Source organism: Psychrobacter okhotskensis (genome assembly GCF_013248965.1).
GTDB lineage: Bacteria > Pseudomonadota > Gammaproteobacteria > Pseudomonadales > Moraxellaceae > Psychrobacter > Psychrobacter okhotskensis.
The window spans coordinates 1-57,671 of the sequence record NZ_JABRVQ010000013.1 but is presented as its reverse complement, the minus strand read 5'-3'; the positions used below and the strand labels follow the sequence as shown (position 1 = coordinate 57,671).

At 43.7% G+C, this 57,671-nt stretch carries 51 protein-coding genes; 28 read left to right on the top strand and 23 right to left on the bottom strand.

Going from position 1 to position 57,671, the window contains the following annotated elements; translation table 11 throughout:
• Positions 1-115: 115 nt before the first annotated feature.
• From clpP to rdgB, 4 genes are all read right to left on the bottom strand, one after another.
• Positions 116-745 carry an ATP-dependent Clp endopeptidase proteolytic subunit ClpP gene (clpP, locus tag HQR03_RS08035; protein WP_037025478.1) on the bottom strand — a complete coding sequence of 210 codons (630 nt, stop codon included), beginning with the start codon at positions 743-745 and terminating at the stop codon, positions 116-118.
• A 399-nt stretch (positions 746-1,144) separates the two neighbouring features.
• Positions 1,145-2,488: a trigger factor gene (tig, locus tag HQR03_RS08030; RefSeq protein WP_173239814.1), complete on the bottom strand. Its 1,344-nt coding sequence runs from the start codon at positions 2,486-2,488 to the stop codon at positions 1,145-1,147.
• A gap of 5 nt (positions 2,489-2,493) precedes the next feature.
• Complete coding sequence (locus tag HQR03_RS08025; RefSeq protein WP_025652531.1) at positions 2,494-2,700, bottom strand: hypothetical protein; 207 nt, start codon at positions 2,698-2,700, stop codon at positions 2,494-2,496.
• A gap of 258 nt (positions 2,701-2,958) precedes the next feature.
• Positions 2,959-3,639 carry an RdgB/HAM1 family non-canonical purine NTP pyrophosphatase gene (rdgB, locus tag HQR03_RS08020; protein ID WP_173239813.1) on the bottom strand — a complete coding sequence of 227 codons (681 nt, stop codon included), beginning with the start codon at positions 3,637-3,639 and terminating at the stop codon, positions 2,959-2,961.
• A 513-nt stretch (positions 3,640-4,152) separates the two neighbouring features.
• Between rdgB and HQR03_RS08015 the strand changes: the two genes are divergently transcribed.
• The gene (locus HQR03_RS08015) at positions 4,153-4,782 is read left to right on the top strand and encodes a superoxide dismutase (protein ID WP_025652529.1); all 630 of its coding nucleotides are present in this window, start codon (positions 4,153-4,155) and stop codon (positions 4,780-4,782) included.
• A 105-nt stretch (positions 4,783-4,887) separates the two neighbouring features.
• On the opposite strand, the gene HQR03_RS08010 is transcribed toward HQR03_RS08015, so the two are convergent.
• From HQR03_RS08010 to HQR03_RS08000, 3 genes are all read right to left on the bottom strand, one after another.
• Entirely contained in the window at positions 4,888-6,258 is a 1,371-nt protein-coding gene (locus HQR03_RS08010) for a Fic family protein (RefSeq protein ID WP_173239812.1), read from the bottom strand.
• 317 nt (positions 6,259-6,575) lie between these two features.
• Positions 6,576-7,394, bottom strand: a complete 819-nt coding sequence (locus HQR03_RS08005) for a DUF72 domain-containing protein (RefSeq protein ID WP_173239811.1) — start codon at positions 7,392-7,394, stop codon at positions 6,576-6,578.
• Between the two features lie 72 nt (positions 7,395-7,466).
• Positions 7,467-8,561, bottom strand: a complete 1,095-nt coding sequence (locus tag HQR03_RS08000) for a polyprenyl synthetase family protein (protein WP_173239810.1) — start codon at positions 8,559-8,561, stop codon at positions 7,467-7,469.
• 779 nt (positions 8,562-9,340) lie between these two features.
• Here HQR03_RS08000 and fadB point away from each other — a divergent pair.
• The 3 genes from fadB to HQR03_RS07985 all read left to right on the top strand — a co-directional run bounded on the left by fadB (position 9,341) and on the right by HQR03_RS07985 (position 13,646).
• A complete protein-coding gene (gene fadB, locus HQR03_RS07995; RefSeq protein ID WP_173239809.1) occupies positions 9,341-11,500 on the top strand; it encodes a fatty acid oxidation complex subunit alpha FadB in 2,160 nt (719 codons plus the stop codon).
• Positions 11,501-11,650: 150 nt separating this feature from the next.
• Positions 11,651-12,823 (top strand): acetyl-CoA C-acyltransferase FadA, encoded by a 1,173-nt coding sequence (fadA, locus tag HQR03_RS07990; protein ID WP_101211126.1) that lies wholly within the window; start codon positions 11,651-11,653, stop codon positions 12,821-12,823.
• A gap of 247 nt (positions 12,824-13,070) precedes the next feature.
• A complete protein-coding gene (locus HQR03_RS07985) occupies positions 13,071-13,646 on the top strand; it encodes an isochorismatase family protein (protein ID WP_173239808.1) in 576 nt (191 codons plus the stop codon).
• 134 nt (positions 13,647-13,780) lie between these two features.
• On the opposite strand, the gene HQR03_RS07980 is transcribed toward HQR03_RS07985, so the two are convergent.
• Positions 13,781-14,152, bottom strand: coding sequence for a hypothetical protein (locus HQR03_RS07980; protein WP_173239807.1), 372 nt, complete (start codon positions 14,150-14,152; stop codon positions 13,781-13,783).
• Entirely contained in the window at positions 14,130-15,050 is a 921-nt protein-coding gene (locus HQR03_RS07975) for an MFS transporter (protein WP_173239806.1), read from the bottom strand. The genes HQR03_RS07980 and HQR03_RS07975 overlap by 23 nt, the downstream gene beginning before the upstream one ends.
• Before the next feature lie 238 nt (positions 15,051-15,288).
• Here HQR03_RS07975 and HQR03_RS07970 point away from each other — a divergent pair, with 238 nt between their 5' ends.
• Together HQR03_RS07970 and HQR03_RS07965 are read left to right on the top strand one after the other, a co-directional pair.
• The gene (locus HQR03_RS07970; protein WP_051395104.1) at positions 15,289-15,933 is read left to right on the top strand and encodes an HD domain-containing protein; all 645 of its coding nucleotides are present in this window, start codon (positions 15,289-15,291) and stop codon (positions 15,931-15,933) included.
• A 187-nt stretch (positions 15,934-16,120) separates the two neighbouring features.
• Positions 16,121-16,726 carry a DUF1287 domain-containing protein gene (locus tag HQR03_RS07965; protein ID WP_173239805.1) on the top strand — a complete coding sequence of 202 codons (606 nt, stop codon included), beginning with the start codon at positions 16,121-16,123 and terminating at the stop codon, positions 16,724-16,726.
• A gap of 147 nt (positions 16,727-16,873) precedes the next feature.
• Here the strand turns inward: HQR03_RS07965 and asd are convergent, their stop codons facing one another.
• Positions 16,874-17,716 carry an archaetidylserine decarboxylase gene (asd, locus tag HQR03_RS07960; protein ID WP_173239804.1) on the bottom strand — a complete coding sequence of 281 codons (843 nt, stop codon included), beginning with the start codon at positions 17,714-17,716 and terminating at the stop codon, positions 16,874-16,876.
• A 128-nt stretch (positions 17,717-17,844) separates the two neighbouring features.
• On the opposite strand from asd, the gene dtd reads away from it, so the two are divergent.
• From dtd to phoR, 3 genes are all read left to right on the top strand, one after another.
• Positions 17,845-18,297 (top strand): D-aminoacyl-tRNA deacylase, encoded by a 453-nt coding sequence (gene dtd / locus HQR03_RS07955; protein ID WP_173239803.1) that lies wholly within the window; start codon positions 17,845-17,847, stop codon positions 18,295-18,297.
• A 283-nt stretch (positions 18,298-18,580) separates the two neighbouring features.
• Positions 18,581-19,285, top strand: coding sequence for a phosphate regulon transcriptional regulator PhoB (gene phoB / locus HQR03_RS07950; protein ID WP_173239802.1), 705 nt, complete (start codon positions 18,581-18,583; stop codon positions 19,283-19,285).
• Positions 19,286-19,348: 63 nt separating this feature from the next.
• Positions 19,349-20,458 (top strand): phosphate regulon sensor histidine kinase PhoR, encoded by a 1,110-nt coding sequence (phoR, locus tag HQR03_RS07945; RefSeq protein ID WP_227687606.1) that lies wholly within the window; start codon positions 19,349-19,351, stop codon positions 20,456-20,458.
• Here the strand turns inward: phoR and HQR03_RS07940 are convergent.
• The gene (locus HQR03_RS07940) at positions 20,455-21,045 is read right to left on the bottom strand and encodes a M23 family metallopeptidase (RefSeq protein ID WP_173239801.1); all 591 of its coding nucleotides are present in this window, start codon (positions 21,043-21,045) and stop codon (positions 20,455-20,457) included. The two genes, phoR and HQR03_RS07940, sit on opposite strands and share 4 nt — an antisense overlap.
• Positions 21,046-21,265: 220 nt before the next feature.
• On the opposite strand from HQR03_RS07940, the gene HQR03_RS07935 reads away from it, so the two are divergent.
• Positions 21,266-21,988 carry a putative quorum-sensing-regulated virulence factor gene (locus tag HQR03_RS07935; protein ID WP_173239800.1) on the top strand — a complete coding sequence of 241 codons (723 nt, stop codon included), beginning with the start codon at positions 21,266-21,268 and terminating at the stop codon, positions 21,986-21,988.
• Between the two features lie 70 nt (positions 21,989-22,058).
• Here the strand turns inward: HQR03_RS07935 and HQR03_RS07930 are convergent, their stop codons facing one another.
• Positions 22,059-23,012, bottom strand: a complete 954-nt coding sequence (locus tag HQR03_RS07930; protein WP_244952005.1) for an alpha/beta hydrolase family protein — start codon at positions 23,010-23,012, stop codon at positions 22,059-22,061.
• Positions 23,013-23,513: 501 nt separating this feature from the next.
• Here HQR03_RS07930 and HQR03_RS07925 point away from each other — a divergent pair.
• Complete coding sequence (locus tag HQR03_RS07925; RefSeq protein WP_025652510.1) at positions 23,514-24,191, top strand: LOG family protein; 678 nt, start codon at positions 23,514-23,516, stop codon at positions 24,189-24,191.
• A 231-nt stretch (positions 24,192-24,422) separates the two neighbouring features.
• Here HQR03_RS07925 and HQR03_RS07920 read toward each other — a convergent pair whose 3' ends face one another.
• Positions 24,423-26,063, bottom strand: coding sequence for an FAD-dependent oxidoreductase (locus HQR03_RS07920; RefSeq protein WP_244952004.1), 1,641 nt, complete (start codon positions 26,061-26,063; stop codon positions 24,423-24,425).
• A 709-nt stretch (positions 26,064-26,772) separates the two neighbouring features.
• On the opposite strand from HQR03_RS07920, the gene HQR03_RS07915 reads away from it, so the two are divergent.
• Positions 26,773-27,207: a COG4315 family predicted lipoprotein gene (locus HQR03_RS07915; RefSeq protein ID WP_010200644.1), complete on the top strand. Its 435-nt coding sequence runs from the start codon at positions 26,773-26,775 to the stop codon at positions 27,205-27,207.
• Between the two features lie 172 nt (positions 27,208-27,379).
• Here the strand turns inward: HQR03_RS07915 and HQR03_RS07910 are convergent, their stop codons facing one another.
• Positions 27,380-28,516, bottom strand: coding sequence for a GNAT family N-acetyltransferase (locus HQR03_RS07910; RefSeq protein WP_173239799.1), 1,137 nt, complete (start codon positions 28,514-28,516; stop codon positions 27,380-27,382).
• A gap of 389 nt (positions 28,517-28,905) precedes the next feature.
• Entirely contained in the window at positions 28,906-29,511 is a 606-nt protein-coding gene (locus HQR03_RS07905) for a YceI family protein (protein ID WP_173239798.1), read from the bottom strand.
• Between the two features lie 486 nt (positions 29,512-29,997).
• Between HQR03_RS07905 and HQR03_RS07900 the strand changes: the two genes are divergently transcribed.
• Positions 29,998-30,297 (top strand): type B 50S ribosomal protein L31, encoded by a 300-nt coding sequence (locus HQR03_RS07900; protein ID WP_025652505.1) that lies wholly within the window; start codon positions 29,998-30,000, stop codon positions 30,295-30,297.
• 72 nt (positions 30,298-30,369) lie between these two features.
• On the opposite strand, the gene HQR03_RS07895 is transcribed toward HQR03_RS07900, so the two are convergent.
• From HQR03_RS07895 to HQR03_RS07880, 4 genes are all read right to left on the bottom strand, one after another.
• Complete coding sequence (locus tag HQR03_RS07895; RefSeq protein WP_173239797.1) at positions 30,370-31,311, bottom strand: SGNH/GDSL hydrolase family protein; 942 nt, start codon at positions 31,309-31,311, stop codon at positions 30,370-30,372.
• Positions 31,305-32,702 (bottom strand): nicotinate phosphoribosyltransferase, encoded by a 1,398-nt coding sequence (locus HQR03_RS07890; protein WP_173239796.1) that lies wholly within the window; start codon positions 32,700-32,702, stop codon positions 31,305-31,307. Before HQR03_RS07890 ends, HQR03_RS07895 begins: the two co-directional genes overlap by 7 nt.
• 299 nt (positions 32,703-33,001) lie before the next feature.
• Entirely contained in the window at positions 33,002-34,069 is a 1,068-nt protein-coding gene (locus HQR03_RS07885) for a bifunctional nicotinamide-nucleotide adenylyltransferase/Nudix hydroxylase (protein ID WP_173239795.1), read from the bottom strand.
• A 112-nt stretch (positions 34,070-34,181) separates the two neighbouring features.
• Positions 34,182-35,183 (bottom strand): alpha/beta fold hydrolase, encoded by a 1,002-nt coding sequence (locus HQR03_RS07880; protein ID WP_173239794.1) that lies wholly within the window; start codon positions 35,181-35,183, stop codon positions 34,182-34,184.
• 650 nt (positions 35,184-35,833) lie between these two features.
• Here HQR03_RS07880 and nfuA point away from each other — a divergent pair.
• Both nfuA and HQR03_RS07870 read left to right on the top strand, forming a co-directional pair.
• Complete coding sequence (nfuA, locus tag HQR03_RS07875) at positions 35,834-36,514, top strand: Fe-S biogenesis protein NfuA (RefSeq protein WP_173239793.1); 681 nt, start codon at positions 35,834-35,836, stop codon at positions 36,512-36,514.
• A 235-nt stretch (positions 36,515-36,749) separates the two neighbouring features.
• Positions 36,750-38,072, top strand: a complete 1,323-nt coding sequence (locus HQR03_RS07870) for an O-acetylhomoserine aminocarboxypropyltransferase/cysteine synthase family protein (RefSeq protein WP_173239792.1) — start codon at positions 36,750-36,752, stop codon at positions 38,070-38,072.
• Positions 38,073-38,206: 134 nt separating this feature from the next.
• Here the strand turns inward: HQR03_RS07870 and HQR03_RS07865 are convergent, their stop codons facing one another.
• Positions 38,207-39,226, bottom strand: a complete 1,020-nt coding sequence (locus HQR03_RS07865) for an adenosine kinase (RefSeq protein ID WP_173239791.1) — start codon at positions 39,224-39,226, stop codon at positions 38,207-38,209.
• Between the two features lie 52 nt (positions 39,227-39,278).
• Positions 39,279-40,244 (bottom strand): 16S rRNA (cytidine(1402)-2'-O)-methyltransferase, encoded by a 966-nt coding sequence (rsmI, locus tag HQR03_RS07860; RefSeq protein ID WP_173239790.1) that lies wholly within the window; start codon positions 40,242-40,244, stop codon positions 39,279-39,281.
• A gap of 124 nt (positions 40,245-40,368) precedes the next feature.
• Between rsmI and HQR03_RS07855 the strand changes: the two genes are divergently transcribed.
• The 8 genes from HQR03_RS07855 to hisC all read left to right on the top strand — a co-directional run bounded on the left by HQR03_RS07855 (position 40,369) and on the right by hisC (position 48,683).
• Positions 40,369-40,893 carry a YraN family protein gene (locus HQR03_RS07855; protein ID WP_173239789.1) on the top strand — a complete coding sequence of 175 codons (525 nt, stop codon included), beginning with the start codon at positions 40,369-40,371 and terminating at the stop codon, positions 40,891-40,893.
• Between the two features lie 284 nt (positions 40,894-41,177).
• Complete coding sequence (locus HQR03_RS07850; protein ID WP_173239788.1) at positions 41,178-42,026, top strand: BON domain-containing protein; 849 nt, start codon at positions 41,178-41,180, stop codon at positions 42,024-42,026.
• A gap of 218 nt (positions 42,027-42,244) precedes the next feature.
• Complete coding sequence (locus HQR03_RS07845; RefSeq protein WP_244952003.1) at positions 42,245-43,252, top strand: alpha/beta hydrolase; 1,008 nt, start codon at positions 42,245-42,247, stop codon at positions 43,250-43,252.
• A gap of 192 nt (positions 43,253-43,444) precedes the next feature.
• Positions 43,445-43,690: a BolA family protein gene (locus HQR03_RS07840; RefSeq protein WP_025652491.1), complete on the top strand. Its 246-nt coding sequence runs from the start codon at positions 43,445-43,447 to the stop codon at positions 43,688-43,690.
• A 117-nt stretch (positions 43,691-43,807) separates the two neighbouring features.
• The gene (gene murA, locus HQR03_RS07835; RefSeq protein WP_025652490.1) at positions 43,808-45,076 is read left to right on the top strand and encodes a UDP-N-acetylglucosamine 1-carboxyvinyltransferase; all 1,269 of its coding nucleotides are present in this window, start codon (positions 43,808-43,810) and stop codon (positions 45,074-45,076) included.
• Positions 45,077-45,194: 118 nt separating this feature from the next.
• A complete protein-coding gene (gene hisG, locus HQR03_RS07830; protein ID WP_101211148.1) occupies positions 45,195-45,887 on the top strand; it encodes an ATP phosphoribosyltransferase in 693 nt (230 codons plus the stop codon).
• A 279-nt stretch (positions 45,888-46,166) separates the two neighbouring features.
• A complete protein-coding gene (gene hisD, locus HQR03_RS07825; RefSeq protein WP_173239787.1) occupies positions 46,167-47,462 on the top strand; it encodes a histidinol dehydrogenase in 1,296 nt (431 codons plus the stop codon).
• Positions 47,463-47,549: 87 nt separating this feature from the next.
• Positions 47,550-48,683, top strand: coding sequence for a histidinol-phosphate transaminase (gene hisC, locus HQR03_RS07820; protein WP_173239786.1), 1,134 nt, complete (start codon positions 47,550-47,552; stop codon positions 48,681-48,683).
• 128 nt (positions 48,684-48,811) lie between these two features.
• Here the strand turns inward: hisC and HQR03_RS07815 are convergent, their stop codons facing one another.
• Together HQR03_RS07815 and HQR03_RS07810 are read right to left on the bottom strand one after the other, a co-directional pair.
• Positions 48,812-50,476, bottom strand: a complete 1,665-nt coding sequence (locus HQR03_RS07815) for an anthranilate synthase component I family protein (protein WP_173239785.1) — start codon at positions 50,474-50,476, stop codon at positions 48,812-48,814.
• 3 nt (positions 50,477-50,479) lie between these two features.
• Positions 50,480-51,715: a beta-ketoacyl-ACP synthase II gene (locus HQR03_RS07810; protein ID WP_173239784.1), complete on the bottom strand. Its 1,236-nt coding sequence runs from the start codon at positions 51,713-51,715 to the stop codon at positions 50,480-50,482.
• Positions 51,716-52,298: 583 nt separating this feature from the next.
• Between HQR03_RS07810 and HQR03_RS07805 the strand changes: the two genes are divergently transcribed.
• The 5 genes from HQR03_RS07805 to HQR03_RS07785 form a co-directional block, all read left to right on the top strand.
• Entirely contained in the window at positions 52,299-53,399 is a 1,101-nt protein-coding gene (locus tag HQR03_RS07805; RefSeq protein ID WP_101211153.1) for an EcsC family protein, read from the top strand.
• Between the two features lie 410 nt (positions 53,400-53,809).
• Complete coding sequence (rpsL, locus tag HQR03_RS07800; RefSeq protein ID WP_010200611.1) at positions 53,810-54,184, top strand: 30S ribosomal protein S12; 375 nt, start codon at positions 53,810-53,812, stop codon at positions 54,182-54,184.
• Between the two features lie 210 nt (positions 54,185-54,394).
• Complete coding sequence (gene rpsG, locus HQR03_RS07795) at positions 54,395-54,868, top strand: 30S ribosomal protein S7 (RefSeq protein WP_025652483.1); 474 nt, start codon at positions 54,395-54,397, stop codon at positions 54,866-54,868.
• 363 nt (positions 54,869-55,231) lie between these two features.
• Positions 55,232-57,358 carry an elongation factor G gene (gene fusA / locus HQR03_RS07790; RefSeq protein ID WP_025652482.1) on the top strand — a complete coding sequence of 709 codons (2,127 nt, stop codon included), beginning with the start codon at positions 55,232-55,234 and terminating at the stop codon, positions 57,356-57,358.
• Between the two features lie 223 nt (positions 57,359-57,581).
• A partial coding sequence (locus HQR03_RS07785; RefSeq protein ID WP_173239198.1) for a GTP-binding protein occupies positions 57,582-57,671 on the top strand: 90 nt, incomplete at its 3' end.

Sequence of the window (57,671 nt, the reverse complement as noted above, 5' to 3'; positions counted from 1 at the left end):
TGCCTTGTACTACTTTTAAATTGAATCGACTATATCAGTATTCCGATTGTTTGCATAAATGCCAAAGCACATAGGGCAAAGGCATTTAATGCTTATCAAAGCTGCTATATCATCATTATAATGAGTTAGGGCGACGTTCTAATACTTCGTCGACCAAACCATACTCTTTGGCCTCTTTGGCATCCAACCAATAGTCACGTTCGACATCTTTTTCGATTTTCTCAACTGGTTGACCGGTACGCTCAGCCAAAATCTCATTTAAGCGAGCACGAGTTTTTAGAATTTCACGCGCATTAATTTCGATATCAGTTGCTTGACCTTGCGCGCCGCCTGATGGTTGGTGAATCATCACGCGCGAGTTGGCTAGGGCATAACGTTTGCCTTTTTCGCCTGCTGCCAATAAGAACGAACCCATGCTATAAGCGCCGCCCATACAAATGGTTGATACTTCAGGTTTGATAAAGTTCATGGTATCAAAAATAGCCAAACCAGCGCTCACGGAGCCGCCCGGTGAGTTGATATATAAATGGATGTCTTTATCAGGGTTTTCAGCTTCTAAAAATAGCAGCTGAGCGACGATCAAGTTGGCCATATGGTCTTCAACTTGACCGGTCAAAAAGATAACACGCTCACGTAATAGGCGTGAGAAAATATCAAACGAGCGTTCACCGCGCGCTGACTGCTCAACCACCATAGGAACCAATGCTGCTTGAGTCGTACTTTGTACGTTGTCATGCGCACTCATCAGCATATCAAAATGCGGGTTAGCAGTAATACGATCATAATCTGTCATAAAGATGTCCTGTTTATAAGTACATAAAATAAAGAGAATAAAGAAATAGGGATTAGCAAACAGCCAAGCTTTTATTGATGCTTATCATTGTAAATGTTGTCGTCTTTTAATCATACTAACGGGCTAAAATAATAAGCGCCAGATGTCGCTAAAAATAATTGAACCAATGGTAACTTTTTTATGGGGGCAATAGTAACGTTTTAATGTGACAAACGATAAATGACTCCCTATTAATAAGGCGTCTATAGACATTTATCAAGGGCACGAACCATAAAGCCCCAATAAAAATGCCCTAACAAAGCGTTAGGGCATTTTTAATACAGTCTAAAGCAGTAGCGCTAAGACGCTAGATTACATACCTTGCTGCTGTTGTTGCTGAGCAGCTAGCAAATCTTGGTAGCTCACTTCTTTATCCGTGACTTTACCTTGCTCAATCAGATAATCAACCACTTGGTCTTCTAGAACGACAGATTCAATGTTCGCGCGCTGTTGCTTATCAGTGGTGTAGTACTCGATCACTTCAGCTGGATCTTCATAGTTTTCAGCGGCTTCTTTGATAAAGGTTTCAACGCGTGCTTGATCCACTTCGATACCTTTAGTGTCGATAACGCGGGCAACGATGATGCCAAGACGGGCAGCACGTAGCGCTTGCTCTTCAAATAGCTCATTTGGCAGCATATCTTTATCGAAGCTATCAGCATTAGCACCAAACTGCTGAGAAAAACGTTGCATCATCATGTTGCGCTGACGCTCAATTTCTTGCTCTAGCATGGCGTTTGGTACGTCAAACTCGTTCTTTTCTAGTAGCGCATCAAAAGTCGCTTGCTTGACTTGGCTACGCGCAGCATTTTTGATTTCGCGTTCCATGTTTTTGCGTACGTCTTCTTTTAACTTCTCAACGCCGCCCTCTTTTACGCCGAATAGCTCAAGGAATTCTTCGTTGATTTCAGGTAGTTTAGATTTTTCAACCAATTTTACGTTGATTTTGAACTGTGCTTCTTTACCAGCTAGGTTCTCAGCTTGGTAATCTTCTGGGAAAGTGACGTCAATAACTTTTTCTTCGCCAGCTTTCATGCCTTTGATACCATCTTCAAAGCCTGGAATCATCTGGTTGCTACCGATGACCAGTTTGAAATCTTCAGATGAGCCGCCTTCGAATTTTTCGCCGTCGATTGAGCCTTCAAAGTCAAAGGTTACTTGGTTATCTTTGGCCGCTTTACCTTTTTTCTCAACGAACTCTTCACGTTGTTTTTGTAGGTTTTCGATCATTGTGTCGACGTCTTCTTCGCTAACCTTAGCTGTGTGACGCTCAACTTCGATTTCATCGATACCTTGCACGTCTACTTCTGGGAAGATCTCGACAGTGGCTTGATAAACCAAGAAGTCATCTTCAAGTTTTACGTCGTCGATGTTAGGCATGCCAACCGCGCGGATGTCTTCAGATTTGATCGCTTCAAATACAGTATCACGGATCACATCGTTGATGACTTCTTGTTGAATGCCAGCACCGTACTGAGAACGGATGTGTGACATAGGAACGTTGCCTTTACGGAAACCGTCAATTTTGGCAGTTTTCGCTACTTGGCGAATACGGCCTTCAACTTTGTTTTGAATTTTTTCAACGGGTACTTTAACCGTTAGCTGAGTTTCTTTATTAGATAGCTTGTTGGTTGTGACTTGTAAATCTGTAGCCATGTTAGTTACACCTTTAGGATTAAATAGTAATAGACAACCAAGCTGCAAAATACGCGTGAGCTACTGGTTGCCGTTGGAATAAATAGGGGATATTGATAGCGCGCAGTTTCGCAGCCCATGCCTGTAGCAATCGCTACTGACACAAAAATGTGAAAAGCTTTATTTTGATAAACGCTACCAAATATCAATAATAAGCCGCTAATGTACCGCATAATAACGCTTTTTGCTCAATTATACAGACAAATAACGGCTTTCAATAAAATTTTAAAAGTAGAACAGTATAATCTATCTGCTTATTAAAGTAAAAGTTATCTGTTTATCATCCGTTTACTTTGCGTCCACTATAGTACCAATCGCGCTTAGAGAGTGCTTTGAGCATTTCATTTGACTGCTTGATAGTAACGTTAGCATGACTATCAAATGCAAAATAAGCTATAACCGTCTTTAGCGCTAGCGCTTATCAATGGTGCTTATAAAGGCAGTTGTGCCAATAGTTGCTGAATCGCCTGACCGCGATGGCTAATGCGGTTTTTATCCTCAGCGCTTAGGCTCGCCGCACTGGCTTGCAACTCTGGCAACCAAAATAGTGGATCATAGCCAAAGCCGCCATCGCCATGTGGCGCCGCCAAAATCTCACCGTGCCATAAACCTTGGGCGATAATCGGTAATGGGTCATCAGCATGACGCACCATTGCCAATACACAAACAAACATGCCTTTAATAGAAGCATCTGGCTTCGCTGCGCGAATAGGCTGCAAGTCAGCGATGAGCTTAGCATTATTTTTACTGTCATTGCCGTGCTCGCCCGCATAACGTGCCGAATAGATGCCGGGTGCGTTGCCCAATACTGGCACACAGAGTCCCGAGTCGTCAGCGATAGCAGGTAATCCGCTGGCTCGGCTGGCATGTCGCGCTTTGATAATGGCGTTCTCAACGAAGCTTAAGCCATCCTCAATCGCATCGTCGATATCGAGATGACCTTGCGGGATAATCGTCACATCCAAGTCAGCTTCGGCAAACAGTCTTTTAAACTCCGCCAGTTTGCCCTTATTATTACTGGCAAGTACCCATTGGCTATCTGGCGTTGTTTGTGTTGAATCAATTGAGGCTGTCGGCTGTTGATGAGTGTCTGTGGTGTTGCTATAACTCATGGTATTCGTCCATCATAGGGTTGTTTGTCAAGTAAACTGTTATTTTGACGTTTTATACGCTAGCGATAATAGTAAACAATGCGTGAGCGTTGTTTGTATGGTTTGCACTGGCATATTCTAAGCTAGCACCGGCTAAATTACCAATTAGCATAAGGAATCAATGATACATAACATTTGGTAACTGATATTTGTCATTACTATTGCTATAATACAAAACAAGCTACAGTGAATTATATCTTATAGCTTGTAAACTTAAAGTTAATAATACTATCAAACCCCAATAATGGCTTTTAAGTCAATAACTTGGTGTTTAATGGTGTAATAACGATTAAGTATCACTTGCTTGAGATAGCTTTTAAATTTAGAATTTTTTAGGTTTACCGCAATATGTACAGCATATTGAGTAATAAATCTCACTAACAATAAACTAAGCCAATTTAGTCCAATAATTTATAGCGTTCATTTGAAGCTATACCTAATACTAATGGCTAAACCAGCAAGGATAAAATAACTATGTCAAACATTACTTTACCAGACCTACCATATGCAAAAGATGCTTTAGAGCCGCACATCAGTGCTGAAACTTTAGAGTTCCATCATGATAAGCATCATAATGCATACGTGACTAAGCTTAACGAGTTGCTACCAGGTTCTGGTCTAGAAGACAAAACATTGCCAGAAATCATCGTAGCCACGGCTAAAGATGACAGCAAGCAAGGTATGTTCAACCAAGCAGCCCAAGTATGGAACCACACGTTCTATTGGAATTGCATGACGCCAACCAATGGCGGCGGCGAACCTACTGGCGACTTGAAAGCTAAAATTGAAGAAGATTTCGGTAGCTATGATAAGTTCCGTGAAGAGTTTAAAAACGCTGCACTCACTCAGTTCGGTTCAGGTTGGGCGTGGCTAGTCGCTGATAAAGTCGGTGGCAAACTGTCAATTGCTAAAACAGCAAATGCTGATACACCACTTGCACATGACCAAGTAGCGGTATTGACTTGTGACGTGTGGGAACATGCATACTATATCGATTATCGTAACCGTCGTCCTGATTATGTCGACACGTTCCTAGACAAGCTAGTGAACTGGGACTACGCAAACGCGAAATATAAAGGTCAAGATGCTGGTGTTGAAGAGTAATCTTTAACCACTAAGTAGTTTGATTAATAAAAAAGGACGCTGAGAGGCGTCCTTTTTTTGGTTTGAGTTTTATTTTTTATGTAGATATAGGATTGCTATGCTACTTTATACTAACCCCATTTTACCTAAAACCTCAGTAATAAAGCCTTGTGCTATCTCTGTCGGTGTAACTTCAGAATCCCATTCAGATTCTTGAGTAACAGGGTTATATCGTCTTCTTGAGAAATCACGACCATCTAAAACTAGCTCGCGTAATGTGATTCGATCTTCAGACTCATAGTCGTCCAATTTCTTATTACTTCCTGCTCCATCTTGCATTGAAATCAGAATACATACAGAATTACCAAAATTCTTATAGTCATCAGAAGACTTGAAATGCTTAGCAAACCAAAAAATGAAGCGTTGATCTACCTCTCCATACGCAAATCTTAAGCCAAAAAACCATGCCTGAGATGCCCTTCCCTTATTTTTTAAATCTTGATGTTTTTCAAAATCTATGCTGCCGTAATCTTTGAAACCAATAAACATATCACTTAATTCTTCATTCAATTCGCTGCAAAGATTTGAAAACTCCAGTTTTAGTAAATCAAAAGTTTTCTGAGCAATTAGGAATGAACGGTGGTCAGTTTGTCTTACTTTTTCAGAGGCTGCTTTTGCAATACCTTTGACCCATGAACTACGAGACTTTTCATCTCTTATAATTACTAAATAACGCTGACTCATTCTTAACACATTTTTAGCAATGATTTCTAGGAGTTCTTCACCGTTATTGAGGTCAGCTTGTTCAAGTGCTTCATAGTAGTTTTTTTCACGATCTTCAGGTTGTACTGATGCTGGAACATATCTATCTTTTAACAAAACATAGTCCTGTAGCATTCGAGCAATTCTTCCATTACCATCTATAAAAGGATGAACTCTAGCAATAGCCCAATGCATCCAAGCTGCTTTTTGGATAGTATGTACATTTAGACTAGATTCAACATCTATAATTTTTTCTATAAGCGACTGAACGTCCATGTGTGAAGGAGGACTTATCTTGGCACCAGATATCGCTACATCCTTATTTCTAAAACGGCCAGCATTTTCATCATCAATATTGGTTAACATTTTCTGATGTAGTTCTTTAATCAACTTAACACTCAAAGGTAGTTTATTTTCTAAACAATCTTGTAAATATAAACAAGCATCGGCGAGGTTTATTACTTCCTGCTGATCTTTTCGAGATCCAGCTTCCAAGATACCAGAGCTTAAAACAACGATAGTCTCTCTTCTAGATAGAGAGTTACCTTCAATTACTGCAGAAGCATGAACCCTATCAAATAATATTTCTTCTTGTAGTTTATGAGTTATCTCTGCAGTTAAAGGGCGTTGCTTATCAATTTCACTTACGCTTTCATCAACTTCAGCTAAGTAGTCAATAGTAACTCCTTTAGGCTTGAATAGACTAACATTCGCAATGCTTTCAAAAATATCCATTTATATATGGCTCCAATTATTTATGTTTATATTATCGATAATATAAATTTCGAGCAAACATAATATCTTAAGCTTAGGTGATATAAGATATATGTTAGAAAAATTCAATTGTATCTAAAGTATAAGGATGCTTGCAGACTTTATTTTGCTAATTCTAGTTTATTACTAAAAAACTCAAATTGGATGGTAGAGGGATATGTTCATATACCAGTTTTAAGAAACATTCTGTCACAGAATGGATTCTGGTAGAAATAAAAATAGAATGGCATCTGACGTTATGCTATTTTTTAGATTTGAATAGTTATGGTTTACTAACGTCAATGCACCTCAAACCCAAACTTACCCAACGCCTCACGCAACATCGCAATATTATAATAAGCATGCGCATTGACGGTGTTTTGAAAGAAGATATACAGCGTATCAAAATGCTGACGTTGATTAGCAATCGCTTGCGCCCAGTCCTGCATCTCTGTCTCGCTATAGCGATAATCATGGCGGTCAGCGGCACTCATCGCATCCCACCAGTTTAGATTATTACCATGCATACGCAGATAGCCAGTACGCTGAGTGAATATCAGCCGTGACGGTGGCAGTCCGCTGACTTTGGGATAATCGACACTACACCAAATCAAGCCTTGCTTGATAAAGCTATCGACCACTTGCGGGGTGTGCCAGCCATTATGACGAAACTCAACCGCTAACGGATAGTCTTTAAACCAGCTAACGAGATTGGCGAGATAAAGCCGATGCTCATGGGTACGATCAAAACCATGTGGGAATTGCAGCAGTAATGGCGCGAGAGCGTTGGCTTCGATAAGTGGCGTTAGAGCAGTAATAAATGCTTGGGCGTGATCGCTTGTGCCTTTGCGTGCATGAGTAAAGTCTTGATGCAGCTTGACGGCCAATTTTAATTGGCTATCTGTTTGCACATAGGCTTTATTGACCATACCGGCAAAGGCTTTTTGTCCGATGGGCGCATAGAAGGTGCTATTAATCTCGACCGCGCCGTATTGCTTGGCGTACTCTCGTAAGAAGTCCGTTTTTTTGGTGCCAGTTGGATAAAGCGTACCAAGCAGATCGGTATCGCTATAACCGCCAGTGCCGAGGTAAATACGCTGAGTAGGGGTACTGTCCATGTTGACCACCCTTTGCTATTTTTGCTAATTAAAATGTTTAGCTAGATTTTTACGCACTTATTTGTTTTCTCGTTATTTCTTTCTTGCCCATAACCATTCAATGAGTGCCATCAGCGCATCATTCTCTTCATTACCGTTAAGTTCACGAGAAATGGCTGCGCGTCCATCATCAAATAGCGATTGTGCATAGCTAGTTGCATCATCAACGCCCATCAATTTTACATAAGTAGACTTGTCTAGTTTTTCATCGCTGCCAGCAGGTTTGCCAAGCGTATCGGTGCTGGTGGTCACGTCTAAAATATCGTCCTGAACCTGAAAGGCGAGTCCAATATGCTGTGCACAATCCTGCAAGGCCATACGCTGTGGAGCGGTCGCGCCAGCACAGATACCGCCCATCAGCATAGCCGCTTCTATTAATGCACCTGTTTTATCACGGTGGATGGCTTCTAACTCGCTTTGCGTGATATCAATGCTGGCTTCAGCATTCAGATCGAGCATTTGCCCTGAAACCATGCGTCTGGCACGCGGCGCAAATATCGCGATTAATTGGCTGGCGATAGCGGAGTCAAAGGGTGCAAAAGTGGGCAGCTCTGCGGTCAATACCTCAAAGGCTAGCGTCTGTAGCACGTCACCAGCGAGTAGGGCGGTTGATTCTGCAAAGACAATATGCGCGGTCGGCTGACCACGGCGCAAGTCGTCATCGTCCATACACGGCAAATCATCATGCACCAATGAATAGGTATGCAACAGCTCTACTGCCAACGCTGCACGGCGCGCCATATCATAGTCGGAATCGTTTTCTAGTAGTGATTCTAAATCGCTATTTTGAAGGGCTTTGTTATCAATGCTTTTATCCACACTTTCATCGTCATTACTAACATTATTATTAGCGCTTCCATTAACATTGTCATTATTATTAAAGGCATCATTAGCATTGCTACGATTTATGCTGTCAAAGGCACTGGCAACCAATAATGGGCGTACCAACTTACCTTGACCAGTCATCACGTAGCGGCAGGCATCAAGCAGTGGGCTTGGCAGCTCGGCATAAGCAAACAGCACGTCGATATCTTGTGCGAGTTGCGCGCGCACGGCGCTGTGAAATTGCTCGGTGTCGCTATTAAAGCTAGTAAAAGACATAAAGCTTGGCGTAGAGGAAACAGTCATAACCCAACCATCTATCAGGTGAATAATAAAAACGGTATTAGTGTAGCATGATAGGTAGGATTGCTTATGCGACACATGGTATCAATAGAGGGTTTTTTTGCAATTTAAAGCAGTCGTATGATGGTAAGGTATCCGTGCTTGAGCGCAATATGGCAACAAGGCACCGTTACGTATTGCTGATTTAACTTAGCGGTTGAATATGTTTTGATAAGGGAGCGCGTCGGGCATTTTATGCCGATTATCTACCCTGTTTAGCGTGTTAATAATTCAGTATACAGATACTCACTAAAGCACGTTCGCCGCTAGGTAAAGGGCTAGTATCGACTTAAGAGTGACTTGCGAGTATGGTATTAGCTTGTGACAGTTAGGGGCATAATCCCCTACACTAATTGACGTAAAAATGGTCTGATGACAATGTTGACGATGCTATTGGGCTTTTGAATACGCCATCTGATTGATAAAGCTCAGTATTGGCTCAAATCCCAGTCAGTATCTACACCATGAGTACTTATAGCAATAATATATAAACGAAGCGCCTTATCCACTGGTGCAATAAAGTTAGCACCGATATATAGTAATGAGCGCTGGATAATAAAGATCTCTTCACTGGTTAATCTGTCATGTATTTATGGTTATGATACAGCAGGTTGGTAGTGCTATTACCCGTTTTACTAACAATAACCGGCTATTTTTTATATTCTAAAACATCGCTTTTATGATGTAATTTTTATCACTTAGCTTTTATTACATAGCCTTTATTACATAGCAAGGAGTTCCACATGGTATACCAAGGAAATCGCATCACGGTGACAATGCTAGAGGATGGCATCGCCAACATGCAGTACAACGCCGAAAATGAGAGCGTGAACAAGTTTGATGCTGAGACCAATAAGCAATTTGGTGAAGCGGTTACTGCGTTAGAAAAAGCCGATAACGTTAAAGGTCTTATCGTAACGTCAAGCAAGGGCGTGTTTATCGCTGGTGCTGATATTACAGAATTCGTCGGTTCTTTTAAAAAGCCAGAAAGCGAAATCAAAGACTGGGTCATTAGCATCAATCATGACTTTAACCGTTTTGAAGATTTGCCGTTTCCAAAAGTAGCGGCCATCAATGGCGCAGCGCTTGGCGGTGGTTGTGAGATGACCTTGGTTTGTGAATACCGTGTCATGAGCGACAAAGCTATCATTGGTCTACCAGAAACCCAACTGGGTATCTTCCCAGGTTTTGGTGGTACGGTTCGTAGTACGCGTGTGATTGGTATCGATAATGCGCTTGAATTAATCGCGACTGGTACACCGAAAAAATCACTGGACGCACTAAAACTTGGTCTCGTTGATGCAACCGTTGCTGCAGATGACTTGCAAGATGCTGCGATTGACCTAGTCAAAAAATGTATCTCAGGTGAGCTTGATTGGCAAGCGAAGCGTGAAGAGAAGCTTGCGCCTGTTAAGCTAAATCAGCTTGAGCAAGCGATGGCATTTAACAGTGCTAAAGGTATGATCTTTGCCAAAGCCAATCCTAAGCAGTATCCTGCGCCTGCGCTTGCTATTGAAGCAATCGAAAAGCATGTCGATCTGCCTCGTGATAAAGCAATCGAAGTCGAAGCGACTTACTTTGCAAAAGCGGCGAAAACCCCACAAGCAGAAAGCTTGGTTGGTCTATTTTTAAACGATCAGTTGGTTAAGAAACTTGCTAAGCAGCACAGTAAGCAAGCACATGAAATCAATGAAGCGGCCGTACTTGGCGCGGGTATCATGGGCGGCGGTATCGCTTATCAAGCAGCCAGTAAAGGCTTGCCAATCATCATGAAAGACATCAAGTCTGAGCAATTAGACCTTGGTATGGGCGAAGCCAGCAAGCTACTTGGCAAAATGGTCGAACGTAAGAAAATGACCCCAGCTAAAATGGGTGAAACGTTAAGCCGTATCCGTCCGACTTTGAACTATGGTGACTTTGCTGAAACTGATATCGTTATCGAAGCGGTTGTAGAAAATCCAAATGTGAAGCGTGCGGTACTAAAAGAAGTGGAAGGCTTGGTAAAAGACAACTGTATCCTAGCGTCAAATACGTCGACGATTTCTATTACTTTCTTAGCGGAAGCACTTGAGCGTCCAGAAAACTTCGTCGGTATGCATTTCTTTAACCCGGTAAGCCGTATGCCATTAGTAGAAGTTATCCGTGGTGAAAAGTCCTCTGAAGAAGCCATTTCTACTACGGTCGCCTTGGCTACTAAAATGGGTAAAGTGCCTGTAGTTGTGAACGACTGCCCAGGTTTCTTAGTCAACCGTGTGTTGTTCCCATACTTTGGTGCCTTTGATTTGCTCCTTAAGCAAGGCGCTGATTTTGCTCATGTCGATAAAGTCATGGAAAAATTCGGCTGGCCGATGGGTCCTGCTTACCTAATTGACGTGGTTGGTTTAGATACTGGCGTACACGGTGCAGAAGTGATGGCAGAAGGTTTCCCTGACCGCATGAAGCCTGATTATAAAGGCGCGATTGAGCTTTTATATGAAAACAAACGCTTAGGTCAGAAAAACGGTGTTGGTTTCTATAAGTATGAGATGGACAAACGCGGCAAGCCAAAGAAAGTTGCTGATGAAGCGACTTATGAGCTATTAAAAGCCACGACAGATAGCGACAAGCAGACCTTTGATGATCAAGCGATTATCGACCGCACCATGCTGGCTTTCTGTAATGAGACTGTTCGTTGCCTAGAAGACAATATCGTCAGCACGCCATCTGAAGCCGACATGGCGATGATTATGGGCGTTGGTTTCCCACCATTCCGCGGTGGTCCTTGCCGTTATATCGACCAAATGGGTCTAGATAACTACTTGGCACTGTGTGAAAAATACGCATACCTTGGCAAAGCCTATGAAGCCCCGCAAAAGATTCGCGATATGGCAGCAGCAGGCGAGACCTTTTACGCCACGGCGTAATGGGCAGTCATTACTAGGATAAAGTGCAGTACATCATGCTCGATAAGATTATTGGTAGTTAATTTATTATTAGTAACCTTAACTTTCTAAATTAGATAGGCGAGCATTGCGGTACTGCCACTGACAATAAAAATTGAAAAGGAAAATAGTATGACAACTTTAAGTCCAAAAGACGTGGTCATCGTAGATGGCGTACGCTCAGCAATGGGTAAAACTAAAAACGGCATGTTCCGCCATGTTCGCGCCGATAGCATGTCTGCTGAATTGGTCCGTGCCTTGGTTGAGCGTAACGACTTTGACCCACGTGACGTCGAAGACATCATCTGGGGCTGTGTCAATCAGACGCTAGAGCAAGGTTTGAACATCGGTCGTAACATTGGTCTGCTAGCTGGTATTCCAAAGACTGCTGGTGGTCAAACGGTTAACCGTCTATGTGGTTCATCTATGCAGGCGCTTCACACTGCTGCTGCTCAAATCATGACCAACCAAGGTGACGTTTTCATCATCGGTGGTGTTGAGCATATGGGTCACGTCGGCATGATGCATGGCGTTGATCTCAACCCTGAAGCGTCAAAGCACTATGCAAAAGCTTCAAACATGATGGGCTTGACTGCTGAAATGCTGGGCCGTATGAATAACATCACCCGCGAAGAGCAAGATGCCTTTGGTCTTGAGTCGCATCGCCGTGCATGGGCTGCGACGGTAGAGGGTCGTTTTGACAATGAAATCATCGGTATCGAAGGTCATGATGCCGCAGGTCGCTTGCAACTATGTACCGTTGATGAAGTGATTCGTCCTGATGCAACGATGGAGCAAATGCAAAAGTTACGTCCAGCCTTTGATCCTAAAGGCGGTACGGTCACTGCTGCGACCTCATCTGCATTATCTGACGGTGCGTCAGCAATGTTAGTCATGAGCGCACAAAAAGCCAAAGACTTAGGTCTTAAGCCTCGTGCTCGTATTCGTAGCATGGCTGTTGCTGGTTGTGATGCCGCTATCATGGGTTACGGTCCTGTACCGGCTACCCAAAAAGCACTTAAGCGCGCTGGCATGAGCATCGATGACATGCAAACCATCGAGCTAAACGAAGCGTTTGCCGCGCAAGGCTTGTCAGTCCTAAAAGCCTTGAACTTGACGGACAAGCAAGACATCGTCAATATCAATGGTGGCGCGATTGCACTAGGTCATCCACTAGGCTGTTCAGGTGCTCGTATCACGGTTACCTTGTTAAACGCGATGGAGCAATCAGATACTGAAATCGGTCTAGCAACCATGTGTATCGGTCTTGGTCAAGGTATCGCGACGATTATTGAGCGTGTGTAAGCTTTAAATTTTTTATAGCTGTTAGCTTATTATTTTTCAATGAAACCCTTAGTCATAATGACTAGGGGCTTTTTTATGGAGTCAATAAAGTAGAGAAAGATATCATATTACTCATTAATAAAAATTATCTCCATTGACGCCCTCAGCAAACTATGACTAAATAAGAGCTAGGTTTAATAATAATGATATAGAGGCCAAATATAGCGTCGCCTTTACCTATTAATATCAGTCGTACAAGGAGTGTACTATGTCTACCATGATTACCGATCGTACCTATCGAATCGCTCGTGAAAATACCCAAGCGATGATTATCGATGTTCAAGAACGCTTAACGCCGCATATTTATGACCATGAAAATATTGTCAAAAAGACCGTCACGCTAATCAAAGGGCTACAAGCGCTTGATATTCCTATTATGCTCAATGAGCAATATAAAAAGGGACTCGGCGATACCCTGCCTGAGATACGTGATGTGCTAGAAGGCGACAATGCCAAAAGCTTTGAAAAAGTCACTTTTAGCGCTTGTGATAATGACGATTCATGGCATTATTTAGCCCAACAAAATCGTAGCATTGTTCTATTATTTGGGGTGGAGGCGCATGTCTGCGTCATGCAAACGGCGCTTGATTTGCTCGATAATGGTATGCAGCCAGTGATTATTGGTGATGCGGTTGGCTCGCGCTTTCCTTATGATAAGAAGCAAGCGATTCGCCGTATCCGCCGCGCTGGTGGCGTGATTAGTACGGTAGAATCCATTCTTTTTGAATTGTGCCGCAGTAGTAAAGACCCTGCTTTTAAGACCATTAGTAATTTGATTAAGTGACTTAATTAGCTGGATTGATTGGTTATAAGACAATTTTTAATCATTAATAAAAAAGATAGCGCTTAAGGCTTAGGCGCTATCTTTTTTAAATGCTAACTTTTTTCGCCTTTAAGTAACGATTTGAAATAAGGCTCTTAAACAACTTTTGAAGTTGGTTTAACAGTAGGTTTAATTACTGGTTTGTCCTTTATTTTTAAGACTAAAAAAGTGGCTAAAGCGACGGCAATAATCAGTACCCAGCCAGTCGGCATCCAACTGCCTGTCAATCCTTTCACGCTCTGCATCAGCAACACCATCATAACGCCACCGAGATTGCCCATCATCATCAGCATGGCAACTGCTTTGGCGGCTTGTGACGCATGTACGGTGTCTTCAGCAGCGGCAATCAGTAATGGATAACCTGCCAACAAGAAAAATCCTAATATAAAGCTCAGCAATAATGTTGTGGTTCCTGTCGTTAAATATAACAAGGGATAGGTGGCGCTAGCACCAATTAGCGTTGCCAATATTAAAAAAAATGCGCCGTTTTTGTAGATAGTCAGATAATAGCGGAATCAGTAGCGCGCCTAAAATACCGCCGACGATCAGCATGGCAGTAATGATGCCCGCCGTCGCTTCATCAATGCCGCGGGGCGCAAGAATAGGTGCAATCCAGTTACTCAGCCCATTAAAATAACCCATCGCAATAAACACCGCTAATGAGATAAACCATAGGCGCTTATTTTTTAATAGCGATTCGATTTCGTGCAGTGAGATAGCGCTATCTTGTTGTTTGGGTTTTTCAGCGACGACCAACAAGAAGCCTACTACCGCCACCGCCGTAATAATGACATTGATAAGTAGCATGCCAGAGAAGCCAAACGCCTCGATTAATGGGGCAGGGGCAAAAGCACCAAGGGCAGTCGCCAAAAACATCCCGCCCATAATCATGCCCGTTACCGTGGCGATTTGCGATTTATCAAACCAGTCTGATGTCACTTGATTGATGGCATTGGTGATATACGGCTGAGCGATGGCGATAAGCAATTGCCCTGCAAATACTAGCCAATAATGATCAGCGCCCAACCAGCGTATGATTGAGCCTATCAGCATAAGGAGCGCCGCTAAGCTGACGATTTTTTTATAGCCGATATTATCGAGCACTTTGCCAGAATGAATCGCGAGCAGCACAAAAATGATAGGGAACATCAAGGTTAATAAATTGGCGAAAAACTCATTAACGCCAAAATGTGCCTCGGTGCTAATTACGATGGTCGCAAAGGTTAGCCATAAAAACTGATTGACCCCCAGTAAAAGAGAGAAGCCTGCGATGATAAGCCATTTATTGGGCGGTTTTTGCTTGGGAATTATTGCAGTCGCAGTTGATGAATTAGCACGCGTTGCAGCGTCAGTGGTGGGTGGCATCGACATATCCTTGTCTGGTGCAGGTTCTTATAAATTGTTTTACAATCTGCCTGCTGACTTATTATGAGCATTAGTTGAATCTTAAACAATAAAAAATTAAGACACTTGCTATTATTACCCCTGCAAAAATTTAGATGGTTAGCAGTACGCGCAAAATGTCGACTACAATAATTACTTTTGCGTAAAGATTAGATTCGGATACAGCGTTAACCATTCACCGTTTAAATGAGAGAAAGCCATGTCAGAAAACGCCATATTATCAACCAAGCAGACCCCAGTACCCAACCCGAAGATTCCCTCCAACATCGGTATTGATGACGTGACCCATTTTTTATTAGAGCTTGATGCGCTTAAACGTGTTAATCGGCGCAGCTATGTGACGGGTACGACCCGTTTAGAAAACTCTGCCGAGCATTCTTGGCATTTGGCGATGGCGTGTTGGTCAATCGCTGATTTGTTTGAGCTGGATGTCAATCATGAGAAATTGCTCAAGATGGCACTAATACATGATTTAGGCGAGATTGATGCCGGCGATACTTTTTTATACGCCGATACGCGAGTTGATGCGCATGTTGAAGAACGTGCGGGAATTGTTAGATTGCAAAATGAGCGTGGAAATGGGATTGCTGATTTAAGTGAGATTTGGGAAGAGCAGGAAACAGGTGATAGTAAAGAAACCCAACTGCTAAGAGTAGTTGATCGCTTGTTACCATTTTTGCTTAATATAAATACCAATGGAAAAACTTGGATTGATGCTAACGTTACACGCTCGCAAGTTGCTGGCGCGCATGGCTTTATTAAAGACAGCTTTCCGAGTATCCATGATTGGATAGCAAAACAGATTGAATATGCGACTAAGCAAGGATGGCTGATTGATAAGTAAATTGATAGCAGATTTGACAGCTAGCCTTTTTATTTAATAGCCTTTTTATTTAATAGTGTGGTCATTTAATAGCTTTGTCATTCAATAGTATTGTCATTTAACAGCGTCACCTTGTTACTGACTCACCATGGTTGACGCTGTCTAAAACCTTTATATTGAATAGTATCAATAATAACAGAGAGGCTACATGCGCTTATTTAAAAACTATAAAACATTGTGTAAATCTCTAGCCTTTGTCAGCATGCTGGGACTAGCGCAAATGGCGCAAGCGCTTGCTCCTATCAGTGATGGTGATAAATTGGCGCACGATGCCAAAAAACAGATCGGTGTTACGGTGAGTTATGATCCTACTTATCGTAAATTGGAGTTTCCGCGTGGCGATGTAGCAATAGAGACCGGTGTCTGTACCGATGTGATTGTCCGTGCTTATCGTTTGCAAAATGTGGATTTGCAGCAGTTGGTCAATCATGATATGAAAGGAAATTGGTCCGCCTATCCAAAGACTTGGGGCTTGAAGTCAACGGACAAAAATATCGATCATCGACGTGTGCCCAATCTTGAAACGTTTTTTGCGCGTCATGGAAAAATGTTATCTACGACTGATAAAGACAGCTTTAAAGCCGGAGATATTGTAACGTGGCGCTTGCCAAACGGCGGTTTGCCGCATATAGGTATCGTCTCAGACAAAGCAGCTGCTGATGGTGCGCCGCTGATTATTCATAATATTGGCCGTGGTACGCAAGAAGAAAACATCCTTTATGCTTATCCTATACACAAACACTTTCGATATTGATAAAGGCCTTTGCACAGGGTAGCCCAAAGTAGTAAAAATAGGCAATACAAAATAGAAGTAGTACAAACTAACAGCCATTAAAAAGCCCAGTTAAACGTCATCATCTACGTTTAACTGGGCTTTTTAGTACTATGATTTTCTTAAAAACTAAGCTTGCTGAGTTTTTGCCTCACCCAATAGCTGTCCCATTTTTACCACGCTATTGGCTTTCATGCTGTCCTGCCAATCCGCTTTTGCGGCTTTTGGTAAGACGACAATCGCCGTTGAACCTAAATAAAAGCGTCCAAGCTCATCGCCTTTCTCAAAGCTCATGTCGTGATCTGCTTCTTGGATGTCCTCAGTGCGGCTGATCTTTCCGGTAGCGACGGTTTCGATACCAGCGACAATCATAGCGCCAACCATTACCACGGCAGCTTTGCCATATTTTGTATCAAATAAACAGACCAAACGCTCATTACGGGCAAATAAATCAGGCACGTTAGCGGCTGTGGTATTATTGACCGAAAACAGCGTACCTGGTACATAGCGGGTCTTGGTCAAGGTACCATCAAAAGGCATATGAACGCGGTGATAATTGCTGGGCGCTAGATACACGGTCGCAAAGCTACCATCAGCGAAATAGCTGCCATCTTCGCTATTGGCCAGTAATTGACCAACGTCATAATGACGACCTTTGGCTTGCAGCAATTTATGGTCTTCAATCTGTCCTAGCTGCGAGATGATACCATCGGCAGGACTGACAATACCGTTTACGCTGCTATCGATGATACGGGCGTTTTCTTTGAGCTCACGGGTAAAGAAGTCATTAAAACTCTCATAAGCATTAAAGCTCTGACGCTCATACTCACCTAAGCTGACGCCGTAAGCCTTGGCAAAACTACGAATAAAGGCACGTTTGACATACGGATGACGGCTGGCGGCTAGACGCCCAGCGACTTTACTCAGCTGCTGCTGCGGGACAAATTGTTGAAGGGTAGTAAATAAATTCATAATCGGGCTACCAAGATAGGGTTTGATGTAATAATTAATAAGCAAATCAATGGCGGTATTTTATCATGGACAGCAGAGTATTGTATGACCATAATCTGTCAGACATTTATAAATAAAAAAGGCTCTAAATGAAAGCGCTTATACAACGGGTTCACTGTGCCAGTGTCAGCGTCGATGCACAAAATATCGGTGCCATCGAGCATGGGGTGTTGGCGTATATTGGCTTGGGGCACGATGATAGCCTGCAAACTGCCCAGCGTATGATCGATAAAATCTTGACCTATCGCATATTCGAAAATCATGACGATCCTGCCAAGGTCGGTAAACTGGATAAAAATGTGCAACAGGTCGGTGGCGGGCTATTATTGGTGTCGCAATTTACCTTGATGGCAAAAACAGACAAGGGTCGTCGCCCTGATTTTGGTGGCGCGATGGCACCTGATGCTGCTCAAATGTTGTTTGATCAACTGGTTGATTATGCTAAAACTCAGCATCACAATGTTGCCACTGGTCAATTTGGTGCTGATATGCAAGTGGCAAGCGTCAATGATGGGCCACTAAACTTTTTATTAGAAGTCTAAAAAGCCGTTGTCATGAAGCTGTCATAATTAACCCGTCTAATAAGTAGAAACTGGTGACTGTGTATTGCCTTTTCTGTATCTTAATTTCTTTATGTTAATTTTCCTAATTTGAGTTTTGGTGCGCTAAATTTTTGAATCTTAAAATCTAATATAGTTGATCCAATTTAAAAGTAGTACAAGGCAACCGAGTATAGAGGTATATTTAATACGTCAAGCGAGGTTAACGCAGTAATATTTTTATAGTAGAGTGACTATATGCTTAATCTAATAACAAGGCTGCCGTATGTATAATGAGCAAATTTTGATCGTTGAGGATGAGCCTGCGATTCGTGAAATGATTGCGATGACCTTAGAGATGGCTGGCTTTGATAGCCTGCACGCTGCGGACGTAGCAGAGGCGCATCAGCAAGTGGTTGATCACCGTCCGGCGCTGATACTATTAGATTGGATGCTGAACGGTGAAAAAAGCGGCATTGATTTTTGCCGGATGCTCAAAAACGACGATTCGCTCGCCGAGATACCGGTCATTATGCTGACTGCCAAAAGTGAAGAAGACAGTAAGGTTCATGGGCTCGATGCTGGGGCTGATGACTATATGACCAAGCCTTTTTCAACACGTGAGCTAATCTCAAGAATCAAGGCGGTGCTACGTCGTAGTAGTGCACTCAGCGCTGATAAGCCTATCGAAATCGGCAAGCTTAGCTTAGATCCTAAAAGCCAGCGCGTGACGGCAGCGGGTCAGCTCATCGATATCGGTCCGACAGAGTATCGATTGTTGGCATTTTTTATGAGTCATCCAGAGCGTGCTTATACGCGGACACAGCTGCTAGATCAGGTTTGGGGCGGCAATGTCTATATTGAAGACCGGACGATTGATGTACATATTCGGCGCTTACGTAAATTACTGCAGCCTTATGATTGTGCTACGCTGATACAAACGGTACGCGGTACTGGGTATCGGTTTTCTAGCTTGATTGAATCCATTTAATCAGCCGCAGAAAATGTCTTGGTAAGCGTAAAGAAACACAGTATCTAGTGGTAGGGATGATAAATGACGATGACAACACCGATAATGCCTATGATGCCGATAGAAAATGAGCAACAGGGTGAGCAAGCGCAAGTTGCCCAGCACAATACAACGGATCAACTTAAAAAAATCCGCAGCGCCTTACGAGCGTTACGGGATGCGGTTATTTTGCTCAATGATGAAGATGGTTTGGAATGGTGGAATCAGGCAGCGGAAGACTTGTTGTTATTGCAGGCAACTGATAAAGGTCAGAGTATTTTTGACTTTATCACCATACCAGAATTTCGCCAGTACTATCAGGCTATCACCCCACCGAGCGATGGTGTGCACATGGTGTCATGGCGAGACCCTAAACGTTATCTAAAGTGTGAGCTTACGCCTTTCGATGATGAAAAATTACTGATCATTTATGATGTGACCCGCTTGCAGCATTTGGAGGAAATGCGTCGTGATTTTGTCGCCAATGTCTCGCATGAGCTGCGCACGCCATTGACTGTGTTGATGGGATATTTAGAAAATTTCTCCGAGCAGGAAGATATGCCACCGCAGTGGCGACGTGGCTTTGAGCTAATGACTCAGCAGACTGCCCGTATGAATCGGATTGTAAATGACTTACTGCTGTTGTCTCGTATCGAAATCGAAGAGACGCACGAGCTTAATGACATTGATATGACCAAGTTACTGACGCATATCTATGATGATGCGCAAGCGTATAACCAAGAATATAATCATACTATTCATTTGCAGATAGACACTTACGATGGGTTATACGGATCAGAGATGTACTTAACGAGTGCCTTATCCAATTTGGTCATTAATGCCATCAAATACACGCCAAAGGGTGGCAATATAGCTATCAGCTGGACAAAAACAGCGGAAGGCTGCCGCTTTGCTGTTGAAGATGATGGTCTCGGTATTGCGCCCCAACATATCGAGCGCTTGACGGAACGCTTTTATCGCATCGATAGTGGACGTAGCCGTGCTAGCGGTGGTACGGGCTTAGGCTTGGCTATTGTGAAGCACGTTTTATATCAACATGAGGCGCAATTAACGATAGAGTCGGTAGAAGGCAAAGGCTCGACCTTTAGTGCAGTATTTCCAGCCGCGTATGTGCGTTCTGCCCATACCTCCTAATTTTTTTGTAGAAGTGGGTAGGGGTTAACCGCGCTGCCATTGATATAAATACCATAATGCACGTGGGTCGGCGTGCCTTTGGCATTACCGCTGTCGCCAACATAGCCAACGATATCGCCAGCATTGACCCAGTCATTGGGCGCGATGTCGGCATAATCTTCTAGATGAGCGTAATAATGTCCTGCGCCGCCCGGTCCAACCACCACCACCACGCGTCCCCCCAACGCATTGTCGCCGACTTTGCGGACGATGCCCTGCGTGGTCGATTGTATTGGTGTGCCCCGAGGTGCAAAAATATCAATGCCTTCATGAGAGCGCCCTTGGCTACGCGCAGCGCCCCAAGTATCGGTTAGATGCTGCTCTGGTAGTGGACTGGGTAGGCTGTTTTCTATGGGTAACGCTTGTTGTAATAAACTCAGTTGCTGCCATTTTGCTACGACAAAAGACTGAGTCTGTTGGCTAATGCTGGGTAATAATTTATCGAATACAAATAACAGCGCTAGCAAGACACTTGCTTTAATCAGTACGCTTAATACACGACTGAAAAAAGAGGGGTTGGGCTTTTGGTTGCTTCCATTTGCTTGCATCGATATCTCTTAGTTTTTTGCCTCAATTCTCATTGATATTATAAAGACTGTATTCTTTACTCTTTGTATAGCATTGTTATAGCTAGTTGTTATCTTTACCTTTTAGCCCCATAAATGAGAGGGTGATAGATAAAATCTCATCCAATAAAATTTTTTACGATTTTTTTCAAATGATAAAAACTGGCTGCTATTTTTAGCCAACGTCTATGGTTAAGTTTTTATGACTGACGCTTTTAATTCTGCGGACATTTCTACCACGGCTGATACAGCGCTGGTTATCGATACCGAAACCGATCAAGGCCGTGATCCACGACCGATTCAAGTGGCGACGATTAATGTGGCTAGCGGATTTGAGTGGATGAAATATTTCAACAGTGGTCGCTCGATATCCCCAATCGTCATCAGGGTGCATGGTATTACGGATGACGACGTGGCTGGGCTTGAGCGTTTTGATTTGGCGCAATTTGAATTGCCCAAGTACTTAATTGGTCATAACGTACGTTTTGATTGGCGGGTGATTGGTAGTCCCTCTGCCAAGCTAATTTGTACCGTGAGGCTGGCGCGCGTGGCTTTCCCAGAATGGAGCGGCTACAGTCAATCTAAGTGTATCGAGCAATTATTGGGCAAGTCTGAGGCGAGAAAAATGACGATAGCGGCTCATGATGCGCTAGGTGATGCCCGTATGTGCTACTTGCTCTATCAAGCCTGCTGTGAGCGTTTGGAGGTTGCGCCGACTGATTTTGCTGCTACCCATGCTATCGCTAACAAAGCCAATCCCGTGAGCAAAATGCCCTTTGGTAAGCATAAAGGTAAGCTGATTAAAGACGTGCCCATCAACTATGTGAAATGGATGCTCGGTAACATCCATAACATGCAGCCGTCGCTTTATTCAGCATTGACGAAGCGTATCAAGGCAGCAGACGTAGAAAATGCACAAGAGTAAAGCGCGTTATCAGCCGTTCTATTTTTATTCATGCTCGAAGCCGTAGTTTTCAAAGCTATAATTTCTGGAGCTATTGCTGCTGATTTAACCAATCTACTGCCATTTGCCATAACTCAGGTGCCTTGGCATTGGTTCGACTACTAAAATAGCGCATATGACCAATGCTGCTCAGACCGAAGTCTTTTGGCTTAAAAAAGCGTTTTTCGACCGGCATCTTTGTATAGACGCGAATCATGTCGTCGATGTTTTTACTATTGGCAATTTCGTCATCGCTAAAGCCTAACCACAGCGCTGGCATGCGAATGTCATCATAAAAATGCGTATGAATGCTTTTGCCAAAAGCGGTTTTGATATAACCTGAGCCATTACACCATTCGCGCCACTGACGAGCCACACCGCGCGGTAGCGGTTCGCCCATGCCGATTTTATCTGATGGGGTATAGCCCAGCGCAAAGTTCGTAACAGGAATAAATGCATCCATAAAACCCATCGCCTTGAGTTTATAAGGCATGTCCATGTTTTTGATACAACCTGACGAGCAAGCGACATTGAACACCGAGGCGATAGCATCATAATTGCGCATCAGACCAATCAGCTGACCGCCTGCACTATGACCGACGAGATGGTAAGAAGCATCGGGAAATTCATCTTGTAAGGCATCGAGGACGGCTGGCATGTCATGACGACCCCAACTTATCAGTGAGGCATCACATTTGGCCAAATCGGTTGCTAGTGACTCGCCGATACCTTCGTTGTCAAAGGTCAGGACACCGAAGCCCTGCGCTGCTAAATGGCTCGCAAAGTTGTGATAAAACTGACGCTTGATACCGGTAGCGGGCGCTATCATGACAGCGGCTTTGACCGTCTCTGTAGGGCGATAAATTGTTGCGGCCAACGCCTGATTGCGCTCAGTCATAATACTTAATGAATAGCTGCCATTATCAGCGTTGCTTTCATGGTCATTAGTCGCGTCGATCGTGTCGCCTTGTAGTGCTACAGAAGATGGCGCATGGTTATTATGCATAAAAATACCTTGATGAGTTTCGTCGTTTTTATTAAAGAATAATGAATGTGGATCTGCAACGTTTTATAGCAAGTCAGTGCTAAAAAATGTAGTCATTGCGTAGTGATAAATCGTTGCTACCGTGTGATAGCATGGCTTATGTTAAGATAAAGGCTAGCAAATAGCAGCATAATGAGCGTTGTTTTATCTCTCTCATGAGTCACCGGATTTATGCTATTTTTACTGGCTGTTTATAAAAAACCAAATATAAACAATAGTTATGAATTCGACTGATGTTCATTATGCGTAATTAATAGACTGCTGACAACACCTTAGACCTTATCAGAACGCCTCATCACAAGCTTTTATCTGAAAAGCATGAAAAAAGTAAAAGATGACAGCACCGCAGAATACAGCGAGTTAACGTTAGTGATAAGCGTCATATTGTGTCATTCTAACAAGCAATAAAACCTTTTACCGAACCATTTAATACAATAATCCAAGCAAACTTAGGAGCGTTATATGCAAATGAAAATTAATAATGATACTTATGAAGTGATTACCAGCCAAGACATTACGAATATCGAAAAAGCGGTGGATAAATCAACCCTAGCGATGCCATTGGTGGCTGTTTATTGTGGATCACGGTTGGGTAATAGTGAGGTTTATGAGCAGGCAGCGCGTGAGCTTGGTCGTGCTCTAGCCGATAATGGCATGGGCTTGGTTTATGGCGGTGCCAGCATTGGTCTGATGGGCGCGGTCGCCGATGAAGTGATTAAAGGCGGCGCACAAGCCGTTGGGGTGATTCCTACCTTTATGCTTAAGCACGAAATCGCCCATGAGGGTCTTACGCGTCTGCATCTGACCGATACCATGCATACGCGTAAGACAGTCATGGCGGAGTACGCCGATGCGTTTATTACCTTACCCGGTGGCCTTGGTACGCTCGAAGAGATTATGGAAATCGCCACATGGCGTCAGTTGTATCAACATGAAAAGCCCATGATTATTCTGAATATCAATGGTTTTTATGATCGGATGATTGAGCACCTAAAATATACTACAGAACAAGGCTTTATGAAGCAGCAAGATCTAGAGCGTTTGGTGGTTTGTAATACCATCGGTGAAGCGATTGAGTTGCTGCAGACAGTTGTAACGATAGATGATGCAGTTGATACTGAAAAAATGGCAGGTAATTAAAGACCGGCGCTGTATATTCCTTTAACATGGCTAATTAATACCTATAAAGGTGTTGATCAAATATACCTCTGTTAGAATATGAAACGTTAAATTGTGTCATTTTATATAAGAAAAAAGGAGGGCGTTGCTAGTAATTAGCAACGCCCTCCCTTTTTCTTAATAATTTTTAACGTTGTTTTTGCCAAATTTAACACCTCGTTAAAACAGCTAGTCAACTGCAAATACAAATATCTAAGGCTGAACTGGCGTCAAACTCTCTAACGCAATCTCACGAATGCTATGATTAACATCTGCCATCGCCGCTGGGAAGCCACGGTCTTCAGCCAAGCCGCGTGCTACTTTATCAATCGTTAAGCTGTCGTTGTTGGCTAGATAGGCCCAGTCGTGCGCATAGCGGCTACGATTGGCCGCTGTGTCGTTGTCTATTAAACCAAGATCGGTCAGCTCGTCGACGATTTGATCGGCAGCAATCAAGGTGGACGATGCTTTGACATTCTCTGCGCGGGCGTAGCGTATATTTGAGTATAAGCTCACATCTGCCACCCGTAGTGTATCGTCCTGACCAGGAATTTGCTGCCCACCATATAAGGCATTACCGATGGTGCGCGCGCTATTGAAGGTCGGCACAAACTCTGCTACGTATTCAATTGCTTGCTGACTGCGCGCTTGCAATGGTGCTTTGTCCCAGCCATCTTCGATATAATGTACATATTGCTGCGGCAACTTAGGCTGCGCGCTGCCTTTATTAGAGGCCACCAATCCATCATTGAACAGGGTAATGGCTTTACTCATGCCATGGATTTGGAAGTAACCACCTGGATAAGGTGTTAGCTGTGCCATACCTTCTGGCGTACCGCGACTGCCGTACACGATGATTTCGGGTATCTGTCCGCCAGCGTCACCCCAGTGTGTGATATAAGAAGATTTGAACTCAACCATACGCTCGACTTTGACGCCCACCATATCGTCGATGACACCGGTGCGAAAGCCGCAAGCATTGACTAGGTAATCGATTTCGATAGACTCAGGTTGAGACTCACCAGCTTGCTGATAATCGACGCGCCATTTTGTGACATGGTGATCAGCGTTGGTACAGTTCTCACAGTCGACAGGCATGACTTGCTTGATTTGCGTATTGGTAAAGACGTGCGCGTGCTCATAGCCTTCTAATGCAAGGTGCGCAGAAGCGGCTAAACGAAAAATATTCCAGCCATATTCTTGTACGACAATGAGCGGAAACTTTACTTTATTCAAGTCCAAATACTTAGCAACCGGTATCATCCATTCGTCAACCGTGCTCGGTATCGCAACTTGCTCACGTTCAGACAGCGCAATCAGTTGCTCATGACTATAGAGCTGATAATAGTTTTCCGGTTCGCCCAATACTTTGTTATTGCTGTCTTGTGCGATGAGCTCACGATATGCGTCCGTCAAAATATCGAGACGCGGTAGCAAATCTTCAGGCAAGCCTTCATCACGCGTCGGTACCGCGAACACCGTTGGACGTACGTCGATGGTATAAGGATAAAGGCGCAAGATATCGATACACTGCTTAAGCAGGGCAACGCAATCCTCGTCAGGAATTTCACGATATAGATTACCACCCGCGTGCAAATGGCACATGGGTGGACCATCGATCAGTGATTTTTTCTTCTCAAATACGTAGGTCTCAAGCCCTAGAGCTGCTAAGCGAATGGCAATCGTTGCGCCTGCAGTACCGCCACCCAAGATGCCGACACGTTTGGTAGATGGGTGGTTCTTTATTGCCACCGCTGTTGTATCAAGTTTAGTAGCTGGAGACTTAATCTCTTTGAGATCAGTCTCTTGAGCACCAGTATCTTTAGAGGGATTTTTACTTAAATTATTGGTCATTGTCGTGGTTATATCCTTAATAGCATCAGCATCGGGACATGCTCCGCTTATTCATATAATTGTCTGGGCATATAAGTTTCTGATTATGTCAGTGTCTTGGATCGTGCTATAGCTATTGATATGCGTGCGGAGGTGGTCAAGTTCAACATTTATATGGAACCGCCATAGTCATACTTTCAATGGCTTGGTTCTTGTTATCGGCTATTTGTTATCGATAGCGCTATTTTACGAAAGCATACTAGGAATATGACGGCAAATACGTAAGTAGATACATTAGTTTTGTCAACGAACTGCCATGAATTCTCTTAGCTATAAAAGTTAGAAGTAGAAATAAGACGCCTAGCATTATTTAAGTACGATCAACCCTTACTTAAGCATAATTAATTCTTTAAGCGTCTGCAAACACGTGCTGCCTTCGTTCATAAAATTAACCCTATAGTTTACTAATTTGTAATATTCGCGAGTTTTTGTAAGTTTATATGCCGACAAAAACGACCGTTTTAGGGCATATGCTATAGTAAAATTACTTGAAATCAGCTGTGAGAGTAAAGTGTATGAAAATAAAGCAGTTGGCTGAGCGTATGACTGAACTATCGCACAAATCAGCAGATTGCAATATTGATAATTAATAAACACCATGTTCAATAAAAATTCAATTCGGTAAAAATCCAAATTAATGAGATGTTTTTTTTAATACAAGGAAGTGATTATGAAACGTATTCTAATGTTATCTGCCCTAGCTAGTGTATTGACCGTAACGGGCTGTTCGACGCTAAACAATGTGTTTGGCAACGACGATTCAGGCATGCATGATGTACAAGCGACCATGAGCAACAAAGCACCAGTTGCCAGCATGAATGGGATGCTAGTGGATGCCACCAACAAAATGACGCTATACACCTTTGATAAAGATTCTATGAACAAATCAGAGTGTGGCTCGGCATGTCTACTGGCTTGGCCGGCGTTTATGGCACCGAGTAATGCCCAAGCTTCTGGCCAGTTTGCCGCTTTCCAACGAGAAGATGGTAAGTATCAATGGGCTGTCAACGGCAAGCCTTTGTATTTTTATGCCAACGATACCAAAGTCGGTGATACCGACGGCGACAATAAGCTTGGCGTTTGGCATATCGTTAAAACCAAATAAAATGGTAAAGTGTTAACCTTAAGCCGAACACAAAAAAGCAGCCAATATATAGGCTGCTTTTTTGTGTTCGGCTTGAGCTGATTTCATAACTTCAAATAATGCTCAACAGACTCTAGTTAAATTAAGCCAAAAAGTGGTGTATGAACTTTTTATAAGTTTAGGAGATATCTGCCTAAACTTCTGCTTGAACGATCTCCAAGGCAACTTCCTCTGTTGTTTCTTTTCTATATAAAGGGAAGAAATCTGAGCTTAAGTCACTTTCTGAAAACCAACTATCAGCAACCAGCGCTGCATACTTTACGGGATTGACGATTAGTCTATAGGTTTTAAACAACAACTCTTGCGAGCTAAAGCCTTTTTTATATTCATATAAAGAATCTAGAGCCGCACCAACGCCACCGCCGAGGTGTAGCAATTCATAACGATTTTCTCTACCCCAGTCACGAGCAACATGAGTAATTAACTTTGAAGGCTGCAAGTTAGTATAAGCGTTGAGTGTTCCGCCGAGATGGAATTGCATGATACCTGATTCTTTACAGGTCATATAAATAGAGGAGGCGATTGCTTTGTCTTCTTGATAAGCGGTGATTAATACGATTCTATCTTGAAGGTTCTCAAGCAAGTTGAAGAAATAATCATCGTCAAAAAAGTAGTATTGGCTGGCGTTGACCTGTGCCATGGTTTCTTTATAAATGCTGGAGAACACCATGGCATTTTCTCTGGTCAATTGCTCAATCTTGGTCACGACGTTCATTTTTACCGCTTTTTTGATACCTCTACGGTGTCGATTTTGGGTTTCTCCCCAGTGCTCCTCGGCCGACTTGCTCAAGTCAGACATCAATGTCAGTCCGTGAGTTAGAGCTTTACCAACCGTTGGAATCCATTCTTTATTAATGATGGGATGCAGTCTCATGAATAAGGAGACACAGCCTTTGGCAAAGAGGGCAGCTCTGATTGCTTCCATAATGATGTCTACCTCGGCATCAGTTAAGGACTTGTCCATCAAGGGGCCACCGTAGCCATAAGTAGAAGTGGCATCCCAATATTGAGCATCAGTATATTCGCAATTACTGTTCTCAGAATCAGTATATTCGCAATTGGTATTTTCACGATTAATGTCTCTAATGATAATTGGCAAAAACACTTTTTTATTTTTATAGTGAGCGATGATACCCTGCGGTTTACCCTTGTCTACGATAGCTGAGGCAGCAATCCAGCCAGATAAATGATAGATATCAAAATGATAATCGGCGATGTTTTTGTCCCAGTTTTTATCTATAGTGACAAAGTCGATATTTACTGTATCCATCTTTTTGCTCCCTCAGTGTTATGTTTATATTCGTAAATTCACAATATGAATATAACAATAACTATAAGGGTTAACAAGCCAATAACAATAATTTATTTGATGTGCGAGGGCGTATCCTCAATCTGAACAAAGCTAACTAGAGGGGCTAAAAATGGCTAAATCTTGTAAAACTGGGTCAAATAGCAGATTGATATCCCGCTATTATCTGCGCTACTTTGCTTGTTTGGCAGCAATTGATCTCATTTTTGTTACCATTCTCAAAATGAGGACACGCCTTAGACGTATTTCTACTATTGAGCAGCAGGAAGCTTCAAAATAGCCAAAAAAAAGCAGCCATCATATGGGCTGCTTTTTTAGATAAATACTTTTAAAACTATTTAAGCATTACTTTATTTTGCTGTTTTCTCTACTAGCTCACCATCGATTTGGATAGGAACGTCGGTAGTAATACCAGCTGCATAAGCCGTCATGCCGTAAGCAGCGCGATCGATATTACCAGTTGCGCGAAAACCAATAACGGGCTCTTTAGTAAGAGGGCTATTAGCAATTTTGTTCAACGTCACATCTAATGTAAGTGGCTTAGTTTGACCAAGCATGGTGAAATCACCTGTTATTTTTGCTTGTTGTGGATTGATAAAACTGACCTTAGTAGACTTGAACGTCATCGTTGGATATTTGGCCACATTAAAAAACTCATCGGTTTTTAAATGCTTATCACGGGCATCCCAATTGGTATCGATACTATCAGTTGCGATCGTAAAGTTCATATTGGTCTTGTTAGGGGTTTTGATATCGTAATTAACCGTACCTTGTACGTCACCAAAATGACCCATAGTCGTTGAAAACCCTAGGTGATTGACAGAGAACCCAACACGAGTATGTGAGTCATCTAATTGCCATTGGCTAGGTAGTGCCGCGCTCGCCATGGTAGTGATTGCCAGTGCAGAGCTGATGAGTAGGGCTTTAGTAGTGTTTTTTAGAGCAGCGTTTATCATTGCTTATTATCCTTATTTAGTGAGGGTTGATTAAATAGTGATTCAGTTAATAGAGGACCTGTCATAAACCTCGATACTAAAAGATAAGTATTGTTTAAATAATCTACAATTATAATTGGTATTAAGTGGTTTGTCTAATCAAATATTATACTAGCATAAAACAGTTATCTCAAGACCATTGTCGGTTTGCTAACGTTTGATTACCTATGATTATCATAACTGCTGCTTGCATCAAACGGCAAAAACCGTTAAAATCGCGGTTTGATTTTCCCGCTGGGGAAGGCTAAGTGAGCAGAGGTATGGTATTGGGTGCTGGAATAAGCCAGTGATGCAGTTGCCAGCCTTGCAAATGTCCTTAGTGCCTCAGTTACGTATGCACAGTTTTATATATACTTTTTTATGAGAGCTTTTTTGTAAGAATTTCTTTATAAAAATTCGACACATCGTCGAGAAGACTGTAAATACATCGGACATAGAGAGTTTATTATGCGTAAAGATATCCATCCTGATTACCAAGAAGTTTTATTCCACGACACTAACGCTGACGTGTTTTTTTTGACTCGTTCAACCGCTAAAACCAAAGCCACTCGTGAATACGAAGGTAAAGAATATCCATACTACCCACTTGATATTTCAAGTGCGTCGCATCCATTCTATACTGGCGAGCAACGTAAAACTTCTACCGAAGGTCGTGTTGCTAGCTTTAACAAACGCTTTGGCGCGTTTGGTGGCCGTAACAAGAAAGCTGCCGACTCTGCTGAACAAGCTGCTGATTCAGCTGAATAAATTACGCTTATCGCGTCAATTTATTTTGCTAAGCCATAAAAAAACCGCTGAATAATCAGCGGTTTTTTTTGTTTAAATTTCAACGTTAAGTTTTAGGTTATTAAATCTTGAGCTGTCATTTTTCAAGATACCATTTTTCAAGATATCATTTTTTGAGATATCAGGGCTGCTCAATTCGGCAGCTGATGAATTAAGCAGTTTGACAATGAGCTCTGCTAATTGCTGAGCCCAGTAGCCATACATTAAGCTACTAGGGTGAAAGCCATCACTAGCGAACATCACCTTGATATCAATTGGCGTACCATTAGAGTGCTCTTCTATCATCCGTGGAAAATCGGTAGCCATATAAGTGACGCCCTCATTACTCGCACACACTTGCTGTAATGTCTTATCAAGGATTGAGGCTTTGGCACCGACGAAGTTATTCAAAGGGGCCGGTATCGCAGGCATTTGTGCCATGGGCGGTAGACTCAAAAAAATCAATTGCCGTACGCCAAATTTACGCTGAGCGATAGTAATAATGTCTTCGATTTGCTGCTGCCATTTACTCACAGAGACGTTTGAGGTAGTGTCGTTAACGCCAACACTCAGTACCATCACATCGACAGCTTGACTAGGCGTAGGCAGAACATAAAGCCTGCGCAAGATATCGAAGCTGGTATGTCCAGTGGTCGCTTGCAACGACCAAATTAGGCTATCAAACTGGGTATTAATCTCGGATTGCTGCGCTAAGATAGGCATCAAATTACCAACCAGCGCTTCTTGTTGCGTCTGACTACCGACACCCGCTGCTGCTGAATCTCCAACGACCATGATATTTAGTGTTTGCTTGGTCTTATCTTTAGTATTAGCAGTGGCATCAGTCGGTTTGCCTAATTGGATATGTCCGTGTCGCTCTCCATTTGGCTCAGGCAAGCGCACCGTATCACGCTTGACTTTGCGGCCTTGATAAAGATAGACAGGAGCGAGTAGGACGTCTCTTGCGACCGAGGCTATTTTATTGCTATTTACCATCCTGCACGCTCCCGAATCGTAGTGAGGCTGTCGTCTACCAATAATTTGCCATCGATATAAACATCACGTAATAGGTTATCTGCACCAGCGGGTAAGTCATCAGCTTTGATGGTTTTTGGCTTGCCATTAGTGCTTTGTATCAATGCCAAGCGACCTTTTTTTGAGCGTTTCGAGCGGCTAGTGACAGGATCTTTATAGATATCTTTCCATACGCCATCGATAGAGATGGCACTGGCTTTCATCGCCCAGCTCATGGTATCTCGATTGACTTGTTGCAGTAGACCACCGCCCATGCCGAAAGTAATATTGTCAGCACTAAAGCCTGCCTTCATGACTACGTCGATAATTTTGCTCAAGCTTTGCGGGCTGATGCCATCCCCTTGGATGACGCGCACATAATCTGGCAAGACTTTATAGCCTTTGCTATTAATCGTCGTACCAAACTTCACCGCCAAGCGCTCCAAAGCCTCGCGAACCACTTTGGCAGGCTCGCCACTGTCTGGTCTGATGACCAAGGTGCCGCCCATATTTTTCACGTCGTCCTTTAAGGCATCACCCCAGATATTGTCAATGGCATTCCATAAATCATAGCTATCAGAGACCACTGAAAAACTTTTGCCAGCCCCGCCAAACTGCTCAATCATATTGGCAAATGCCGCTGTCTCACCATCACGACCCCACGCAGTCATGGTACTGTGTTCAGCGGCAGGGATAGAAAACGCGGGCATGTCTTTGTCCATTTGATACCAGCGACTGGCAGCCACCAAAGCCGTCATAGAGTCAGTGCCAGCAAAGTTTACCAAATGAGCAAGACTACCAAGCGCGACGGATTCTTGACTAGATGCACCGCGCGAGCCAAAGTCATGCAAGCGAAAGGTCAATGACTCAGTATTGTCCGCTGATTTTTCTAGCGCTTGACGAATGATACCTTTGCAATAGTGTGAGACGCTGGCGACCGTCGACGGATACCAGATAGCACGGAGTAATGCTGTTTCGATATAACTTGGTAGCCAATAGAATTCTGGGTCAGTATTGATAATCTGACAGACCACATTGGAGACGGGCACGATGCTGCCTTCAGGTATGGCTTCGATACGTAGTGGCAAATAGCCGCCATGTTTATCAACTAAGCGTTCCCAACCTGCACGATTAAAGGTCAAGCCATGCGCTTGAATCAGTATTTCGGCTTCATCGATATCTTGGTGGGTAATAGGGGTACTCAGGTATTCTTTGATAAAAGCTTGCAGCCCAAAGAACACCACATCGTAATCGCCTTTACGCGCTTCAATATAGCTGGATAGGTATTCGCTACCTTTTGGATATTGCACCCAATGTGAGGTTTTATAGCTGTCGCTATTTAAGATTAAATTGTTTAAATTGCTGGTATACATCACAGAACTCCTCTGCTTTGAGTGAAATGGACGACTCGCATCACTGTTGAGCCTTAAATGGATTAAAAGTACGTTGTGTACATTAGCATCCATTTATTGCTAAACAGTCTAACGGTTCATCCATTGACAGCATCTAGTAAGGACACCTAAATGCTGCGTAATAACCCGTACCGTCTATCGGTTTGGGCGGTGAAAATATAAGTGGCACTGATAAAACCAAACTTATAAGGTAAATTATATAGAGTGTCATTGATTGAAAGTGGGGCATTAATGCACTAAACAGTCAATGACAAAATGTCTTACAAGCCAACCATTTTGGTGATAATCGCATAATGATCTTCGAACATCATGGTAGCATCGAGCTCAGCAAGAGGAAGCCAAAATGCTTTGGCCGCGTCATCACCGCCTTTTACTTTGGGCAGACCTTTTGGATCGTTTTTTAGCTGAAAGTAAAAGGCTTGAGTAATCGTGCGACCACGCGCTGAGCGGTAAGGGTCGTCAAAGGTATGCTGACTATGACAAGAGCCACGTAATACGGGCTCTGGGACTTTAAGGCGCGTCTCTTCGCGTAGCTCACGGATACAGGCATCAAATAGGGTCTCTTTTGGATTCAAAAAACCACCGGGCAATGCCCACAGCCCGCGCCCTGGCATGCTGCGACGTTCTACCAACAGAATATGACCTGACTGGACGACCAAAGCGTCTGCCGTCATAAAGGTAGGCGGGTAAGGCGCAGACTCCCATTGTCTTTTATACTTATCGACGAAGTCAGCTTCTTCGTGCAACTGTTGATAATCCTCGGTTTTTTTGAAGTCATTTAGGACGTTGCGGGTCGACTCAGGGGTGCGCTCAGGCGTTGGCGTGGCACCCATCAGATAACTATCCCGAATAGGGGTAGCCGATAGATTGTGATAATTGGGCACAGAGACCGACGCCCAGTTGGGGAATAGTGATAAATAATACGATGAGCTGTCTTTTGAATGACCAATGAGACCGATATCAGTCTGCAAGTCGCCAGTGACCGACTTTACACCTGCTTGCACATATTGCAGCCAGCGCGTGTCATTGTAGAGCGCATCATCGAGTCCGACGCAGTGAATACGCGCGGCATCTGCTGCGGAATACGCGCCTTTAATCATCGCGGCGCGTTCAGCAACGCTAAAGGGATTACGTAAGCTACGTGGTAAGTTGGCGGAGCCGATGAGCATGATGACATTGTCGGCACGCTTCAAGGCTTCATCCACAACCGCTTTGTGCCCGCAATGAAACGGCTGAAAGCGGCCAATAAACACCAAATAACGATAGTGTTTTTTTCCCTGCTTATCTGGGTTTTGTATCTCTAGATTTTTCTCTGATAATCCACTCATAGACGCCACTTTCCTACGACTTATTTTTTATTGGTTAAAAATTGATGACGCTAATACTGACACAGCCTATGACTTTCTGACAAGTATAAAGATGTGTAGGGGTGTGTCATCGTTACCCTGCATGTTCGTCAATCCACGCTGCCACCGTTGGCCAAATCTCTGTCGCAGCATTGCGACTAATCATAATGCGGCTATGGGTATAATCGTCCAGATCGCCATGGCTGATTGAGTATTCTCGAAAGACGTTATTGGGGTTAGCAAACTTGTCAAAAAATAACTGACAGCCACGGGTTGGTGAAATAAAATGGTCGCCTTTGGCACTGATCGCATAGATAGGTGTGGTAATAGTTGGCATATGCTGACGATAATCGAAGTGGCTGTTATTAGATACAGTATGAGATGTAGTATTTTTAGAGGCGATAGTAGAGGGCGTATTGTCATTAATCGTCGTTGTTTCAAATTTACTTTGTTGTATAAAGCTGCTTTTAAAGTCTTTGTTTAGGTTCCAGTTGTACCACTGGTTCATCGTATAGTAGCTTTCGTTAAAAGGACCCATTTTAAGCTTCTTAGCTGGGATAAAGCCTAGTAGTCTCGTAAATACTTTGGCTGCGAGAATTTTAGTGTAGCTAATCGGGTTCGATACTGCGCCATAAACTTGACAGGCAAACATACTGATGCTGTTGATTTGGTCAATATACTGGGGGTTTTGGATTAAAAACATGGTTAGGCAGGCACCGCCGCCACTGTGGGTGACGCAGTGTAGATTATCCAGTTTTAACTCAGCAAATAAGTAACGAAAGGTGGCCTCAAAATCATAGGTTGCAACGGTTTCGAAGTTGAATTTGTCTGTTGGTATCGAGCTTGCACCATGACCGCGCCATTCCATAATGTAGCAATGATGACCAAGTTGTGCCAGATAGTGGGCGATTCTTAAACAAGTTTGCTTGTCCGAAAAGGTTCCGTGGGTCAATAGAATGTTTTGCGCTTTTACCCTAGGTGCGTCGGTGGTGAGAACATCAGTTTTGCTTTCATCTTTTGTATTATCCACAATCTTCCAGACGGCTATTTGCTCACCATCTTTGGTGCTTACCAGTTTTAGGGTCTCTGTCATCATAAAACGGTCTCGTCTAGATTGTCTTATTATTAGGTAGATGATTAGGGCGCGTCTTCAATTCACTCGATAGTCATCTAAATGGGCTAAAAATGGCTAAATCTTGCCAAACATCGTCAAATAGCTTGTTAATATCCCGATATTATCTACGCTATTTTTCTTGTTTGACGGCAATTTATCTCATTTTTATCGCCATTTTTGAAATGAAGACACGCCTTAGGTCATTTGCTGTATCGTTAATGCGGCAGCAATGCTATCGCTACTATGTTTTTATCCTTGATAATTCATTTGCCAGCCTTAATATAAACAATAGCAGACGCGGTGTGGGTAATTAAATAATTTTGCGTAGCATTATTAGCCGTAGCTATTATCTATATTAATGTCACCTATTTATCTTTTATATGTCACCATTAAAAAAACCAATAGTGGCTATTTATAACGGTCACGCTTTAATTCGCAGTAGCGCAGTCGGAATTATCGCCTGAATGCGCTATAATAGTGATTATAAAATCACCAAACCTTTATCAAGATTGCCGTTAGAGCACTATAATATCAACCGTTATGCTTGATAACTGTTAAACCAAATTGCCCAAATTCACGACACAGCAGCTATGACAGCAGTCGCGTTTGTGTCATAACGCATAGGAAAAATTATGAGTGAGCACAATCAAACCAGCCAAGCAGATCAATCTGCAGACTATGAATCAGCGCTAGATACTGAGCAAGCAGAAACGAAAAGTAATATTACCATTACCGAGTCAGCCCAAGGTTATTTGGCCGATTTACTGTCCAAGCAAGATACCGACGGCATCGGTGTGCGTATCTTCGTCGAGCATCCTGGTACGCCGCGTGCCGAGTGCTGTATGGCTTATAACCAACCGGGCGAAGAAGACAGTGCTGATCTACGTTTTACCTACGATGATTTCTCTGCCTTTATCGAAGCGTCATCAGTCCCTTATCTCGAAGATGCAGTAATTGACTATAATAAAGACCGTTTCGGTGGTCAGCTGACCTTCCGCGCGCCAAACTCTAAAGTACCGAAAGTCGGTGCCGATGCCAGCGTCGAAGAGCGTATCAACTATGTATTGCAGTCTGAGATTAATCCAGGCTTAGCGGCGCATGGCGGTGACGTACAGTTGCTTGAACTGATTGATGAAGAAGGCGTTGGTCTCACTGCCGTATTGAAATTCGGTGGTGGTTGCCAAGGTTGTTCAGCAGTCGACATGACCTTGCGTCAAGGCGTTGAAGTGCAGCTTAAGCAGCAAATACCAGAGCTGACTCAAGTCATCGATGAGACCGATCATACCCGTACGGAAAACGCTTATTACAAGTAAGCAGTAAGTGTTGATATCAGAAAAATAGCGTGAAATAGGGGTGCTTATGACAGCTTGTCATTAACAAACCTAATATTGGCTATTCTTTTCATAAAGAAGCTGGGTTATGATTAACTCAGCTTTTTTTTATGGCTATCATTTATAAGATGGCTTTTTTAGAGATTATTGGTCAATCGATACCTTTAAATGATTTATTTTGATTGATGCTTTTTTAGTGACTACCAAGGAGTTTGTTATGAGTGATGGACAACCAGAGAGCAATTTAGATAACGGCACAAGACCTACGCAGCGTCTAGAGACCTTAGCGATTCATGCCGGTTATAGTGTTGAGCCAACGACCAAAGCGGTCGCTGTGCCTATTTATCACACCAGCTCGTATGCGTTTGATAATACCCAGCATGGCGCAGATTTGTTTGATTTAAAAGTCGCAGGTAATATCTATACCCGTATCATGAACCCAACCAATGCGGTATTAGAAGAACGCGTAGCAGCGCTAGAAGGTGGTATTGGCGCGCTTGCGGTTGCATCTGGTATGGCAGCCATTACTTATGCCATTCAAACCATTTGTGAAGCGGGTGATAATATCGTGGCGGTATCAACGCTATATGGTGGTACTTATAATCTATTTGCTCATGCTTTGCCGCGTCAAGGTATCGAAGTCCGCTTCTTTGATCACAAAAATCCTGAAGCGATTCGCGATTTAATCGATGATAAAACCAAGATGGTCTTTGCCGAAAGTATCGGTAATCCACTGGGTAATATTATTGATATCCAAGCACTCAGCGACATCGCGCATGAATATGGCGTACCGGTAGTGATTGATAGTACCGTTGCCACGCCAGCGATTTGCCGTCCGTTTGAGTTTGGCGCAGATATTGTCATTCATTCATTGACCAAATATATGAGCGGCACGGGCACGTCAATTGGTGGGGCGATTGTCGATAGTGGTACGTTCCCTTGGGGCGATTACCCAGAGCGCTTCCCGTTATTAAACACGCCAGACGACAGCTATCACGGTGTGAACTTCGTCAAAGACGTCGGCGCTGCGGCCTTTATCGCTCGTGCTCGCGTGGCACCATTACGTAATACTGGTGCAGCGTTAAGTCCGCTAAATGCGTTTGGTATCTTGCAAGGGATGGAGACATTGAGCTTACGTATGGAGCGTCATGTACAGAACGCGCAAGCCGTTGCTGAATATCTACGTGACCATGACAAGGTTGCTTGGGTAAAATACGCCGGTCTGCCAGATCATCCTGAGCATGAGCTTGCTAAGAAATACATGAAGGGCACGCCCTCTGCTATTTTGACCTTTGGGGTAAAAGGTGGCCTTGAAGCAGGGGCGCGCTTTATTGATGCGCTACAGCTGATAACGCGCTTGGTCAACATCGGTGATGCCAAATCATTGGCGTGTCATCCAGCGACCACGACCCATCGTCAGCTAAACGAGCAAGAACTTGCCAATGCTGGCGTGAGTACTGATATGGTGCGATTATCGATTGGTATTGAACATATCGATGATATCAAAGCGGATTTAGAGCAGGCATTAGCCGTGGCTTAATGTGCAAGTTTTTGATGTATTAAAAGTAGGTTCTCTTGAACATTGAAAAAAATAATCTGCCCAAAATAAAGCCCATGTCGATTCGATATGGGCTTTTTTATTAGCGCTTTTTTGTCTTAAAATATATAAAGAGATTAAGCGGACAGTACCCGTTTGGCAATCTCTTTATAGTCCTGCGGCATGAGTCGCGGGCCAAATTGTTGAATCACTTGTGCGGACACTTCGCTGGCAAGACGACCACATTCTGGTAAGGTGTAGTGCTGCGATAGCGCGTATAAGAACGCACCGGCATAGTTGTCGCCAGCTCCATTGGTATCGATGACATTGGCAACGACTGGCGTAGCAATATCATGGACGATTAACTCTGACTCGGCATCAGGTTTATGAGCGATAACGGCACCTTTTGCGCCATCAGTTACTACCGCGATTTGACAATGCTCAAGTAGCGCACGTGCAGCTGCTTTGACTTGTTTTTTATCCGTAAAGAGCTTGGCTTCTTCACTATTACAAAATATCACCGCCACTTTATTGCCCAGCATATTGAGCAAACCGTCTTTGGCAAATTTAACCACCGCTGGATCAGCGAAGCTCACCGCAATCTTTGCATTATGAATGCCAGCTTGCTGACGTAACTGAGTCATGGCTGGCTGGATGCTCTCGGACATGGCCAAATAGCCTTCTAGGTATAACCAATCTGCTTGCGTTAGCGCATCAAAATCGACGTTATCAGCGACAATATCGCTTGAGGTGCCTAGATAAGTCTGCATGGTACGTTCACCATCTTCGGTCACTGCAACCACACAAGATCCAGTTACACCACCTTCATGGATAGATTTGTCTGAGGTGGCGACGCCTGCTTCGTGCAAGTCCCTGAGGTAAAAGGCGCCTTGATCATCATCGCCCACACGGCACGCATAAAAGGGCTTGCCGCCTAAGCTGGCAAAGGCATACATGGTATTGGCAGCTGAGCCACCACCGGCTTGTTTTGATGGCGCAATTTCTGCAAGTTGGAAGTAGGCCAGCAGTTGCTGCTGCTCTTCAATACCTGCCAAGGTCATATTACCTTTGGTTAAATCTGTCTCTTCTAATGCTGCATCGGACAACACGTATTCGTGGTCAACCAAGGCATTCCCTATCGCCATTACATCGTACATTGTTCATTTCTCCTCAATTAAATTATAAACGGCTATTTTTGATATTCGAAAGTCATTCGGCTTGTAGTTCAAGCAAACGCTGATAAAGGGCATTCTTTTTGACGCCCGTAATATCGGACGCCAATGCAGCCGCTTTTTTGACCGATAAATCCTCTAACAAACGCTGTAATAATTTATCATGAATGCTGATATCGTCAGTATCTTGTGCCGCATCAACGCCAGCGACCACCACGACTATTTCGCCGCGCTGCTGATTGTCATCTGCTTTGACAAACTCAACCAAGTCGCCCAGCGTACTCTTACGAACAGTCTCAAAAGTCTTGGTCAATTCACGGCAAAAAGTCACGTCACGATCGTCGCCAAATATCGTCGCCATATCTTCTAAGCTGGCGATAATACGATGCGGTGCTTCATAAAATATCAATGTTTCGGTACGCGTGTTTAGAGCAGTCAGTTGTTTTTGGCGACCATGAGTTTTCGCTGGTAAAAAACCAATAAAGCTAAAACGGTCTGACGGCAATCCCGCTACAGACAATGCAGCAATAGCGGCAGATGCGCCAACGATAGGTGACACAGTAACCCCAGCGGCATGGGCAGCTTGCACCAATTGATAACCAGGGTCACTGACCAACGGCGTGCCGGCATCACTGATTAAGGCGACCGAATAACCTTGCCCGATCATCTCAATAATTTTAGGCGTTTGAATGGCGCTATTGTGCTCATGATAGGCCCACAGCTTATTATGTCCTTTTTGCTTACCTACAGTCTCGGTGGCATCGGCATTATCAGCGCTATTATGAGTGGCTGGCGCTTTGGTATCGTCCGTTTTACTGCCTTTGCTATCTTTAGTGTCGATGCCAAAATGCGACAACAGTTTACCTGAGGTACGGGTGTCTTCACAGGCAATGATAGCGACTTGCTTTAGGATATCGACCGCATGCGGCGTCATATCGGTGAGATTACCAATCGGCGTGGCAACGATATAAAGACAAGCTGGCATCGCAGTAGGGGTAGACATAAAACCTCGAAGTATTAAAAACAGGAATTAAAAAATAAGGTGGCGCTGGCATTTATCATATATCAATCATTCAAGTAGTGAATAATTAATAGCGATAAAAGGACGCAAAAGTGGTTAGTTTAGCATGTTGTGCTATGATAATTATGAAATGTTGAGCAGACCCATGGACGTTATGGCAGATCATAAACCTTTGACCCTTACTTCACCAAAACAGCGCCAAGGCAGCCGCTTTGAACAACGAGCGTGCGAGTTTTTACATGCGCAAGGATTGCAGCTGATTGCGCAAAACTGGCAGCAGCCTAAAGTTGGTGAATTAGATTTGGTAATGTTGGAGACGGGTTCAGCATGGTCGACGCTGGTATTTATTGAAGTACGCCAGCGCCAGCATTCAGGGTTTGGTGATGCCGCGCTTAGCGTTACGGCAAGCAAACAGCGTAAAGTGATCAAAACAGCTCGTTATTTTTTACAGGCGCACCCTGAATATAGTCACTATGAGTGCCGCTTTGATGTCATTGCTTATGATACGAATAAGGTCAATACTCGCAGCATTGTTGCTAACCATACAAATAGAAATAACGATTATATCAATGATAAATCAGAGAATAAGCCGGAGTGGCTAAAAAGCGCTTTTATAGCCAGCGCGTGGTAATGTTGCGTTTTGACTGTGTTACCAAACAGGCAAAGAAAATACGACGGCATGTTATCGTTACCAAAAACCTAACCGTCCACCGTAAAAATTAAGTAAAGTAATTGAACGAAAATGGCTAGTCGTAGAAACGATGACGTTAGCGATTACTCAGTCGATAATTCTTACTTTGATATTTGATATTCGATATTCGATATTCGATATTCGATATTTGATAGTTACTCAGTTAAAACTGCTAAACCAATTGAACCCAAACAATCGTCACATCATGCTCTAAGAGGTAAATAATGACACGGATGCATTTGCGCACTGCTATTTTTGGCTTATCACGTCGCACTGCGATAGGCGTTATGCTAATGACTGGTCTCATCAGTACAGGTTGTACCACCAATTATCTGACCAATAGTACCGAGGGCACCTATGGCGTGCCAATGACTGAGCGTACGATTCCACAGCGTCTGCTCGATCGTAGTATTGAGCATACGGTCAAAATCAATGTTTATGGTCTCAAAGAAGACCTACAGCAAACCAGCCGCATGGGCATTGATAGTTTTAACAGTGAAGTGTTGCTGACTGGCGAAGTGCCTACCGAAGCGATTAAAGCAGAAGTCGAAAAAGTCGTGAGCTCTATGCCCGATGTACGCAGTGTCTATAACGAGCTGAGCGTTAGTGCCTCGAAGGGTTATAGCTCAACGGTTCATGATGGCTATATCACCTCCAAGCTGCTGGCAAAAGTCGCGGCAAGTGATGGCGTCAAAGCCTCACAGATCAAAGCGGTGACCGATGATGGGGTGGTTTATATCATGGGACGCATGACGCCTACCCAGCAAAGCCACCTGATTGATATCGCTAACGACACAGTCGGAATCACAGAGCTGGTATTACTGACCACCGTCGTCGATGATAGAGGAGTTAAGTTGGCTGAAGACGATATTATGTATGAAGATAATTTGGCCAACCCTGCCACAGCGCCCGTTATCGACCCTAATGTAGCGTCTAACGTCAACCCTAATGTAAATAATGTCGCAACGGCTGATGCTGCTAGTACTGCGACGCCTATCGTTATAACAGAGGAAGGCGAGTCAGTTACTCAGCCGTCATCTAGTCCTTATATTGACCTTTATCAGAATCAGTAAGCCTTTATTGAGATCAACACGGCCTAATAGGCTTACTGCCGAACAATCACAATAAGCCTAAACAGCGGCAACAGTAAAAGCACGATAATGCATCGATCAGCCAGTAAGATATAACAGGTGAAGAATAGACAAGACAGACCCTAATGTTCATTCTATAAGACGGCTGTCGCAATGCTATTAGGTTTGACCAATATATAAATATAATAGGGATACTGACAATGAAAGATGCAAACAAGCGCGCGCAGCACAATACAATTAATCATAAAATAAACAATGAAAGCCTTGTTAGTAATACCGCTAGCAAACTAGGTATTTTAAAATTGACGGGCGCAGCCGCATTGGCAGTAGGTGGTATCGCACTTGCCGTTCAAAACGCACAAGCTTTGTCACCGCTCGCTGTGGTCAATGGCATTACGTCAAGTGGTGGTGTTGGTGTTAGTAAAAATATTCTATACGGTGATGAGCCATTACAAGATTTGGATATTTATTATCCCAAGCCTTTAGCCCAAGCTATGAAAGCCGAGAGTGCTACTAAAGATGCTGTTATTAATGACAGTTATCCGATGGTGGTTTTCGTCCATGGCGGCTCGTGGGAGAGTGGTAATAAGGAACAGTACGCCTTTGTCGGTCAAAGTTTGGCGCAGGCAGGTTATGTCACCGCCGTAATTAATTATCGTAAAGCACCTGAGCATGTATATCCCGATTACGTCGAAGATGCAGCGCAAGCGATTGCTTGGATTTTCGACAATGCGACCAGCTTGCATGCTGATCCAAAACGCTTGGCAGTGGTTGGGCATTCTGCTGGTGCGTTCAATGTGGTTGCTGCCGTTGCTAATGAAGATTTTTTAGCACCTTATGGTATTAAGCCAAAAGACATCAAGGCAGTTATTGGCATTGCAGGCCCTTATAGCTACGACTTTCGTAAGTTTGATAGCGCAACAGCTTTTGCTGCTGATGCCACACCAGACGAGGTTATGCCCGATCGTCATATCAAAGGCGAGCAGCCCCCTTATCTATTACTAACCGCCGAAAACGATAAAATCGTGTACGCTACCAATACGATTAAAATGACCAAAGCGTTAAAAAAAGCGGGTGTCACGGTAGAAAATGGTGAAATTGAAGGGGCCAGTCATGCGACCAGTATCGGAGCTATGGCGCCACCACTACGCTGGCTAAACGATGTGCGCGCGCAGGTTTTGACTTACTTGGATAAAGAGCTCAAGTAGTCGTGTTTGTTAATCTCAGTACTGCTTGAATGTCTAGCGTCTAGGATGTTCATAACCGTGTCGTCATTGCTGGTTTTATGGCTTAGGCGCAGTTGCATAAGACAGTACTGTAAGATGCTTAAACTCTTGTTATAATGTCGTCACTTTACCTCTATACCCTATTTAACACTTAAGGCAGAATATTCTATGAGCATGAACGCTGACGACCTGATTGCATTTTTACAGACTCATTTCCCAGACGCTTTTATTCAAGCTGCCAATCAAGGTAATAAGTTTGATGTACGCGTGGTTGATGCTAGTTTCGAAGGCAAGCGCGCCGTGCAACGCCAGCAAGCGATCTATGCGTTAGTCAACGACAAGATTGCCAGTGGTGATATTCACGCGCTCAATATTCAAGCGCTGACACCTGCTGAATGGGATGTTCAGTCAAAAGGTTAAATTTTTTATATACGCTGGGCTTGTACAGAACTGATTGTTTTAACGATTATTACAATGATTGGTTCGATAAGTCTGATTTTCACTATTTTTAATACTCATCGCTAGGTTGTCACTTCTATGGATCAATTTTTAATCACTGGTAGTAGTCGTATCGCAGGGGAAGTCACTATCTCAGGCGCCAAAAATGCTGCTTTGCCATTATTGGCAGCTATGATATTGGCCGAGACCCCAACGACATTGCACAATGTGCCCTCATTACAAGATGTGCGGACGTTGATTGAATTGATCAGTGGCATGGGTATCAAAATCCAAAAGCAGGACGATACTGTCACTTGTGATACCAAGAGTATTGATAATTTCTATGCGCCGTATGATTTGGTGAAGACCATGCGTGCCTCGATTTTAGTCCTTGGGCCATTGCTGGCACGTTTTGGTGAGGCAGAAGTGTCATTGCCCGGTGGCTGTGCGATTGGTTCACGTCCTGTAGACCAACATCTAAAAGCCTTTGAGGCGATGGGTGCTGAGATTAGTGTCGAGAATGGCTATGTAAAAGCAAAAGCGCCAAAAGGCGGCAAGCTGATTGGCTGTAACTTTTCATTTGACATGATCACCGTTGGCGGTACTGAAAACGTCATCATGGCCGCCGCACTTGCCAAAGGCACGACTGTTTTGGGTAATTGCGCGCTTGAGCCAGAAGTGGTCGATTTGGCCAATATGTTGGTGGCGATGGGCGCTAAAATAAGCGGTATCGGTACTTCTATCATGACCATCGAAGGCGTTGAACGCTTGCATGGTTGTGAGTATTCAGTGGTGCCAGATCGTATCGAAACTGGCTCCTACCTTGCTGGCGCGTTGATGACGCGCGGTGATGTGTTGACCAAAAACACATCTGCGCTGCTATTAACACCCGTGTTAGAAAAATTCGAAGATATGGGTGCGGTGATTACTAGCGGTGATGATTGGATTCGTGCACAAATGAAAGGTCGTCCACTGCCGGTTGATATCCGTACGCAGCCACACCCCGGCTTTCCAACAGATATGCAAGCGCAAGTCATGGCGATTGCTTGCTTGGCGAATGGCACCAGTACTTTTATCGAAAATATCTTTGAAAACCGCTATATGCATGTACCTGAGCTCAATCGTTTAGGCGCTTCTATCCAAGTAGATGGTCATACGGCGGTAGTCAAAGGGGTCGAAAACTTCACTGCTGCACCGGTAATGGCGACTGATTTACGTGCGTCTATGTCACTGGTGATGGCGGCAGCAACGGCGGAAGGTGAAAGCTTAATCGACCGTATTTATCATATCGATCGTGGCTATGAGCATGTTGAAGAAAAACTGCGTGCGCTTGGGGTCAATATCGAACGTATCAATACTAACGACTAAACTAACAACTAAACCAGCGATTAAGCTTGATTGGCTTTATAAAGTTGAACGTTTGGTGTTATAAATTAAAAAATCCTCTTTAGTGGGGATACTCACTGCACATGGACACGATGTCATTATGACTGAAGCAAGCAATAGCCTACCAAATGATGGTTTATTAAACGAAGTAAATGATGAGTTCTTTGGCTTAACACTGGCCTTATCAAAGGGTCGTATTTTAGAAGAGACCATGCCATTGCTACGCGCTGCTGGTGTTGAGCTATTAGAAGACCCGGAAGCCTCACGCAAACTTATTTTCCCGACCTCAAACCCGAACGTACGTGTCTTGATTTTACGCGCCAGTGATGTACCAACCTACGTTGAACACGGCGCTGCTGACTTTGGGGTAGCAGGCAAAGATGTATTGCTTGAGCATGGTGCCAACCATGTTTATGAGTTGCTTGATTTGAAAATTGCCCAATGTAAGCTGATGACCGCTGGCGTAAAAGATGCGCCACTACCCAATCGCCGCCTACGTATCGCCACCAAGTATGTCAATGTCGCCCGTGCTTACTTTGCCAGTCAAGGTCAGCAAGTCGACGTCATTAAACTGTATGGTTCGATGGAGCTTGCACCCTTAGTCGGTTTGGGTGATTTAATCGTCGATGTGGTCGATACGGGTAATACCTTGCGCGCGAATGGTCTGGAAGCGCGCGATCATATTTGCGACGTGTCATCACGCCTTATCGTCAATCAAGTCAGCTACAAGCGCAAATTTGCACTACTTGAGCCGATCTTGGACAGCTTTAAAGACAGCGTTGCTAGCAATTGATAAGACAGACATTCATAGAACAGTGACTATCACCAATAATGTAAAGCATTCATTGGTAATATAAAGCATGGTTATGCAGATTTTTAAACCAGTTTAGCGCTCTATGATAGACATAGCATGCTAAACTGGTTTTGTTGTGTGGGTTTGTCAGACGATAAAATCTGAATAAAACACGCACAGATAAGCTGACGAAAGCCTTTGCCACATTTATACCATTGGCTTTATTTTTCCATCGTTTATTTTTTAGCAGTATTTTATGCCCAGACATAGGATGAGGTCATGCGCCAGTTAAGTACCCAAGATGCCAGTTTTGATAGTGAATTGACACAGTTGCTTGCCTTTGAAACAGTCAATGATGCCGATTTATTAACAACCGTTGATGATATCATTGCGCAAGTGCGCCACGATGGTGATAGCGTCGTATTGGCGTTAACCCAGCAGTTTGACCAACATCCAGCGACGACGATGCAAGAGCTAGAGCTGTCGAAAGAGGCGCTTGCTGAAGCGTTTGCCAACCTTGATGAAAAAGTAAAAACAGCATTGACCACGGCAGCGACACGGGTGCAGACCTTTCATGAGCGCCAAGTACAAGAAACTTGGCACTATGAAGATGAGCTGGGCAATCGCTTAGGTCAAAAGGTGACTGCGCTCGATCGCGTCGGTATCTATGTACCCGGTGGTCTGGCATCTTATCCCTCTTCTGTATTGATGAATGCTATTCCTGCCAAAGTAGCTGGCGTTAATGAAGTGATTATGGTGGTACCAGCGCCTAAAGGCATACTCAATCCATTGGTATTGGCAGCAGCACATTTGGCACAAGTGGACCGCGTCTTTACCATTGGTGGTGCGCAAGCAGTGGCGGCACTGGCTTACGGTACTGAAACTATACCAGCGGTAGATAAAATCACTGGCCCTGGTAACAAGTACGTGGCAGCGGCAAAGCGTGCGGTATTTGGGCAAGTTGGTATTGATATGATTGCCGGTCCTTCTGAAGTGTTGGTCTATGCAGAAGGTGAGCCGCAAGATCGCGCTGATTGGCTAGCGATGGACTTGTTATCACAAGCTGAACATGACCGTATCGCCCAAGCCATCTTTGTCACGACCAGTGAACAGCAGCTTGCAGAAGTGGCTGCTGAAATTGAAAAAGCACTGGCAGAATTACCAAAAGCTGATATCGCTCGTGATTCATTACAAAACCGTGGCGCATTGATACTAGTGAAAGATAGAGCTGAAGGGTTGGCGCTCATTAATCGTATTGCCCCTGAGCATTTAGAGCTGTCTGTTGACCATCCTGATGCGCTGTTAAACGACATTCGTCATGCGGGTGCTATCTTTATGGGGCGTCATACGCCAGAGGCAATTGGTGACTACTGCGCAGGACCCAATCATGTGCTGCCAACTTCGGGCACTGCACGGTTCTCCTCACCGCTTGGTGTCTATGATTTTCAAAAGAAGTCATCGATTATTTATTGTAGTGAAGCGGGCAGTAAGCCACTGGCTGAAACGGCAGATATTTTAGCGCAGCGAGAAGACTTAGAAGCCCATGCGCGCTCAGCCCGTTATCGTTATCAGTAGTACACTTTGGATAGCTTAAGCGTTACTTTTGAGATTTTTTTGGACATTTACTTTTAATAGTCTTTGTGGCTAATTTTAGGATAATTTATGAGTGAATCAAAGATAGACACCAGACTTTGGTCATCTAAAGCGCGTCACTTGTCACCTTACGTGCCGGGTGAGCAGCCGCAGCACGAACATTTATGTAAATTAAACACCAATGAAAATCCTTTTCCGCCGTCACCGAAAGTAGGCCAGGCAATCGCTAAGGTGTTAGAGAAGCAAGCGGAAGATTTGCGCTTGTATCCTGCACCCGAATCTGATGATTTGCGGGCGGCCTTAGCGCAGCTTTATAGTCTTGAGGCAAACCAAGTCTTTGTCGGTAACGGTTCAGACGAAGTGTTGGCGCTCGTCTTTGCCAGTTTTTTCCTAAAAGAGCGTCCTGTCTTAGCACCTGATATCAGCTATAGTTTTTATCCGGTTTATGCACAGACGTTTGGTGTCGATCTGATACAAATTCCTTTAGAAGAAGACTTTAGTGTCGATCCTGATGCGTATCGTCAGCCTTGTAGCGGTATCATCATCGCCAATCCTAATGCGCCAACCGGTTTACTGTTATCGCTTGATGACATTCGTAAGCTGGCGGGTGAACACTCAAATGCAGTGGTTGTGATTGATGAGGCGTATATTGATTTTGCTCAAAGCACTGAAAATAATCAAGATACGACGGTTTCAGCCATTAGCTTGATTAATGAGTTTGATAATATTCTAGTGACGCAAACTTTTTCAAAATCACGCTCGCTCGCCGGTCTGCGCGTCGGTATGGCTTTTGGCAATGTCTCATTGATTGAAGCATTAACACGTATGAAAAACAGCTTTAACAGTTTTCCACTCGATAAGCTGGCGCAAGCTGGGGCGACTGCTAGTGTGATAGATGTCGAGTATTTTGAGCAAATGCGTCAGCAGGTTATGGACTTGCGCGAATCACTGACTGCAGATTTAACGGCACTTGGTTATGACGTGCTGCCATCGCATGCCAATTTTGTCTTTGCCCGTCCTAAAGATGGCAATGCTAGCACGGTGGCTTCTGCCCTACGTGAACAAGGTATCATTGTCCGTCATTTTGACAAACCGCGTATCAATGAGTACTTACGCATTACCATTGGTACGCCAGTACAACATGAGCGCCTGATTGAGGCCTTAAAAACGCTACATGACTCTAACGATATCGCTGCGGGTTAATGCGTAATCTTTTGGTTAGCTCATAACGACGATAGCTGAATTGCCGCAATAAATATCGACAATAAAGCCTGCTCAACGTCACGTTGGCAGGCTTTATTTTTTATCATAGGGTCATATAAATCTTAATATCATTTACTAGCACTATTGTCAGCAAGGACTGAGAGCAAATTACCTACCTTATCGAGGCATTCTTGATATTCTGCATCGCAGTCGGAGGCAACCGTGATGCCACCACCTGCCCAGAGACTGACTTGTCTATCACCATTCAATGAATTGGTGGCTTGCAGGGTACGAATGAGCACATTCCATTGGCCACTACCATCAAAGTTCATATAGCCCATGGTGCCACAATAAGCACCGCGCGGTGCAGTTTCCAGTTCGGATATAATCTCAACCGCCCGTTTTTTGGGCGTCCCCGTGATAGAGCCTGCGGGCAAACTGCCAAACAATACAGCTAATGGATGAGTATCTGCCTTTAACTCAGCGGTGATGGTACTCACCATATGATGCACATTGCTAAAGGTCTCAATCGCAAATAATTGCGGCACTTTGACGCTACCAATTTTGGCGTATTTACCCAAATCATTGCGCAGTAAGTCGACGATCATGACGTTTTCGGCACGGTCTTTTTCGCTATCGATAAGCTGCTGTTTATAAGCATTGTCTTGTACAGTATTCAATCCGCGTGGCATCGTTCCTTTGATTGGTTTGGTACGAATATGATGTTTGCCAGTGTTCGTCTCTTTTGTAAAGGTAAAAAATAACTCAGGCGAGCAGCTTAGTAGCTCAAAATCACTTTCACCCTTATTTGCATGGCCCTCACGATCAAGATGACTGATTTGTAAGTACCCTGCAAAGGGAGCTTTGGTATTTCGATGTAGGGCAGGTAAGTAATCAACCAGTTTCGTTGCGCTACCATGATTAGTAATATTATTAAAAGTGCCTTGCCATGCTTGCGTCAGATTGATTTGATAACAGTCGCCTTGCTGTAGATACTGTTGAGTTTTTGCAAAAGCCCTTTGATAATCATTTTTATGCCAGCGCTCGTTCAATATTAATGGCGCCAACGGTGGCTCATTATCATGAGAGGGTTTGTTTCTACTAGATAGTTGATGCTCTAGCGTGTCTAAATACGATATAAGCGCTGATAGTGTGGCGTCTGTTGCTTCACTAGCAGTATTTAAACCTAGCGTATTTAGCCTCCAGCCATTTTCTTTATCTGATGGGGTGAGGTAGATATCGTAATGTCCCAAAATGGCACAAGGCTGCGTTGCTAGCTCAATATGTGCAGCTGGGCTAAGCTCATGAGCAGCGATATCGTAACCGATAAAGCCTATCAGACCATGATGATAACTTGGTTTTTCATTTAAATCGCTTACTGGTTCTGGGTTTTCATTATTAGCATCATAAGTTTGACTATAACTGATTAATTCATCTTGCCATGTGGTATAGCTCATATACGTTATTGTTGACGCGCTGCTATTATCACGGCATGCATCACGGCATTTTTTAACCACTTTGTAAGCCGCTGTCTTCTCATTAGTTAGCTTATCATTGGTAGCGTCATAATGGATTGACCAGCTGACTTTAGGTAGCAAGCCGATCACTGGTCGACCGTCATTATTTAGCCAAACCAATTGCCAGTTTGACTCAGTATCTTGTGATATTAAATGATGCTGTAGTTTTGGCATCAGCTCTGCAGACGTTAGCCCACCAAAACGCCAGCTAGGTTTAGTAGCTGGCGATAGGGCAGAAGCTGTCTGCTCAGTATTCTTGTGATTTTTTACAGGCATAGGTTACGCGTCAAACTTTTTGATAATTAAGGTGGCATTGGTACCGCCAAAGCCAAAGCTATTACTCATCAAGGTTTCGAGATTGGCGTCGCGTTTTTCGGTGACGATATCAAAGCCTTCAGCCGCAGGGTCTAAATTCTCAACATTAATACTTGGCGCAATGAAGCCTTCTTGTAGCATCAGTAAGCAATAGATTAATTCTTGCGCACCGACGGCACCCAAGCTATGACCGGTCATTGACTTGGTCGAGCTGATAGGCGGGACTTTGTTGACATCATTACCGAATACTTTAGCAATCGCTTTAAGCTCAGTGATATCACCTAGTGGCGTACTCGTACCGTGGCTATTGATATAATCGACGCTTTGTAAGCCCGCTTCGGCTAGTGCTTGCTGCATACAGCGTACTGCACCTTCACCGCTTGGTGCGACCATTTCTGCACCATCAGAGCTGGCCCCGTAGCCGACAATTTCAGCCAATATATTGGCACCACGTGCTTGAGCATGCTCTAAGCTCTCAACAACAACCATCGCGCCACCAGCGGCAATGACAAAACCATCACGGTCTTTGTCATACGCTCTTGAGGCAAGTTGTGGCGTGTCATTATACTGAGTACTGACCGCACCCATGGCATCAAACATACATGACTGCGTCCAGTGTTCCGCTTCACTACCACCAGCGAGCACAATATCAGCTTTACCGAGCTGAATAAGCTCAGCGGCATGGCCGATACAGTGGGTTGAGGTCGCGCAAGCAGAGGCAAGAGAGTAGGAAACACCCTGAATTTTTAGCCCAGTGGCCAAGGCGGCGGATACCGAGCTGCCCATCGTTTTTGGCACCGCCATCGCACCGACACCGCGTAGACCTTTTTCACGCATCGCATCTATGGCATTGACGATATTTTCTGTCGATGCGCCGCCCGAGCTGGCTACGACGCCCACACGTGGATTGCTATTGATAGTCTCAAGCGATAAGCCAGCGTGCTCGATTGCATTCAAGGCGCTAACATAGGCATAGAGGCTGGCATCACTAAAGAAGCGCTTTAATTTACGATCTATAGCGGAGGTGTCAAGTTCTGCTTTATCGATACTGCCACTAACGTGCGACTTAAATTCATGCTCAGCATAAGAGTCGTTAAATGTAATGCCAGACTGCCCTTGCTTAAGAGCGGCAGTGACGGTGGCTAAATCATGTCCGATACAAGAGACAATCCCTGCTCCAGTGATAACAACGCGGCGCATATTCTATTCCTTATTAATAACGATTTTTGATAATTACCTTTAATAATCGCTTTTGAGTCCAACATTCTATTATGTAGCGGTTGGCATGGCTGTTTTTTGTAGCAATAGCCTGATGAAGACAGCCTAGAGGCTTAAATAACGACTATTTCTAACAAGTCTTTTAACCTATATAGGCCGCTTTCACAGGATTATTGCTTTTATCATAGAACCAAATCCATGATAAATAGTGGCCAGCTAATGCCTCAGCCTATGCCATATGATAACGTATCAAGGGTTCAAAATCTTTGGATAAGTGCAAAATAACGACAAAACATTGATTACGGTTAAAAGTGACTATCCCTGTCTGTTTTGCGATATGATAATCGTTGTTTTGGTCATTGAGACATGGCTATTTTTGTCCAAATAAAAGCAGGGTAGAGGGGTAGGAGAAGGTCGACAATTATAAATAAACTATACTTTTAGATACAAAATTTGTGAGCGCGATAACATTGTTCGCACTGACAGCCGTTTGCCTCATTGGCTAAAATGACCCATTCATTACTACTATAAAAAAACGACCAATCATCATATTAAGGACATCACGATGGCAAAGCGTAGCACTCTCTCTAAAGGCATCAACACTATTGGCTCTTTTACGCGCAATAATCTGGAGCGCATGGGTGCAGTGATTGACAGCATGAATGCAAAAACGGGTAAGCCAAGTCACTATAAAGCGGTAAATCTAGGCGATGAAGATTTTCAACAAGACCTATTCCGAGAACAAACCCTAAAGGCGACCCAGCAGTTATTGGGCACACGATTTGCGACTTATGGCAAGTATGCCAAAAAAGTAGTGCCGAATAGTTTATTCCAATCGACGGTTGACGGGGCATTTGCACAAATTGCTAAGCTTGCAGCCACTTGGAGCCAGATTGATTTGCCCAATGAGCATCGTTTTGCCAGCGTGGCGAGTTTAGACGATGAAGAGCGCTACGCATTGGCGACCGACATTGCCAATCAAAACCGTGCGCTTGCTACGATTGGTGGTTTGACTGGTTTGGCCGGACTACCAGGTTTGTTGGCTGATACTTTATGGCTATTGCTGGTCTCTTTGCGTACCGTTTATCAATTGGCGGCGGTTTATAATAAGCCGTTGACAGGTAAGCAAGGCGTGAAGATGGCGTACGAGCTGCTTGCCAATGCTGACCTCAGCAAGATGCAAGAAAAACAAGCGCTACTGGCGGGCATTGGTATTGGTAAAGGCTTACTGGATAATGCGCAAAGCAGCGGTTTACACAATGAGCTTAAAAATCTAGGTCTTAAAAATAAAAATGTGAACTTCTATGCTGAACAAGTAGACAATATTGCCAGTCAAGTAGGCATCGATCTTGATCAGATCAATTTGTCATGGATACGTCGTTTTTTACCAGGCACTGCGGTAATAGTAGGTATGCGTTATAATAGTCAGCTCATTGACGAGGTTATCGGGGTAGCGCAAGCAACCTTTGCTCCAGAAGCAAAACTTGCCAATCGTGCGATTACTGATGATAGCGGTAGCGAGGAAGAGGTAAGTAAAACCACCAGTAACGATGAACAGAAAGAGCCAAAAGACCAAGACAGTAAAAAAGACAGCTCAGATAAATCGTCAGATAGCCAGCCAAAAAATACAGAGACGGACAAAGCAGCTGACCAACCAAAGAAGTAAATTGAAATAACGGTCCATATTTAAATGTAGCGATATTTTCTTGGCTGTCTTGAAAAACAAGATAATATCGCCATTTAATGGTCACGAACTGCCAAGCATTTATCTCTAAATATCTTTTATCGATAATGCTTGTGTTCATACTGCCTAAGTCTGCCAGCTTTACCGTATTTAACGTCTTGTTTTTCAGCTATTTTTTAGTGCAGAACAGATAAAGTGTTATAGTGGTAGGCTTAATGCATATATATCGAATGTTGTAAAGTAAAACCACTCATAAGTGGTTGAATTAGCAGCAACAACTCTTTATAATATACTGTCCTAAAAATGGGTGTGCCGAAATCTGCGAATTGCGTCAGATCGATGGTGCATTGCCCCATTTTTTTGTTTTATACCAAACGGGAGAAGGATGCCTCATGGCAACAACTAACCAATTGATTCGCAAGGGTCGCAAAACCATCAAGGAAAAGTCAAAAGTTCCTGCGTTGCAAGCGTGCCCACAACGTCGCGGTGTATGTACTCGTGTATATACTACCACGCCTAAAAAACCTAACTCAGCCATGCGTAAAGTATGTCGTGTACGTTTGACTTCAGGCTATGAAGTATCAAGCTACATCGGCGGCGAAGGTCATAACCTACAAGAGCACAGTGTTGTTCTTATCCGTGGTGGTCGTGTAAAAGATCTACCAGGTGTACGTTATCATACCGTTCGCGGTGCACTAGATTGCGCAGGCGTTAAAGACCGTAGACAAGGTCGCTCTAAATATGGTGCCAAGAAGCCTAAAGCTTAATATTAGCTTAGCTTATTTGCATTACCCAATAACTGTGCATGGGTTCGGTGTCAGCGGTAGTATTGGTTAATATAAATTATTTTATATCGACTGGTTACTCGCAAACATACCACCATGCAGTAAGGCTAACTGACAACTCATCACCCTGTCCTATTATGACAAGTATGATGTTGTGAATGTTGGACACTCCTGAAGACAAGGAAATTTATTATGCCAAGACGTCGCGTCGTTGCTACCCGTGAGATCCTACCGGATCCTAAGTTTGGTAGCCAAACTGTTGCAAAATTCATCAACCATGTAATGAGTGATGGTAAAAAATCTACTGCTGAGCGTATCGTTTACGGTGCTCTTGAGACAGTAAGTGAAAAGCGTAAGATTGAAGATCCAGTCTCTTTCTTCGAAGAAGTTTTAGAGAATGTACGCCCAATGGTAGAAGTAAAAGCTCGCCGTGTTGGTGGTGCTACCTACCAAGTACCAATGGAAGTACGCCCCTCCCGTCGTACTGCCTTGGCTATGCGTTGGTTAGCTGAAGCTGCTGCAAAGCGTTCTGAAAAATCTATGGCTTTACGTTTGGCTGGCGAATTGAATGATGCCGCTGATGGTAAAGGCAACGCTATGAAGAAACGTGACGAAGTTCACCGTATGGCAGATGCTAACAAAGCGTTCTCTCATTACCGTTTCTAAGCTATTTTTTAGACTACCTATCAAGAGTAGTTTTAAAGAAATAGCTGATGCTAGTTAATTATTTATTCTATTGATTGCCGTCATCCTCATCAGATTATTGATATTTTTTCATCGTAAGATAATAAAATACTCACATAATCTGGATGGCGGACATCTGTCAAGATGCTGTCCTTAAAAGGATACTGTTCTTTATAGACAGCATCCCAAATTTGATGCCGCACTATTCTAAGTATTTGCTCTTTTTTTGTCCGTATTAGGCCCAATAATCAGTAAGTAATATTACGAAGCTGACTGCTTTGTCATAGAGTATGAGGTAGAGATACAACACATTAATATATACACGAATTTCCCTAGGAAAACACTATGGCTCGTAAAACTCCCCTAAAACGCTATCGCAATATTGGCATTTCTGCGCACATTGATGCTGGTAAAACGACCACGACAGAGCGTGTCTTATTCTATACCGGCGTTAGCCACAAGCTTGGTGAAGTTCATGATGGCGCAGCCACCATGGATTGGATGGAGCAAGAACAAGAGCGCGGTATTACTATTACTTCTGCGGCGACGACTTGCTTTTGGTCAGGTATGGCAAAGCAGTTTGACGAACATCGTATCAACATTATTGACACCCCAGGTCACGTTGATTTCACGATCGAAGTTGAACGTTCTATGCGTGTACTTGATGGCGCTTGCATGGTTTACTGTGCAGTAGGCGGCGTTCAGCCACAGTCTGAGACCGTATGGCGTCAGGCAAACAAATATAAAGTTCCACGTCTTGCATTTGTAAACAAAATGGATCGCGTTGGCGCTGATTTTTATCGTGTTATTGAGCAAATCAAAACTCGTCTAGGTGGCAACCCTGTACCATTGGTTATTCCAATTGGTAAAGAAGATGACTTCGAAGGCGTTGTTGATCTTGTGACTATGAAAGCTCTATATTGGGATGAAGCGTCTCAAGGTATGGAATTTGAAGAGCGCGAAATCCCAGCTGAACTACAAGAAAAAGCGGAAGAGTATCGCGAACATCTTGTAGAAAATGCCGCTGAAGCATCAGAAGAACTCATGAATGAGTATCTTGAAAACGGTGAATTGTCTGTAGAGCAAATCAATGCTGCTATTCGTCAGTTGACTATTGATAATCAAATCATTCCACTACTTTGTGGTACTGCCTTTAAAAACAAAGGTGTACAAAAAATGTTGGATGCGGTTATTCAGTATCTGCCTGCGCCAATGGATGTACCAGCTATCCGCGGTATTCTTGATGACAAAGAAGAAAGTGAAGGCACTCGTGAAGCATCAGACGAAGCCCCATTCTCAGCTTTAGCATTCAAAATCATGAATGATAAGTTCGTTGGTAACTTAACCTTCGTTCGTGTTTATTCAGGTGTTTTGACGCAAGGTAGCAGTGTCTATAACCCAGTTAAAATGAAGCGTGAGCGCGTTGGTCGTATCGTACAGATGATGGCGAACTCTCAAGAAGAGCTTGCAGAAATTCGTACTGGTGATATCGCAGCATTGGTTGGCATGAAAGATGTGACGACTGGTGATACGCTATGTGATGAGCAAAATGTTATCACACTTGAGCGTATGGAATTCCCAGATCCAGTTATCAGTCTTGCCGTTGAACCTAAGACCAAAGCTGACCAAGAAAGAATGTCTATCGCTTTAGGTCGTTTGGCCAAAGAAGATCCATCGTTCCGTGTACATACTGACGAAGAATCTGGTCAGACGATCATCAGTGGTATGGGTGAGCTGCATCTAGAGATTCTAGTTGACCGTATGAAGCGTGAATTTAACGTTGAAGCCAACATCGGTGCGCCGCAGGTTGCTTATCGTGAGACGATTCGTGAGACGGTTGAGCAAGAAGGCAAATTCGTACGTCAAACAGGTGGTCGTGGTAAATTTGGTCACGTTTGGTTACGTCTTGAGCCTATGGATCCAGCGGGCGACGTTCTATATGAATTCGCTGAAGAAGTGGTTGGTGGTACGGTACCAAAAGAGTTCCACGGTGCGGTTGATAAAGGTATTCAAGAGCGCATGAAAAACGGCGTACTTGCTGGCTATCCAATCGTTGGCGTAAAAGCGACGTTGTATGACGGTTCTTACCATGATGTTGACTCGGATGAGCTATCATTTAAAATGGCTGGTTCTATCGCTTTCAAAAAAGGCTTCATGGCAGCAAACCCTGCACTACTTGAGCCAGTGATGAAAGTTGAAGTTGAGACCCCTGAAGATTACATGGGCGACATCATGGGCGATTTAAACCGTCGTCGTGGTATGGTTCAAGGTATGGAAGATTTACCTGGTGGTACTAAGCAGATTCGTGCAGAAGTCCCATTAGCGGAAATGTTTGGCTATGCCACACAGATGCGCTCAATGTCTCAAGGCCGTGCAACATACTCAATGGAATTCCAAAAGTACGCTGAGATTCCAAAATCAGTGGCCGCTGACATCATCTCTAAGTTCAACTCTAAAGATGGCGACGAGTAAATAATCGTTATTTAATAATGACAATATAGGGCATATCTTTATATTGTCATTGAAGAATACGCCAATAATTGGTTAAAAGACTTGTTATTGGCCGTGATTTTCTTATAATATCTGCACATTAGTATGTGCACCCTTTTAACAATTATCTTAATGTGGTCAGGATTGTCTCAACTACTGTATTTATCATAGTTGAACACTGCCCCCAAAAAAAGAGGAAATACCCATGGCAAAGGCCAAGTTTGAACGCAGCAAGCCACACGTCAACGTCGGTACCATCGGACACGTTGACCACGGTAAAACCACACTAACCGCC

What these genes read in the sequence shown, in the direction of transcription:
- HQR03_RS07810 (WP_173239784.1), bottom strand. Translation starts at nt 51,715, where the DNA reads ATGCGCCGCGTTGTTATCACTGGAGCAGGGATTGTCTCTTGTATCGGA.
- HQR03_RS07895 (WP_173239797.1), bottom strand. Translation starts at nt 31,311, where the DNA reads ATGGTAAATAGCAATAAAATAGCCTCGGTCGCAAGAGACGTCCTACTC.
- HQR03_RS07885 (WP_173239795.1), bottom strand. Translation starts at nt 34,069, where the DNA reads ATGAGTGGATTATCAGAGAAAAATCTAGAGATACAAAACCCAGATAAG.
- fadA (WP_101211126.1), top strand. Translation starts at nt 11,651, where the DNA reads ATGACAACTTTAAGTCCAAAAGACGTGGTCATCGTAGATGGCGTACGC.
- HQR03_RS08010 (WP_173239812.1), bottom strand. Translation starts at nt 6,258, where the DNA reads ATGGATATTTTTGAAAGCATTGCGAATGTTAGTCTATTCAAGCCTAAA.
- HQR03_RS07975 (WP_173239806.1), bottom strand. Translation starts at nt 15,050, where the DNA reads ATGCCACCCACCACTGACGCTGCAACGCGTGCTAATTCATCAACTGCG.
- HQR03_RS07920 (WP_244952004.1), bottom strand. Translation starts at nt 26,063, where the DNA reads ATGACCAATAATTTAAGTAAAAATCCCTCTAAAGATACTGGTGCTCAA.
- dtd (WP_173239803.1), top strand. Translation starts at nt 17,845, where the DNA reads ATGAAAGCGCTTATACAACGGGTTCACTGTGCCAGTGTCAGCGTCGAT.
- clpP (WP_037025478.1), bottom strand. Translation starts at nt 745, where the DNA reads ATGAGTGCGCATGACAACGTACAAAGTACGACTCAAGCAGCATTGGTT.
- HQR03_RS07840 (WP_025652491.1), top strand. Translation starts at nt 43,445, where the DNA reads ATGAACGCTGACGACCTGATTGCATTTTTACAGACTCATTTCCCAGAC.
- phoR (WP_227687606.1), top strand. Translation starts at nt 19,349, where the DNA reads ATGACGATGACAACACCGATAATGCCTATGATGCCGATAGAAAATGAG.
- phoB (WP_173239802.1), top strand. Translation starts at nt 18,581, where the DNA reads ATGTATAATGAGCAAATTTTGATCGTTGAGGATGAGCCTGCGATTCGT.
- HQR03_RS07940 (WP_173239801.1), bottom strand. Translation starts at nt 21,045, where the DNA reads ATGCAAGCAAATGGAAGCAACCAAAAGCCCAACCCCTCTTTTTTCAGT.
- HQR03_RS07935 (WP_173239800.1), top strand. Translation starts at nt 21,266, where the DNA reads ATGACTGACGCTTTTAATTCTGCGGACATTTCTACCACGGCTGATACA.
- HQR03_RS07970 (WP_051395104.1), top strand. Translation starts at nt 15,289, where the DNA reads ATGTCAGAAAACGCCATATTATCAACCAAGCAGACCCCAGTACCCAAC.
- HQR03_RS07805 (WP_101211153.1), top strand. Translation starts at nt 52,299, where the DNA reads ATGGCAAAGCGTAGCACTCTCTCTAAAGGCATCAACACTATTGGCTCT.
- HQR03_RS07890 (WP_173239796.1), bottom strand. Translation starts at nt 32,702, where the DNA reads ATGTATACCAGCAATTTAAACAATTTAATCTTAAATAGCGACAGCTAT.
- HQR03_RS08015 (WP_025652529.1), top strand. Translation starts at nt 4,153, where the DNA reads ATGTCAAACATTACTTTACCAGACCTACCATATGCAAAAGATGCTTTA.
- tig (WP_173239814.1), bottom strand. Translation starts at nt 2,488, where the DNA reads ATGGCTACAGATTTACAAGTCACAACCAACAAGCTATCTAATAAAGAA.
- HQR03_RS07900 (WP_025652505.1), top strand. Translation starts at nt 29,998, where the DNA reads ATGCGTAAAGATATCCATCCTGATTACCAAGAAGTTTTATTCCACGAC.
- HQR03_RS07910 (WP_173239799.1), bottom strand. Translation starts at nt 28,516, where the DNA reads ATGGATACAGTAAATATCGACTTTGTCACTATAGATAAAAACTGGGAC.
- hisG (WP_101211148.1), top strand. Translation starts at nt 45,195, where the DNA reads ATGACTGAAGCAAGCAATAGCCTACCAAATGATGGTTTATTAAACGAA.
- HQR03_RS07855 (WP_173239789.1), top strand. Translation starts at nt 40,369, where the DNA reads ATGTTGTGCTATGATAATTATGAAATGTTGAGCAGACCCATGGACGTT.
- HQR03_RS07915 (WP_010200644.1), top strand. Translation starts at nt 26,773, where the DNA reads ATGAAACGTATTCTAATGTTATCTGCCCTAGCTAGTGTATTGACCGTA.
- fusA (WP_025652482.1), top strand. Translation starts at nt 55,232, where the DNA reads ATGGCTCGTAAAACTCCCCTAAAACGCTATCGCAATATTGGCATTTCT.
- asd (WP_173239804.1), bottom strand. Translation starts at nt 17,716, where the DNA reads ATGAATTTATTTACTACCCTTCAACAATTTGTCCCGCAGCAGCAGCTG.
- rdgB (WP_173239813.1), bottom strand. Translation starts at nt 3,639, where the DNA reads ATGAGTTATAGCAACACCACAGACACTCATCAACAGCCGACAGCCTCA.
- rsmI (WP_173239790.1), bottom strand. Translation starts at nt 40,244, where the DNA reads ATGTCTACCCCTACTGCGATGCCAGCTTGTCTTTATATCGTTGCCACG.
- fadB (WP_173239809.1), top strand. Translation starts at nt 9,341, where the DNA reads ATGGTATACCAAGGAAATCGCATCACGGTGACAATGCTAGAGGATGGC.
- hisD (WP_173239787.1), top strand. Translation starts at nt 46,167, where the DNA reads ATGCGCCAGTTAAGTACCCAAGATGCCAGTTTTGATAGTGAATTGACA.
- HQR03_RS07845 (WP_244952003.1), top strand. Translation starts at nt 42,245, where the DNA reads ATGAAAGATGCAAACAAGCGCGCGCAGCACAATACAATTAATCATAAA.
- murA (WP_025652490.1), top strand. Translation starts at nt 43,808, where the DNA reads ATGGATCAATTTTTAATCACTGGTAGTAGTCGTATCGCAGGGGAAGTC.
- HQR03_RS07925 (WP_025652510.1), top strand. Translation starts at nt 23,514, where the DNA reads ATGCAAATGAAAATTAATAATGATACTTATGAAGTGATTACCAGCCAA.
- HQR03_RS07930 (WP_244952005.1), bottom strand. Translation starts at nt 23,012, where the DNA reads ATGCATAATAACCATGCGCCATCTTCTGTAGCACTACAAGGCGACACG.
- HQR03_RS07905 (WP_173239798.1), bottom strand. Translation starts at nt 29,511, where the DNA reads ATGATAAACGCTGCTCTAAAAAACACTACTAAAGCCCTACTCATCAGC.
- HQR03_RS07815 (WP_173239785.1), bottom strand. Translation starts at nt 50,476, where the DNA reads ATGCCTGTAAAAAATCACAAGAATACTGAGCAGACAGCTTCTGCCCTA.
- nfuA (WP_173239793.1), top strand. Translation starts at nt 35,834, where the DNA reads ATGAGTGAGCACAATCAAACCAGCCAAGCAGATCAATCTGCAGACTAT.
- rpsG (WP_025652483.1), top strand. Translation starts at nt 54,395, where the DNA reads ATGCCAAGACGTCGCGTCGTTGCTACCCGTGAGATCCTACCGGATCCT.
- HQR03_RS08005 (WP_173239811.1), bottom strand. Translation starts at nt 7,394, where the DNA reads ATGGACAGTACCCCTACTCAGCGTATTTACCTCGGCACTGGCGGTTAT.
- HQR03_RS07880 (WP_173239794.1), bottom strand. Translation starts at nt 35,183, where the DNA reads ATGATGACAGAGACCCTAAAACTGGTAAGCACCAAAGATGGTGAGCAA.
- rpsL (WP_010200611.1), top strand. Translation starts at nt 53,810, where the DNA reads ATGGCAACAACTAACCAATTGATTCGCAAGGGTCGCAAAACCATCAAG.
- HQR03_RS08000 (WP_173239810.1), bottom strand. Translation starts at nt 8,561, where the DNA reads ATGACTGTTTCCTCTACGCCAAGCTTTATGTCTTTTACTAGCTTTAAT.
- HQR03_RS07865 (WP_173239791.1), bottom strand. Translation starts at nt 39,226, where the DNA reads ATGTACGATGTAATGGCGATAGGGAATGCCTTGGTTGACCACGAATAC.
- HQR03_RS07965 (WP_173239805.1), top strand. Translation starts at nt 16,121, where the DNA reads ATGCGCTTATTTAAAAACTATAAAACATTGTGTAAATCTCTAGCCTTT.
- HQR03_RS07850 (WP_173239788.1), top strand. Translation starts at nt 41,178, where the DNA reads ATGACACGGATGCATTTGCGCACTGCTATTTTTGGCTTATCACGTCGC.
- hisC (WP_173239786.1), top strand. Translation starts at nt 47,550, where the DNA reads ATGAGTGAATCAAAGATAGACACCAGACTTTGGTCATCTAAAGCGCGT.
- HQR03_RS08025 (WP_025652531.1), bottom strand. Translation starts at nt 2,700, where the DNA reads ATGCGGTACATTAGCGGCTTATTATTGATATTTGGTAGCGTTTATCAA.
- HQR03_RS07870 (WP_173239792.1), top strand. Translation starts at nt 36,750, where the DNA reads ATGAGTGATGGACAACCAGAGAGCAATTTAGATAACGGCACAAGACCT.
- HQR03_RS07985 (WP_173239808.1), top strand. Translation starts at nt 13,071, where the DNA reads ATGTCTACCATGATTACCGATCGTACCTATCGAATCGCTCGTGAAAAT.